Genomic DNA, 55559 nt, shown 5'->3' with positions numbered 1-55559 from the left:
ACTGCACACGCACCATTTCCGCATCTGGGGCGTGCTGCAGCGCATCGCGCTGTGTGCGGCAGTGGTGGGCGTGCTGGCGGTGTATACGCGTCCGCGCGTGCAGGTGGGCGTGCTGGTAGCACTGCTGGTGGGGTATGCAGCGCTGCTGCTGGGCATCGGCGATCTGGCGCCGTGGACCAATCCGGCCAGCCGTCTGGATACCACCCTGTTCGCGCCATGGATCTACCAATGGCAAGCCGATACCGGCCTGGGCCATGACCCTGAAGGATTGCTCAGCAGCCTCGGCGCGTTGGCCACCACGGTGCTGGGCCTGCTGGCCGGTGGCCTGCTGCGCCGTGGTCGCGCCGGTGCATTGGCTGCGCTCGGTGCGGTCGCCGCCGTGCTCGGCCTGCTGCTGGCGACCGTACTGCCGCTCAACAAGCAGCTGTGGACGCCCAGCTACGTGCTGTGGACCGGGGGGCTGGCCGCGCTGGCGTTGTGGCTGGGCCACGTGCTGATCGACCGCAAAGGATGGCCCGCACTGGGCCGTCGCTTCGGCGTCAATGCGATCACCGCCTATCTGGGGGCCTCGGTGATGTCGGTGATCCTGCTGGCGACCGGTGCCTGGGGGTGGGTCTGGCAGCAACTGGCTGCGGCGATGCCACAGGCATTGGAGCTGGCCTCGATGCTGCAGGCGTTGGTATTCGTTGCGCTGTGGTGGGGTGTGGCGTGGTGGCTGGACCGGCGTCGCATTTATCTGAAGATCTGAGCGCGGGCAAAGGTCGTAGCGAACGGCGCATCCACGCATGGCGTGGATCTACTGGGCTGGTGGGTTGTGGGTCATCCACGCATGGCGTGGATCTACTGGGCTGGTGGGTTGTGGGTCATCCACGCATGGCGTGGATCTACTGGGCTGGGGCTTGCGGGTCATCCACGCTTGGCGTGGATCTACTGGGCCAGGAGTGCAGTAGATCCACGCCATGCGTGGATGCTCTCCACGGATCATTCGACGTGAACGGATTCATCGACATGCGGACCGCGTGAGCACTTCCCGGCTTCACAACCAAAGCGTGACCGACTGCCGATAAATTCACCTATCGAAACCATTCATGGCAGGGCAGACTGCGTCTGCAGTGTCGTACAGAACATCCGCAGTTCCTGATCCCCCGACCCAGGAGTGCCGTATGTCCCATGTCGTCCCGCGCGGGTTACGCCGGCGCTGTTTGACCGTTTCCCTGCTGCAGATCCTGGCGATGCCCTCGTTGCTCGCCCTGTCCGCCCCGGCCGCCTGGGCTGGTTGCGATGCGACGGCTCCCGTCGCCGGGCAGACCGTCACCTGCAGCAGCGCTGCCCCCAATCCCGAGACCGCAGCAATCAGTGCCAGTGGCGCGGCGGGCATCACCGTGAATGTTGGCAACGGCGCGCAGCTGCAGCAGGCCGGCGCGGGCAGCGCCGTCTCCCTGCTCGGCGCCGGCGGGCACGTGCTCACCAATCTGGGCGCCATCAACTCGGCGAGCGGTACCGCGGTGCAGCTCGGCGCCGGCAGCCGCGTCGACAACACCGGCAGCATCAGTTCCGGCAGCGGTATCGCACTGCAGTTCAGTGGCGCCGGCGACAGCAGCGTGGTCAACCGCGGCACCATCAGCGGCGGCACCGGCGGCGTGCAGTTCGGTGCCGGCAACGATCGCCTGCAGATGCTGGCCGGCAGCATCAGCGGCGGCGTGCAGCAGGGCGATGGCAACGACGTGCTGCTGCTCAGCGGCGGCACCATCGACAGCCTCGACCAAGGCAATGGCGATGACCAGCTGACCGTCAACGCCGGCACCATCACCGGACTGGTGACGCAGGGCAGTGGCCGCGATGATTTCGTCATGACCGGCGGCACCATCGGTGCCCTGCAGCAGGGCGACAACATCGATACCTTCCGCATGAGCGGTGGCCGCATCGTCGGCGCGTTCGAAGATGGCGACCAGGCGTGGATGACCGGTGGCCGCATCGGCCGCGTCAACATGAAGCTGGACAAGAACCTGTGGGACATGTCCGGCGGCACCGTCGACGGCAACGTGGTCACCGGCTTCGACCAGGACACCGTCATCATCTCCAACGACGCCTACATCGGCGGCAACATCAGCGTCAGTGGCGGCACCGACAGCGTCACCATCACCGGTGGCACCGTGCGCGGCCAGGTGCTGCTGAGCACCGGCAACGACACCTTCAACTGGAATGGTGGCGGCATCGTCTACGGCGCCATCGACATGGGGCCCGACGATGACGTCGCGACCCTCAGCAATCTCAACCAGGCCAATCTGGGCGCCGTGCCACTGTTCGATGGTGGCACCGGCACCGACCGTCTCGGCTTCAACAACGTCAAGACCGCTGGCGTCGGGCGCTTCCAGAACTGGGAAGCGATCAGCCTGGCCAGCAGCACCGAGCTCACCTTCGATGGCGATCTGGTGCTGGGCGACAGTGCCACCGCTACCGGCAGCGTGATCGTGGATGAGACCAGCACCCTGTTTGCGGGGGGCGGCAACCACGCGATCCGACCGTTCGCCGGCAGCGCGCTGGTGAACATGGTCAACGCCGGCCGCATTGACCTGACCAACAGTGGCGGCGCCGGTGATGCCTTCACCATCCGTGGCAACTACCGCGGCGACGGCGGTGGCGTGTACCTGCAGACCGTGCTGGGTGCGGACGACTCAGCCAGCGACCGACTGGTCTTTGATGGCGGCACCGCCACCGGCAGCACCGGTCTGGGCATCATCAACGCCGGTGGCGGAGGATCGGCCACGCTGGTCGACGGCATCCTGGTGGTGCAGGCGTTGAACGGCGCAACCACCGCGCCAGGCGCGTTCTCGTTGTTCGCATCGGTCTCGGCCGGCGCCTACGAGTACTTCCTGTTCAAGGGCGGTGTCAGCGCCGGCACCGGCGAGAACTGGTACCTGCGTTCGACCCTGGCGGCCGGGCCGGCACCCGCGCCCAACGGCGGCGGTGAAGTACTTCCGCCGCCGCCGCCGACACCGCCGGTCGCACCGCCGCCGCCGATTCCCCCGGCACCACCACCGCCACCGGAAGGTGCCATCGATCCGAACCTGACCGCCGGTGAGACCGCGCCACCGCCGCCGCCGCCGGAACCGCCGCCCGTAGCACCGCCCAGCGATCCACCGGTGCCGGACGTGCCGGTGGCTGGTGGCAGCCTGCCCGGTACCGGTTCGCCGCCGCCCAGCGCGGGGGCAAGGCCCGCCGCGCCGGACGAGAACGGCCTGGTGCCGCTGTACCGCCTGGAGACCGCTGCCTACGCCGTGGTACCCCCGCTGCTGCGTGAGACCTCGCTGGCCAGCCTGGGTACCTTCCACGAGCGCCAGGGCGAACAACGCCTGCTGTACAGCCAGGGCGCGTTCCGCACCGCGTGGGGGCGGCTGGTGGGGCAGAGCAGCGAGATCCACTGGAAGGGCGATGCACGGCCCGGCTTCGATGGCGACGTGATGGGCGTGCAGGCGGGCCTGGATGTATGGGCCGCTGCCGCCGACAGCCACCGCAACCAGATCGGTGTGTTCGTCGGCCGCACCCGCGCCGATGGCAGGATCACCGGCCTGGCCATTGGCTGGGACAACGTGCTGGTCGGTCAGAGCCGGTTGGACGACAAGCACGTGGGCCTGTACTGGACGTTGACTGACAGCAGTGGCGGCTACATCGACGCGGTGGCGATGCAGAGCCGCTACGACGGCCGCACGCGTTCGTCGCGCGGGCTGGGCATCGACCTCAAGGGCGACGGCACCACGCTGTCGCTTGAAGCGGGCAAGCCACTGCTGCAGGTCGGGCAGTCATCGTGGTGGCTGGAGCCGCAACTGCAGGTGATCTGGCAGCGCAGTTCGCTGGATGACCAGCGCGATCTGGTGTCCACCATTTCCTTCGACAACGACAACGCCTGGACCGGCCGTGTCGGCCTGCGCCTGGCGGGCGACTATCAACTGGCCGATAACGGCTGGCAGCCGTACTTCAAGTTGAATTACTGGCACGGTCGCTCGGGCGAGGACCGCATCCTGTTCGATAGCGACGCGATCATCAATTCGCAGCGCTCGCGCGCACTGGAAGCCGGTGTCGGCGTGGTCGGGCGCTTCAACCGCACGATCAGCGCGTATGCCGTGGCCGACTACACCCGCGAGGTCGGTGGCAGCGACAACGGCAAGCGCCGCATCATCGAAGGCAACATCGGCCTGCGTGCGGATTGGTGATGCCCGCCGCGTTGGCGGCTTTGGTGGGTGCCGACCTCAGTCGGCACGAATCCAACGGGCGCCATGCACCGCTCTGGTAGGTGTCGACCTTGGTCGACACGAATCCAACCGGCGCCATGACCCGGTAGATGCCGACCTTGGTCGGCAGGCGCTGGCAGCAGTCAATCAATGCCCACGCCGCCGCATTACAACGGCGATCGACCCAGCAACGCACCCGCGTGATCGGCCAGCAGCTGCACCGCATACAGCAACCCTTCCTCCGTCAGCGGCGGGCACTGCGCATCCGCGCCGTCCAGTTCACGCGCGGCCTGCGTGGCCAACAACACACCACCCAGCGCAGACAATGCCAGCAGGCAGCGCGTGGTGCCGGCCAGATCGCGCGCACGTGCCGGCGTGATGCGCAGTTCCGTCCACGGCTCGCCGTCGGCGGCGTGGCAGCGCGTGATGTCGCGCAACCGCTTGAAAAAGGCGGGCGTGGGAGCGGCTTCATCGGCTTCGGTCAGCGCGTCTTCCAGTGCCTCGGCAGTGGCGTTGGACAGCTGCAGGTCGGGCAGGGCATCACCCAGCAGTGTGTGCAGGCGGGGATAGGTGGGGTAGAGCGTGGTCATGGCAGCAACCTCACAGGGCAAGGCCACCCGCGGGATGCAAGGTGGCGGGCGGTGCGGGTTGGCGTGCCGGTGAAGCTTTCCAGAGGAAATGAAGCCGGCGGATCCGGAAGATCCCCTCGCACCGCCCGCCGCAGAACGACGGACGGTGCATTGTTCGGTCCTGCAACGTCGTTGCAAGCCCGCCTCTGAAAGCTTCATTCAGGACGCCAATCCCGGCCAACACAGAACGCGCTGGCATAAGGAATTTCACACGCTGGCCGACCTGTTGGAATGAGTGAAGTTGCAGATTCTCGGCGGGTGAATGTCGTGCCAGAAACGACGCGTTGCGTGATAGCGCCAGGCCATTGGACACAGTTATTCTTCCCATTCACTACATGACACGGAGTCGTCAATGCTGAAGTACAGGGATGCGCGCGTAGCCATGCTCGGCATGCTTCTGATTCCATCCGCTGCCGGAGCGGCGGAAGCTGCGGTCGAACTGCCTACGCCTGAAGCACGTGACCAGATGTTGCAACTGCTGGAAACGCAGTCGCTGTATCGTGACCGCGTGGACTGGAGCGAGGTGCGCATGCAGCTGGCTGCCGCTGGCAGTGACCGCGTTCTGCAACGCCGTGTGCTGGATGAGGCGGCTGCACGCAGCAGCGGAGGGCATGGGCGATGGATCTCGCCCGGCGAGCAGCACCAACGTTCCCAGCGCGCCCAGCGTTTGAACGGGGGCCAGAGCGCTGCCTTGTCCGCGCCTCGGCAGGACAACCCACGCATCGGCATATTGCAGGTGAGCCCCTTCGTTGAGGATCTGCGAAAGAGCGAGCAGGAGCGCTATACGGCGCGCAAGGCGTACGCGCTGGCGCTGCAGCAGCGCATCGCCACCTTGGATGATGGTGCACGGTGCGGTTGGGTGGTGGATGTAAGCAGCAATGGCGGCGGCAATATGTGGCCCATGCTGTTGGGACTGTTGCCGTTGCTGCATGGAACCACGGATCCCGAGGGAGGTGTGATTGGTGGGTTCCGCAGTGCTGGCGGCCTGCAGCCCTGGCGGCAGGGGGAGGGAGCGGTGACGGCCGGCGGCAATGGCTCGCTGCGCTCGCGTCAGGCCACCTACACGTTGCGGGTGTCGCCCGCACCTGTCGCGGTCGTGATGGGTGCAGGCACGGCCAGTTCCGGCGAGGCCGTGGCGCTGGCGTTCCGCGGTCAGCCGGGCAGCCGCAGTTTCGGCCAGCCCAGCGCGGGCCTTTCCACCGGCAACCGCCCGGTTCCTCTGGTAGATGGCTCGATGCTTGTGCTGACAGGGAATGTGATGACCGACCGCAGTGGACAGGGCGATGGCGCCAAGCTGCAGCCCGACCAGATCACGCCTAGTGGCCCTTCCACCCTGCTGGCCGCAGAAGCATGGTTGCTCGCCCAGCCGGCCTGCAAGGACGGCTGAACCATGCTGCTGATCGGCCAACACGAGAGGGTGATGATCGTCGGCCCGACCGAGTCCCACCACTGCCTGCGCTGCCAGGCTGAAACCGAGTTCGCCCCGCAGCTGCGCTACAAGATGGCGCGCATCGACCTGCTGTTCGGCTTCGTCTACCAGCGCCGCTATGAGCTGGCCTGCACCGGCTGCGAGCATGGCTGGGTGCTGGATACCGAAAGCATGGACCAGCAGCTGGGCGGGGTGCCGATCCCGTGGCGACACCGCTTCGGCTTGCCGGTGATGCTGGTGGTGGTGGCCGGGCTGGCAGTGGCAGGGTGGATGTGGCGGCAAGGGCACGGTGGTTGAGGACGCGGCCTGCTAAAGTTGCAGCCAGCAATCACGTACCGGAACCGACCATGGACCACGAAATGCCGTTCGAACCCGCCAACGACCTGGAAGTGCGCCTGCTGCAGGCCCAGGACGGAACCCTTACGGCTTCTCAGTTCCTCGACGGCCTGCTGACCGCGCCGGTGTTCGTGCTGCTGGACAAGGCCATCGGCGAAGACGGTGCCTGGGACGAGAGCATTTCGCCGCTGGTGCTGACCAGCGAAGGCGGCGAGCCGATGTTCGCGGTGTTCACTGCGCCCGAGCGCGCGGAAATCTGGCATGAGCAGCTGCCGCAGTTCGCCCATGCCATGCCCATCGCGGTACATGCGCTGCTGTCGGGCATCGGCGAGGGCGTTGGCCTGGTGCTGAACCCGGGCCTGGACGTGGGCATGGAGATGATCCCTGATGCGGTGGCGCAGCTGAAGGAACGTGCTGCGGCGATCACACGTGGGATGGCGCACTGATAGAAGCTGTGGTTGCCGGCCAGCGGCCGGCACTACCCGATGCTTCAGCGGGCGGCAGCGATCGCTCGTACACGCGCCTTGGCCAGCGCCTCGCCAATGGCCGGCCCCTTCAGGTGCGTGGTATCCAGGTCACGCGCCTGCACTGACAGCGCGGCCCGGTGCAGGCGCTTCAGCGTTTCGCCCTGCGGGTAGTCGCAGTCCTCGAAACCGAGCCGGCCGCGCTTGTCGGCCTCGCAGCACAGCGCGATGCGCGCCACCCGTTCCGGCCGGCGCAGTGCATCGCAGCGGCCCAGCAGTTCCAGCACGGTGGCATCGCGCAGCTCGTCGATGCGATGCACGTTCAGATGCTCGCGGCATACCGCCTCGGCCAGCTGCTGGTGCTCGGTCGGAATCTTCAGGCGCGCACAAAGTGCTTTCAGCGGCTCGATGCCGCGCTGTTCGTGCATGATGTGGCGCGGCCATTCCTCGGGCGGGGTCAGGCCCTTGCCGAGGTCGTGGGTGAGTGCGGCGAAGCCGACCAGATCATCACCGGGGGCCAGCTTCGCCGCCATGTCGCTGACCATTTCCTGGTGGATGCCGGTGTCGACTTCCGGATGGAATTCCGCGCGCTGCGGCACGCCGTACAACGCTTCCAGCTCCGGCAATATCGGGCCCAGCGCGTGCGCGTCGTGCAGGGTGCGCAGGAACGCGGACGGGCGTTCGCACACCAGTGCCTTGCGCAGCTCCTGCCACACACGTTCCGGCACCAGCGCGTCGAGCTCGCCACTGGCGGCAATCTCGCGCATCAGTTCCATGGTTTCCGGCGCGACGGTGAAACCGAGTGAGGCGAAGCGGGCCATGAAGCGCGCCGCACGCAGCACGCGCAGCGGGTCTTCGACGAAGGCGGGACCGACATGGCGCAGCACGCGCTGCTCGATGTCGCGCGCGCCGCCATAGGGGTCGACCAGCGCGCCGCTGTCTTCATCGCAGGCGATGGCGTTGATGGTGAAATCGCGGCGCTGCAGGTCTTCTTCCAGCGTCACCGCTGGATCGGCATCGACCACGAAGCCGCGGTAGCCACGGCCGGATTTGCGTTCGGTGCGCGCCAGCGCGTATTCCTCGCCGGTCTTCGGGTGCAGGAAGACGGGGAAATCGCGGCCCACGGCGGTAAAGCCCTGCGCTTCCATCTGCGCGGGCGTGGCACCGACGACGACCCAGTCACGGTCGCCGGCAGGACGCTGCAGCAGGCGGTCGCGCACTGCGCCGCCGACAAGATAGATCTTCATGCGGGGATGATGACACGGTAGCGCCGGGGCATGCCCGGCGGGATACATCGTGGCGTCCGCCGGGCATGGCCCGGCGCTACCGTCATCGTGCGATCAATCGCCGCCCTGGTCGGCGTTGGCGGCGCAGGTGAAGGCCTTGCGCTTGTCCACCAGGCGGCCCATCAGGCGGTCGCTCAGCGGCAATGCGTCGCCATTGAGTCGCCAGTCGTAGATCACGCTGAAGGCCAGCACGCGGGCAACGTACTCGCGTGTTTCCTTGTAGCTGATGGTCTCGATCCACAGGTCCGGATCGAAGCCCGGGCGCTGGGTCTGCCAGCGTGCGGTCGGCGTCGGGCCCGCGTTGTAGGCGGCGATGGTCACGTAGGGCAGGCCGTCGTACTTGTTCATCAACTGCCGCAGGTACGCGCTGCCGATGGCGATGTTGGTGTCCGGGTCGTACAGGCTGTCAGCGCCGCCGTAGCCGGTCAGGCCGATGGACTTGGCGACACCGGCACCGGTCGCCGGCAGCACCTGCATCAGGCCCATGGCGTTGGCAGGCGAACGCGCGCGCGGGCTGAACACGCTTTCCGCACGGATCTCAGCGGCCACCCAGGCCGGGTCCAGCGCATTGCGCGCCGACTCGCGACGGATCGTGGCGTCGTGGTGCAGCGGGAAGCGCAGGTCGTACAGGCGCTGCTCCTGCTTCTGCTTGCCGAGCGAGAACACCGCGCGGTCGAACCAGCCGTTGTCCTGCGCCACTCGCACCGCGAGGCGGCGCTGGGTGTCATCGAAGCGCGACAGTGCGTTGTTCCATTCGGCCACCGCCCAGCCGGCGCGGTCGATCTGGTACAGCGCCATCGCGCGCTGGATGGCCGGATCGCGGGCGACCACGGCTTGCGCCTGCGCGCTGTCGTCGGGCTTCCACGGACACAGCGTGTAGGGCTGCTGCAGCTTGTCCGCCGCCAGGAAGCCATGGAAGGTCGGCGCGCGTGCGGCTTCGCGGAACAGCGGCTGCGCCTGCTGTGCCTGGCCGGTCTTTTCCAGCATGCGGCCTTCGAAATAGCGCCAGCGCGAATCGTTGCGCTGGGTCGGGCCCATCTTGCGGATCGCTGCCAGCGTCGCCGGCCAATCGCCGCGCGACATTGCTTCGCGTGCGCGCCATTCGTGCAGGCGTTCGTCGTAGGCCGCATCGGGTACGGCATTCAAGCGGCGGGCAGAGTCGGGCAGGTACGACGCCACCGTCCACAGGGCGATCTGGTAGCGCACCTGGCCCTGCTGTTCGGCGCTCAGGCCCAGCGCCTGCGCGTACTGCGGCAGCTGCTGTTCGGTGGCGTCCGGATCGGCCTTGGCCAGCTTGGCCAGGCCATCGGTGGCGATGCGCCGGCTGCGCTCGTTGCGCGGCCAGTTCAGGGCACTGGCATTGGGCTTGTCGACGAAGGCGGCGTAGGTGTTGGCCAGCGCCAGATCGCCCGCCTGCAGGCCGCGTGCGGCCGAGCGCATCACCGCCGGCTGCTGGGCATCGGCAGCGGCATCGATGCGCTCCCAGCGCAGTGCATCGCTCATGCCACCCTGCGCCTGCAGCACGGCAAACACGGCGTCGCAGGCATCGGGCAGCGATTTGCCGTTCTTGCGCCACAGATCCTGGGCTTCACCGATCCACTGCGGGTCCACCTTGCCGGTGGCCTGGCGCGCCGTCAGCTGCGCACAACGCAGGCCGAGGTTGTCGGTCGGCACCCAGTTGGCCAGCAGCGTCGGCCAGTCCTGCCGGCGCGCTACAGAGGGCAGCCAGGCGCTGCGGAAGCTGTTGGCCACGGCCTGGCCCTGGTAGCGCTTGAGGAAGGCCTGTGCCTGCGCCGTATCCACGGTGTCGATGTTGCGCCGCAGGTTGGCGAACTCCAGCCAGCCATACGCTGGATGGCGGCTGAGCGCGGCGGCCTGGCCGGGATCGAACTGGCCACGTTCGGCGGCCGCGATGGCGGCCTTCAACTGGGCGTTCTGGGCATCGAGGGACTGGGCACTCGCGCAGCCGATCAGCAGCGTGGTGGCCAGCGGGAGCAGGGACAGGGCGGTCGAAGATCGTCGGGTCATGGCGACCAGCATAGCGGGCGGTGGCTGAATTCAGTTTCTCATTGCGTACACGGCAGCAGAGGGCAACGACAGCTGAATGATGAGGGGATCCGCACTGCCGCGAGGGCAGCTGATCGGCGTAGGTTTGGGCTGGGGCGACCGGCCCTGCTGCAGGGAGCGGCACATGGCATTCAGTAGCGCAGGAAGAAGCGGCCCGCTGGCGGACATCAACGTCACGCCACTGGTGGATGTGATGCTGGTGTTGTTGATCATCTTCATCGTGACCGCGCCGATGTTGTCGCGGCCGATCAACGTGCAGCTGCCGCAGGCCACCGATCGCGTGGTGGATCGCCCCGAGCCACCGCCGCCGATCGAGCTGCGGCTGGATGCGTCCAGCCAGTTGAGCTGGGACGGGCAGCCGATGGCCATCGGCGATCTGCAGTCGCGCCTGCAGGCGCAGGCCAGCGAACATGCCGGCAACCTGCCGGAGCTGCGCATCAGCACCGATCCGTCGGCCGAGTACGACGGCATGGCCAAGATCCTGGCTGCTGCCGAGGCTACCGGCATGGAACGCATTGCGTTCGTGCAGTGAGCGGGTCACCGGTGCGGCCTTCCTGATGGAGGGCCGCACTTGGGCAGCAGGCGCTGGGAAGGGCGCCGATGTAGATCACCGCCTTCGGTGAATACGTAGCCAAATGACGTTATCTGCTCTCAGAATCGTCAAATCTGCGTGAAAGAGTGTCGGGCATCACGCCGCGATCTTTACCGCTTGTTTACAAAGGAGACGCTGCCGCCATGCAGGGGGGAGCGCGGCAGTCCATGTCCCGACATTCCTTTGGAGAGAGAGCGAATGAATTACCTGCACCACCGCCCCTTGGCGGTTGCCGTCGCGCTGTGCGTGACCGCCCTGGCACCGATGGGCGCTGCTGCCCAATCGACCACCACCAATCTGGACGCGATCGAAGTCACCGGTACCCGCATCAAGCGCGCTGAAGTGGAAGGCCAGGTGCCGGTCCAGACCCTCAATCGCGCCGACATCGAACGCACCGGCCTGACCTCGATCGGTGAAGTGCTGCAACAGCTCACAGGTTCCGGCTCGGCGCTCAATGCCAAATTCAATTCGTCCGGCAACTTCGGTTTCCCGCCCGACGGCAGTGGTGTTGGCGCGGGTTCGGCGCAGGTGGACCTGCGCCATCTGGGTGCCAAGCGTGTACTGGTGCTGGTCGATGGCATCCGCTGGGTCAACGAATCCTCGGCCTCGGGCGTCGGCTCGGCCACCGACCTCAACACCATTCCGCTGGCGATCGTTGAACGCATCGAAGTGCTGGAAGACGGCGCGTCGTCGCTGTACGGCTCCGATGCCATCGCCGGTGTGGTCAACATCATCACCCGCCGCGATTTCGACGGCGGCCAGGTGACGTTGAACTATGGCCAGTACGGCAAGGGCGATGGCACGCAGAAGGGCGTGGACCTGGCCTGGGGCAAGAGCGGCGACCGTTACAGCCTGTTCCTGGGGGCAAGCTGGACCAAGCAGGACCCGGTATATGCGAAGGACCGCGAGCAGTCGCGCTTTCCGATTCCCGGTACCGGCCTGGCCTTCGGCAGCGGCGGCATTCCGCAGGGGCGCTTTGCCTTCGTCGATCCCAATACCGGTGCGGAACAGGACATCGTGCCCAACACCGGCGTGAGCAGCCCGCGTTACGACGGCAGCGCCGGCTGCAACCGCACCGACGACTACCACTGCTTCACCAGCGCCGACCGCTTCAACTTCGCCGAGTACAACATGGTGCTGACGCCGTCGGAGCGTAAGGGTCTGTTCGGCCAGTTCCGCTTCGACATCACCGACAACGTGCAGTGGTACGTCAAGGCACTGGGCAACCGCCGCGAGTCGACCAACCAGGCCGGCCCGGAGCCGCTGTTCTTCGGCCCCGATGGCGCCACCGGCAATCCGCTGGCCGACAACATCGTGGTCTCGGCACTGAACCCGTACAACCCGTTCGGCTTCGACCTGGTGTCATCGGGCAACATGAGCCTGATCGGTCGCCGCCCGGTGGAAGGTGGAGCGCGCGTGTTCGAGCAGCAGGTGGACACCACGTACTTCGCCACCGGTCTGGTCGGCAACTTCCAGGCGGCCGACCGCAGCTGGTACTGGGACGTCAACGGCATGTACAGCAAGAACAAGGCCGAGCAGACCAACTACGGCAGCTACAACATCTACAACGTCAACATGGCGCTGGGTGATCCGGCCGTGTGCGCGGCCACGCCAGGCTGCGTGCCGCTGAACATCTTCGGTGGCGCCGGTTCGATCACCCCGGACATGCTGCGCTGGATCCAGCCGGTGGTGCGCGACCGCAGCCAGAACGAACTGAGCCTGTTCACCGCCAACCTGTCCAGCGATCTGTTCACCCTGCCGGCCGGTCCGGTGTCCTTCGCCACCGGACTCGAACACCGCAAGTACAAAGGCTCGTACCAGCCCGACCCGCTGACGGTGATCGGCCACTACAACGGCGTACCGTCGCAGCCGACGTCCGGTTCCTACGACGTCAATGAAGCGTACCTGGAGCTGAGCGTGCCGATCTTCGCCGACTCGGCACTGGGCAAGAAGCTGGACCTGAGCCTGGCCGGCCGCTATTCGGATTACTCGACCTTCGGTGGCGAGTTCACGCCCAAGTACGGCCTGCGCTGGCAGGTGACCGATGACTTCGTGCTGCGTACCACCTACGCCGAAGGCTTCCGCGCACCGTCGATCGGTGAGCTGTACGGTTCGGCTGCGCGCGCTGACCTGCAGCTGTTCGATCCCTGCTCGGTCGGCCTGGGCGGCACACCGCCGCGCGGCAGTGCGGCCAACTGTGCCTCGCTGGGCGTGCCGGCGGGCTTCCAGCAGGCCAACTCGCAGATCTCGGTGACCACCGGCGGCAACCGCGAGCTGGAACCGGAGCGGTCGCGCAGCTTCAGTGCCGGCTTCGTGTGGAGCCCCTGGTTCGGCAATGATGCGTCGTGGTCGGAGCGCTTCGACGTGGAAGTGACCTTCTATCGCCACAACATCGATGGCGCGATCCAGGCGATCAACGCGCAGACCCAGCTGGACCTGTGCGTGGATACGCTGGACCCGATCTACTGCGATGGCATCACCCGTGCCAGCACCGGTGCAGTCAGCAGCTTCAACAACCGCCTGACCAACCTGGGTTCGATCAAGACCGATGGTTGGGATGTGGATCTGTTCTGGACCCTGCCGCAGAGCTCGATCGGCCAGTTCAAGCTGGGCTGGAAGAACACCTTCGTCGGTCGCTATGAGGCCACCGGTGCGGCCGGCCAGAGGCAGCCGCAGAAGCCCGGCGTGGAAGTGGCTGACAGTTCGATTCCGGAATGGACCAGCAACGCCAGCATCGGCTGGACGCTGGACAACTGGAGCGCCAACTGGACGGTACGCCACATTTCCGAACTGACCGAAGACTGCGGTGACGCCGTGGCGTTCCCGGTGTGCAGCAACCAGGCCGCCGGCACCAACACCCTGTCGGCCACCACCTTCCATGACATGCAGGTGGGCTACAAGATCGACTGGATGAAGGGGCTGCAGCTGACCGCTGGCCTGAACAACGTGTTCGACAAGGATCCGCCGATCTGCCTGTCGTGCTCGTTGAACGGCTATGACGCCTCGACCTACGACATCCCGCGGGGCCGTTACTGGTACCTGCGCGCGGACCTGCGGTTCTGATGAAGGGACGGCGCCGGGCTCAGCCCGGCGTCCCCATGTGGAGGTAGAGCCGAGCCCATGCTCGGCTCGATCGCCCACAACGTTGCGAAAGGCAGCCGAGCATGGGCTCGGCTCTACAGGTGCGGGGCGATCGTGCCCCGCGCCTGCTCAGAACGACCAGGTGAAGGTCAGCGAACCGTTGCGACCATCGCCATACGCGCCGTAGCCATTGATCTGCGAGAGATACTTCTTGTCCAGCAGATTGTTGAGGTTGGCCTGCACGCTGAATTCCGGCGAGATGCGGTAGCGCACGAACGCACTGACCAGGGCGTAGCCACTCTGCTCGATACGGCCATAGGCCGGCACCGGGTAGTAGATGCGGTTCTGCCAGTTGGCACCGCCACCGACAGTCAGTTCCTGCAGCGACTGCGGGGTGTAGCTGGTGAACAGCTTCAGCGCGGTCTGCGGCAGATTGGTGTTGATGTCGGCGTCGTTGGCATCCTTGGCCACGTAGCGGGAGGCGCCGAACGTGGCGTTCCAGCCCGGTGCCAGTTCGCCGTTGAGCTCGAACTCGAAGCCACGGCTGACTGTGCCGCGTGCGGCGCGATAGGCAAATTCGTTCTGGCTGCCGGGCACCGGCTCGCCAGTGATCTGGCCGACGTTGTCCTGTTCGATGCGGAACACCGCCAGCGAAGCATTCAGGCGGTTGTCGAACCAGGCGCCCTTGACGCCCACTTCATAGCTCTTGCCATCCACCGGGTCCAGATAGCTGCCGTTGCGGTCCTTCAGCGTCTGCGGCTGGAAGATCTCGGTGTAGCTGGTGTACGCCGAGTAGGTGTCGTTGATGTCGAACACGAGGCCGGCATACGGCGTGGTTTCCTTGTGCGAGCGGTCGGCGTTCTCGCCTTCGCTCTTCCAGTCGGTGTAGCGTGCGCCGATGATCAGCTTCAACGGGGCGGCCAGTGACAACCGTGCGGCGACGTAGCCGGCCTTCTGGGTAATGGTGCCTTCGCTGGCCAGGGCCAATGGGTTCCAGTTCGGCTCACTGATGTTGCCGGTCCAGTTCAGATAGCTGGCAAACGGATTCCACGGCAGGCCAGCGCCGCCCACCTGATAGTCGCCATAGTTGGCGTACTCGCGCTTGTTGTAGCTCAGGCCGGCCATGAACTGGTGCTCGCGGCCGAACAGCTGGAACGGGCCGTCGACATAGCCATCCACGCCGGTGACCTTGCGCTCGGTGTTGTAGAAGCCGGCCGAGGGCGAAATGCCCGCACCGGTGGTCTTGTCGAAGTTCGACGCGCCGGTGGTCCAATCGTTGTACGCGGGGTAGAACAGCTTGTCGTCGGCCTTGGTCTGGTCATGCGTGGCGCCGATCTTGAACTTCCAGCCACTGCTGAAGGCGTGCTGCAGGGTGGCGAACGCACGCTTGCTGGTGGTGTCCCAGTAGGTCCAGTTCGGGCTGGCGTTGAACGATTCGTCGTACGGCGTCGCGCTGCCGTCGGAGTACAGCATCGGGAAACCACCCCAGGTCGCGCCGTTCGCGCGTTTCTGCTGGTAGTCGTAGCCCACGCTGAGCTGGGTATCGGGGGCCAGGTCGGCGTCGATCACCGCATAGCCCAGTGTCTTGCGCTGGTTGTAGCGGTCCATCTGCCCATCGGTGTCCAGGTAGCTGCCGATCACACGGCCGCGTACGGTGCCGCTGGCGTTGAGTGCGCTGCCCACGTCCACGGTGGTGCGGGTGCGGCCCCAGCTGCCGACGTTCACCGACACGCTGCCGGTCAGCTCGGCGCTGTCGGCGTGCTTGCGGATCAGGTTCACCGATGCCGACGGGTTGCCGGCGCCACTGAGCAGGCCGGTGGCGCCGCGCACCACTTCCACGCGGTCGTACAGGGCCAGGTCCAGGCCGGAGTCGCCGTAGCTCCAGTTCTGCACCATCTGCGTGGGCAGGCCATCGAACTGGTACGCATCGATGTAGAAGCCGCGTGCGTAGAACTCGGTGCGCTCGCTGTCCGACTGCGTGCTGGTCACGCCGGTGGTGTTGCCCAGCACGTCGATGATGTCGTCCAGCTGCTGATCTTCGATGCGCTGATGGCTGATGATGCTGACCGATTGCGGGATTTCGCGCGGCGCCAGGTCGAAGCGGGTACCGGCCGAAGTGCGGCGCACCGAATAGCCTTCCGCACGCTCGCCCTTCACCACGACCTTGTCGAGGGTGGTCGGGTCGGCGGCGGCTTCGGCGAAGGCAGCGGGGGCGGCGGCCACGCACAGGGCGGAGAGCACGGCTGCGGACAGGCGATGCGGCAGCAGGGGGGAGGTCGAACGGTTCATCAAGGTTCCTGGACGGGCACGTGCGTGCGTCCGACCGGCTTCCCGGATGGTCTGGCGCCGCGGCTGGTGGGGATCTCGCGCCGCTGGCGAAGCCCTGCGTTTCAGGGCGGTGGCTGGGCAATGCGAGGACGGACGAACCGTCCTGGCTGCCCGGAAAACGCCAATATCGTAATGGGAATTGTTTCCATTTACAAATGGGCCAGCGGCTGTGCCTGCGTTCGGCGCGACAGGACTATTCGTCGGGAATCAGGCGTTCAGCAAGGATATTCAGGCGCGGCAATTGCCCCTCGATGCCGTCGGCATATTCGATGGAGATCATCACGTTCCGCTCGAGCCCACGGATGTCGGACACATGGATCCTGCCGGTCAGGTACTCGGGCGTGGTACGCACCGGTCCGGCATAGCGGGCGCCGGGGTCCAGGCAGGCCATCGCGCTGCGGATGTTGGCCGAGGCGAATTCGGTGGAGGAATGGGCAAGCAGCCAATCGCAGAACCGCTTGCCTGCCGGATTGCCCTCGTGCGTGCAGCCCTTGCTCCACGTGTTCCAGTCAGTAACCAGTTCGATCGACTGGCTGGCGCCCACCGGCGTGCTGTTGGCGAAGGCGAGCATCTGCGCGCATATCGGCTCGCGCGGCGCCTGCAGCGTGCTGCAGCCCGTGGCCAGCAGCATGATGGTGATCAGCAGCGGGGTGCGACCAAGTGCGGCCATCGGCGTGCTCTCCCTGTCACTGCGGTTGATGATGGGGGCATGCAGGTGAAGAGTCGAGCTTGCAGAACTGCCTGGCAGCGGTCGGCAACGTGTGACTCTGCGAGGCAGCTCAGCGCAGCAGCGGCAGCGGATCGCGAGCCCCGTCTTTCCCGTAGATGCCCCAATGCAGATGGGGCGGCGTGCCCTTGGCGTTGCCGCTGTCGCCGACATGGCCGAGCAGGTCGCCGGGTTGCACCACCTGTCCGCGCGCCAGGCCATCGGCCCAGTCTTCCAGGTGTGCGTAGTAATAGCGCTCGCGTCCCGGGCCGATGACCCAGACCTGGCGGCCACCGAGGCCGCTGTCGCGGATGTCGGCGACAACACCGGGGGTAGCACTGCGCACCGGCGTGCCGCGCTTGCCGAAGATGTCGATGCCGGCATGGCTGCGGTCGCGACCGCGCGGCGCACCGAAGGTATCGGCGATCTGGCGCGGGCGGACGCCGTCCACCGGCACCGGCAGCTGCGTGGCCGGCGGCATGCGCGAGAGTGTCCACAGCATCTTCGGTGCGGCGGCCCACGGGCTGTTCCAGAAGGCCATCGCCGCGATGATGGCAATGGCCAGGCAAAGGCCACGCAGGAGCCAGCGGCGCAGGCGATGGGCGGGCGAGTGCAGTGTATTCATGGTCTCCGAACGTAGAGTCTAGCCATGCTCGACGGCTTCGGTTCTTGGGGATACGCCAGGGAAAAGCAGTCGAGCATGGCTCGACTCTACAGAAGCGCTGCCAACGGCACGTCGAAGCCGCGCTTCAACGTGCCCAGCGCCACCGACGTGCGGAAGCGCTCGATGTTGTCATCCGCACCGAACAGCCGCTCGGTGATCGCCTCGTACTCTTCCATCGATGCCGCCGAGAGCAGCAGCAGGAAATCACCATCACCGGTGATCGAGTAACACTGCTGCACGGCAGGATCGTCCTGCACGCGGCGGCGGAACGGGGCGAGCTTCTCACGCTGCTCGCTGACCACGCGCACCTCGACGATGATGGTCAGCGGCCGGCCGATCTTCGCGGCATCGATCACCGCCACATTGGCGGCGATCACGCCGCTGTCCTGCAGGCGCTTGATCCGCCGCTGCACGGCCGGGGTCGACAGGTGCACGGCTTCGGCGATCTGCCGTTGCGGCAGGGTGTTGTCCTGCTGCAGCAGGGCGAGGATGGCGCGGTCGAAGCTGTCCAGCACGGGGGCAGTGGCCATGGTGAGCAGAAGTTGCACGGACGGGCCGTCAATTGAGCCAAGTGCTCGCCGCCGGCGCAATAGACTGGCGGCATGCAGACTTCTCGAATCGCGCCGATGTTGCCGGCGCTGGCGGTGCTCGGCTCGGTCACCGCACTGGCCATCGGTACCTCCTACGCCAAGCAGCTGTTTCCGTTGATCGGTGCGCAGGGCACCAGCGCGCTGCGCGTGGGCTTCTCGGCGCTGTTGCTGCTGCTGTTCTGGCGGCCATGGCGCTGGAAGACCAGCCGCGTGGATGCGATCACGATCCTGCGCTACGGCCTCACCCTGGGCCTGATGAACCTGTTGTTCTACATGGCCTTGCGCACGATCCCGTTCGGCATCGCGGTGGCCATCGAATTCACTGGCCCGCTGACGGTGGCGATGCTGTCGTCGCGACGGCCGATCGATTTCCTCTGGGTGGGCTGTGCGGCGGTCGGGCTGCTGTTGCTGCTGCCGATCGGCGGCGGCCCGGCACTGGACCCGGTGGGCGTGCTGTACGCCATGGGCGCGGCGGCCTGCTGGGGCCTGTACATCGTGTTCGGCAAGCGCGCCGGCCACCTGCACGCCGGGCATTCGGTGTCGCTGGGGCTGTTGGCTGCGTCGCTGGTGGTGGTGCCGGTGGGCGTGGTGCATGCCGGCGCGGCGTTGCTGGAGCCGAAGATCCTGCTGGCCGGGCTGGTGGTGGCGCTGGTGTCCAGCGCGATCCCGATGTCACTGGAGATGATGGCGCTCAAGCGCCTGCCGAAGGAGACCTTCGGGATCCTGATCAGCATGGAACCGGCAGTGGCCGCGCTGTGGGCGATGCTGCTGCTGCACGAGCACCTGCATGGCCTGCAGTGGCTGGCCATCGGCTGCACGGTGCTGGCTTCGGTGGGCAGCACGATGACGGCAAGGCGGTTGAAGGTGCCGGTGGCGCAGGCGGGGTAGCGCGGGCCAGGCTCGGCGGAGAGCGTGCGGACCAACGGTCCGCACCCACCAGGTCAGCCTGCCAACGGGGTCCGCACCCACCAGGGCAGCGTGCCAACCAAGGTTGGCCCCTACCAGGGTCGGTAGCGCCGGGCCATGCCCGGCGAGCGCAGCGGCAGCGTTAGCGCAGGGCGTCGGCGGGGACGTCGATCGCCATCGCCAGGGCCAGATGGTCGGAGAACGCGGCCGGTACCGCTTCCACGTTGCGGGTCTGCAGACCGCTGCTGACCAGGATGTGGTCGATGGCGCGGTCGGGGCGCCAGCTGGGGAAGGTCGGCACGATGCAGCCAGGCGGCTGCAGGCGGGTCTTCTGGTACAGCACCTGCATTTCCGGACGTTCGGCCAGGCAGTTGAAGTCGCCCATCAGCACCGCATTGGGATGGTCGGACAACAGCTCGGCGATGAAACCGAGCTGGGCCATCCGCGAACCTGCGCCCAGCGACAGATGCGCTACCGCAACCGCCAGGCCATCACGACCATCGCCGAACTTGGCCAGCAGCACGCCGCGCCCGCCGATACGGCCGGGCAGGGCGTGGTCCTGCACTTCCACCGGTTCCAGCTTGCTCAGCAGGCCGTTGGCGCTGGAGGCGACGCCGCCCATGCGCCGGTTCGGCTGGTGGCTCCAGTAATTGAAGCCGGCGCGCTGGGCCAGGTAATGGGTCTGGTTGGTGAAGCCCGAGCGCAGGCTGCCGGGGTCGGCCTCCTGCAGGCCGACGATGTCATGACCGCGCGCCAGAGTGGCAATCGCGTCAAGGCTGCTGCGCTTGCGACCCGCCGGCAGCGCATGTGACCAGCTGCGGGTCACATAGTCGCTGTAGCGGCGGGTACTCGAGCCGGCCTGGATGTTGGCCGTCAGCAAGCGCAGGGTCCGTGTTGTGGGGGAAGTCACGGCCGGGAAAACGTCTCTTTGATCAGTGAGCCTGGGCCGCACCGCGTTCGCGGGCGATCAGGTGGTCGGCAATGCGCAGCATGTCCGGGAAGCTCTTGCCCTTTACCAGGTACTTGCCGTTGACGATGATCGACGGCGTGCCGCTGATCTGGCTGCGCTGGGCGAACTGCTTGGCCGAGTTGGTCTTGGCATTGACCGCGAAGCTGCCCATGGTGGCGGCGAACTGCTTCGGATCGACGCCGTAGGCACCGTAGAACTTGGCGATGTCTTCGACCGAATCAGCACCGCGCTCGCCCTTCAGGGTCTTCTGCGAGTGGATGGCCGAGTACAGCGCTTCGTGGGTCTTCTCCTGCACGCCCAGGGTCTGGGCAGCGTAGAAGGCACGGGCGTAGTTGTCCCAGGTGCCACCGAACATGGCCGGCACGTAGACGAAGTTCACATCGCTCGGCAGGCCGGCCTTCCACGGGCCGACCAGCGGCTGGAACGCGGCGCAGGCCGGGCAGACGTAACCGAAGATCTCGACCACTTCGACCTTGCCGGCGGCCGGCTGGAACGGCTGGCCGTTCGGGATCAGCTGGTAGTCGGCGCCTTCCACCGGGGCCGGGCCGGTCAGCGCGGCGGTGGTCGGGGCAGGGGCGGTGCTGGCGGCGGTCTTGTCACCTTCGGCAGCTGGTGCAGCGGCTTCGCTGCCTGCGGCCGGCGCGGCCGGTTCGGTACTGGCCGGGGCCGCGGCCGGTTCTGCCGGGGCGGAGGTGTTGGTGGTGCCGTCGTCGGCCTTGCAGGCGGCCAGGATCGGCAGCAGCGCTGCGAGGGCGAGGGCGGCGAAACGGGTCTTCATGGAAACGTCTCCAGCATCTGGAAAGGTGGGGCCGGCGTCAGGCGCCGGCCAGAGGGAAATGATGACATGCGGCGGCGACAGCGCCGTGTCGATGGTGTGAGTTGGTTCAGCGGCCGCGGGCAGCGCGGGCCTGGGCGATCAGCGCCGAGGCGATGCGCAGCTGGTCGTCGAAGCTCTTGCCACGCACCAGGTACTGGCCATTGATGATGATGGCCGGGGTGCCCGGCACCTGGGTGCGCTGGGCGAAGGCACGGGCGGCATCGACCTTCTTCTGTACCGCCTCGCCGCGCAGGGCCTGCGTGTAGCGCTCCGGGGTCACGCCGTAGGCCTTGTAGAAGCTGGCGAGCTCATCGGCCGAGACATTCTGCATCGGCAGCGTGCCGTCATCGTGCAGGGCCTTGAACACGGCGGCGTGGCTGCGCTTGGCTACGCCCACTTCGTCGGCGGCGTAGTAGGCCAGGGCCCAGGCATCCCAGGCACCGCCGAAGGCGGCCGGGACCGGGGTGAAGCGCACGTCGGCCGGCAGCTTGGCGGCCCAAGCAGCCAACTGCGGTTCGAAATGGGCGCAGTGCGGGCAGGTGTAGCCGAACACCTCGACCACTTCGATCTTGCCGGCCAGCGGCTGGAACGGGCCAGGCTGGGCGATGCGCTCGTAGTCTTTGCCTTCGACCAGCGGGGCGTTGGCGGGGGTGGCGGCGCAGGCCGCCAACGGCAGCAGCACCAGCAGGGACAGCAGAAGGCGGGGAATCAACCTCATCGACACGCATCTCCGTTGAAAATGACAACGCCGGCGCAGCCGCCGGCGTGAAGGAAACATACCGCAGCGGCGAGCCGTCGTGGCGACCCGCGCCGACCAGTGGCGGTCAGGGGGCGGCGGCCGGTCGCGTCGAAGCGCCTTCGGCGGCGAGGTCGTCGGCCTTGTTGTGCAGGCCCTGCAGGTAGCTGGAAAGGGCCTGCACCTCCTGCTCGGTCAGCTTCTGCGCCACCGTGGCCATGATCTGGAAGTGCGCCTTGTCGGTCTCGTTGGTCTGCCCGGCCTGGTATTCCTGCAGGCGCCGGGCGACATAACTGGCGTGCTGGCCGCCGATGTGCGGGTAGGCCGGGCCGGGGTTGCCGGCGCCGCTGGGGCCGTGGCAGGCCATGCAGGCCGGCAGCCCGCGCTGGGCGTCGCCGCCGCGATAAAGCTGCTGGCCGATCTGGTAGAACTTCATGCCCTTGTACGGGCCCTCGGCCACCAGGGTGTCGTCGGCGATGCCGGCGTTGGCCTTCTGGGTGGCGAAGAATGCACCGATATCGCGCATGTCCTGCGGGGTGAGGTTCTGCACGAACGGCACCATCGCCACGGCGGCGCCGGAACTGCGCTGGCCGTTGGCGATCAGGGCCATCTGCTGGGCGACGTAGCGCTCGCTCTGGCCGGCGATGCTGGGATACATCTCCACCGTGGAATTGCCGTCGGCACCATGGCAGGCGGCACACGCGGTGGCCTTGGTCTGGCCGGCCTTGGCATCGCCCCAGGTGGTCTTGCTGAAATCCACCTCGAGCGAGGCGGTCCTGATCGGGCCGTTGTCGGGCAGCGGGGTCAGCGTGGTCTGCGCGAAGGCAGCAGCGGCAACAACGGCAGTAGCAAGGGCGGATACGGCAAGAACGCGAGCGTGGCGCATGCTGAAGCTCCGTATGGACCGGCCGGGCGGCGGCGGCCGGCATCGCCCGGATTATCAACGCCGTTTCCGTACACGGTCAACGCAGCAGTGCAGCATTTTCCCGCTGGAAGGCCCCGGGCCGGGCGCGCGGCGCCGCAACATGCGATCCTATGCGCATGTCATTGCTCATCGAACGCGCCCAATACCACCTCTCTGCCCACAACATGGGGCAGCTGCCGCCCGATGAAGGTTCCGAAGTGGCCTTTGCGGGTCGCTCCAACGCCGGCAAGTCCAGCGCGCTCAACGCGCTGACCCGCCAGAACAGCCTGGCCCGGGTCTCCAAGACCCCTGGCCGGACCCAGCAGCTGGTGTTCTTCCAGGTTACCCCGGACGCCCATCTGGTCGATCTGCCCGGTTACGGCTACGCCAAGGTGCCGCTGGACCTGCAGGCGCACTGGCAGGCCTTCATCGACCGCTACTTCCGCACCCGCGATGCCTTGAAGGGCCTGGTGGTGGTGATGGACATCCGCCATCCGCTGAAGGACTACGACCGGCAGATGCTGGCCTACGCCGTGCAGCGTGGCCTGCCGGCGCATGCGCTGCTGACCAAGGCCGACAAGCTGAGCCGCAGCCAGCAGATGCAGACCCTGCAGAAGGTACGCAAGGAACTGCATTCGTCGTTCGGCGATACGGTCAGCGTGCAGGTGTTCTCTGGCGCCGCCCGTACCGGCGTGGATGAAGCCCGCGGCATCATCGGCGGTTGGCTGGGGCTGGAATAAGGAACAGGGCGCCGGGCCTTGCCCGGCGACACTTTTGTAGAGCCGAGCCCGCGCTCGGCTGCCGCGCGTAGCGCGGCGAGACCCTGATGGCCGAGCACGGGCTCGGCTCTACACGGGGTCATTTCAACGGCGAGAACTCCGCCGGCACCCACGCATAGGCCTTGCCCTCGCTGCGTACGTGACCCAGCCCGGGGAAGGGCAGGTGCGCGCCGGCCACCCACCAGCCCTTGGCGGTGGCTTCCTGCAGCACGCTGCGACGGCTGGCCGTAGCCGCCTTGCGGTCCGAATCGGCCTCGAATGCCGCTTCCGGGTGCGCGAACTGCACGGCATGGAAATGCAGCACGTCGCCCCACACCAGCAGCGACTGCCCCTGGCTGTCGAAGCGATAGGACACATGCCCCGGCGTGTGGCCGTGGGTATCCATCGCCACCGCGTGGCCGGGCAGGGCGTCGCCAGGCTGGAAGGTGCGCAGGCGACCGGCGGCCTGGTACGGCGCCACCGCATTGCGTGCCAGCGCGAAGGCGAAGCGCACGCCTTGCGGCGCCGTGGCTTCGCTGGCCGGGTCGAGCCAGTAGCGGGCATCGGCCTTGGACAACCACACCGTCGCATTCGGATAGGCAGGCTTGCCCTGCGCATCGAGGATGCCGCACAGGTGATCGGGATGGGCGTGGGTCAGCAGCACCTCATCGATCTCGGCCGGGTCCACGCCCGCCGCACGCAGGTTGCCCAGCACCTGGCCCTGGTCAGGGCCGAAGCACTGCGCGGTGCCGGCATCAACCAGGGTCAGGTGCTTGCCCTGGCGCACCAGGAAGGCGTTGATCGCGGTCTGCAGACCTTTCTTGTCTTCGGGCACGTAGCGGCCTTCGAGCAGGCGGCTGACCAGGGTTGGCGGCACATCCACCACTTCCTGCCGGCCGAGCGCGACCACGCCATCGAACAGGGCGGTGACCTGCAGCGCACCGATGCGCTGGTGCTGCACACCCGGCACTTGCTGGGTGGGAGCGGGCGAAGTGGCCTCGGCCAGCGCGGCCAGCGGCAGGGAGGACAGGGCCAGCAGCAGGGCGGCGCGCAGCGGCAGGTGGCGCAGGGTCATGGTGGTTCTTCTTGATGCGTGATGGGCAGGCCCGGTGCGCACAGCGTGCCGCGTTGCGCGTGCGTGCGGCGCTCAAACCACTGCGCGGAATGCTCAAGGGGGGTTATCGGCAGGGCTGCGCCCTGCACCCGCAGAGGCAACAGCAACGGCAACGGCCGGAGCAACAGCAGAAGCGGGCTTCCTGTGGGGAGGCGGGGTGGGTCCGGTTGCGGGGGACGCCGTGAATACGTCCCTGTAGGCTTGGCCGCGGCATCCATGCCGCGGACACCCCCGCAACCGGACCCACCCCGCCTTCGACAGATTTTCGCGATCTGTTGGGATGGCATGACCTGCTCTTGGTGGGTGTCGACCTTGGATCCACGCCATGGGTGGATGCTCTTCGAATTCAATTCGGAATCATCGAAATGAATCGAATGGAATTGGAGGAAATCATCCACGCATGGCGTGGATCTACTGGCCACCAGGAAACTGTCGAAGGTGGGGCACTGTGGATTTGCGGGGTGTGAGCCGCATGGATGCGGCGACCAAGCCTCCATGGACGGATTCACGGCGTCCCCGCAAACCCACAGTGCCCCGCCATCCCACGGAATGCCGCTGTGGCCTTTGCTGTTGCCGTTGCTTGAAGAGCCTCTGCGGGTGCAGGGCGCAGCCCTGCTGAACACCCCTATATGTCGGTAGGAGCGAGCCCGTACTGCTCGGCGAAGCGCTTGCTGAAGCTCGCTGCGGAACGATACCCCGCGCGCGCGGCCACGGTCTTCAGCGGCAGATCGGTGGTGTACAGCAGCTGCATGCCGTGGGCCAGGCGCGCTTCGGTCAACAGCTGGCGCAGGCTGGTGGCTTCAGCCGCCAACCGCCGCCGCAGGGTCGCACCGCTCAGCGCGAAGTGTGCCTCAACGTCGCGCGACTGCCAGTCGCGTGCCGGTTCGGCGGCGATGCGGTCGCGGATCTGTTCGCCCAGCGTCGGTGCGTGCGGCAACAACAGGTTGCCGTGGCCCTGCCGGCACCACGCCAGCACCAGCGTGGCCAGCGCCAGCCGCGCTTCGCTGTAGCGGCCATCCTGCAACGACTGCCGCCAGCTGCGCAGCGCCGTGGCGTGATCGTTCAACGCCTGCCGTGCCAGCGTCGGTCCGGCTGTCGGCAAGGCTTCGTTCCACAGCGTGCGCGCCGCCGCCAGCACTTCCACGCACAGCGGCACGATCGCGCTGAGGTAGCGGCCGGTTTCTGGGTCCGGCGTGTTGACCACGTCTATGCGGCAACGCTGGGTGATCAGCAGGATGTCGCCCGGGACGAAGGCCAGCGACTGGTGGGCGGTGCGCACCTGCTTGCGGCCTTCCAGCAGGATCGCGAACTGCGGCTGCGGTATCTCCACCGAGCTGGCGCCGTGCTCGCGGCGCGCGGTAATGCAGGCGTAGCCTTCGGCGCGTTCGCAGCCGGCCAGGCTGGCCATCTCCGCCAGCAGGGCGGTGGCGGTGGGGGGCATGCCGGTCATACGACGTGCGCGCCGAGCAGGCGGCCGACCGCAGCTGCAGCAGCCATCGCCAGCGCGCCCCAGAACATCACGCGCAGGGCACCGCGCATCGGTGATGCACCCCCGGCCCACGCCGCCATCGCGCCGGTCAGGCACAGGCCGGCCAGCGTGCTGACCGTCGTGGCGGTGGCGACGTTCTGTACCGGTGCCAGCAGCGCGGTCAGCACCGGCAGGGCGGCACCACAGGTGAAGGCACCGGCCGAAGCCAGTGCAGCCTGTAACGGTCGCGCGCGCAGTTCCTCGGTGATGCCCAGTTCGTCGCGCGCATGGGCACCCAGCGCGTCGTGGGCGGTCAGCTGCTCGGCGACCTGCCGTGCCAGCGCCGGCTCCAGGCCGCGGTGGCGATAGATCGCGGTCAGCTCGTCCAGTTCGCTGTGGGGGTCTTCGTGCAGCTCGCGCTTCTCCATCGCCAGATCGGCATTCTCGGTATCGGCCTGGGTCTGCACCGACACATACTCGCCGGCGGCCATCGACATCGCACCGGCCACGGTGCCGGCCACGCCGGTGGCCAGGATCGTGCTGGCCGAGGCGCCGCTGGCAGCCACGCCGACCACCAGGCCGGCCACCGAGACGATGCCATCGTTGGCGCCCAGCACGGCGGCACGCAGCCAGCCGACGCGGTCGGCGCGATGCAGTTCAGGATGTCGTGAATGGCGGCTCATGGCCCTGAGTGTACGAGGGTCAAGAGGGCGTCGGTAGGATGCTGAAACCCGTCACCGTCGCATGACGTAACGAGCCGCCACGCTATAGTGCGCCCTTGCGATGCAAGGCTCCCAGCCCCACATCCCCTGCCACCGTCCAGCGAGCCACCCCCTTGTCGAGCCCCAGCCACGTCGCCGATACGCCCATTACCGACCGCGCGCAACTTGTGGCGGAGATCGCCTCCGGCGAGAAGCCCCGTTCGCAGTGGCGCATCGGTACCGAGCACGAGAAGTTCGGGTTCCGCCTGGATGACCTGCGTCCGCCGACCTTCGAGGGCGATCGCGGCATCGAGGCACTGCTCAACGGCCTGGTGCGTTTCGGCTGGACGCCGGTGCAGGAAAACGGCAATACCATCGCCCTGCTGCGTGATGGCGCCTCGGTGACGCTGGAGCCCGCGGGCCAGCTGGAGCTGTCCGGTGCGGCGCTGGAAACCATCCACCAGACCTGCGTGGAAACCGGCACCCACCTCAATGAAGTGGCGCAGGTAGCTGGCGAGCTGCAGCTGGGCTTCCTCGGCATGGGCTTCCAGCCGAAGTGGACGCGCGATGAAATGCCGTGGATGCCCAAGGGGCGCTACAAGATCATGCGTTCGTACATGCCCAAGGTCGGTTCGCTGGGCCTGGACATGATGACCCGCACCTGCACCGTGCAGGTGAACCTGGATTACGCCAGCGAAGCGGACATGGTGAAGAAGTTCCGCGTGTCGTTGGCGCTGCAGCCGATCGCCACCGCCCTGTTCGCCGACTCGCCGTTCACCGAGGGCAAGCCGAACGGCTACCTCAGCTACCGCTCGCACATCTGGACCGACACCGATGCCGACCGTACCGGCATGCTCGACTTCGTGTTCGAGGACGGCTTCGGTTACGAGCGCTATGTCGACTACCTGCTCGACGTGCCGATGTATTTCTCCTACCGCGACGGCATCTACCACGATGCCAGTGGGCAGAGCTTCCGCGATTTCATGCAGGGCAAGCTGCCGGTACTGCCGGGCCAGCTGCCGACGCTGCGCGACTGGTCGGACCACACCACCACCGCGTTCCCGGAAGTGCGGCTGAAGAAGTACCTGGAAATGCGCGGTGCCGATGGTGGCCCGTGGAGCCGCCTGTGCGCGCTGCCGGCATTCTGGGTGGGTCTGCTGTACGACGACACCGCACTGGATGCGGCGTGGGACCTGGTGCGTGATTTCAGCCTGGTTGAACGCCATGCGCTGCGTGATGGGGTGCCCAAGCATGCGATGAACCTGCCGTTCCGCAATGGCACCGTGCGCGATCTGGCGCGCGAAGCGGTGAAGATTTCCGTGGAAGGCCTCAAGCGCCGTGCGGCGCGCAATGCCGATGGCCAGGATGAAAGCAAGTTCCTGGACGTGCTGCAGGAAATCGTCGAGTCCGGCCTGACCCCGGCCGAGCGCAAGCTGGCACTGTTCCATGGCCGCTGGCATGGCGATGTGGATCCGGTGTTCCGCGAGTTCGCTTACTGACGCGGGATGGATGACCGCCGGGCATGGCCCGGCGCTACCGTCAGGAATGAAAAAACCCCGGCATTGCCGGGGTTTTTCGTTTCCACATCCGCCTTGGATCAGGCGGCGTTGTTCATCGTCGCCATGTCGATCACGAAGCGGTAGCGCACATCGTTCCTGGCCATGCGCTCCCAGGCTTCGTTGACGTTCTTGATGTCGATCATCTCCACATCGCTGACGATGCCGTGCTCGGCACAGAAGTCCATCATTTCCTGGGTTTCAGCCATGCCGCCGATCGCCGAGCCGGTCAGGTGCTTGCGACCGAAGATCACACTGCCACCGGTCAGCGGCGGGTCCAGTTCGGTCAACACGCCGACCAGGCACATGGTCGCCTCACGCTTGAGCAGGCCCATGTACGGGTTGGTGTCATGGCCAACCGGGATGGTGTTGAGCAGGAAGTCGAAGCTGCCGGCGTGTGCTTTCATCTGCGCGGCATCGCGCGAGACCAGGACTTCATCGGCGCCCAGGCGCTTGGCGTCGGCACCCTTTTCCGGGGTGGTGGTGATCATCACCACGTGCGCGCCGAGTGCCTTGGCGAACTTCACGCCCATGTGGCCGAGGCCGCCGAGGCCGATCACGCCGACCTTCTGGCCCGGGCCGACCTTCCAGTGGCGCAGCGGCGACCAGGTGGTGATGCCCGCGCACAGCAGCGGCGCGGCGGCCTTCAGGTCCAGCGTTTCGGAAACCTTGACCACGAAACGCTGCTCGACCACCACGTGGTCGGAATAGCCGCCGTAGGTCGGGGCACCGTCGGCGCGTTCACGGCCGTTGTAGGTCCAGGTGGCACCTTCGGCGCAGTACTGCTCCAGATCGTGTTCGCAGGCATCGCAGTGGCGGCAGGAGTCGACCATGCAGCCGACGCCGGCGTGGTCGCCGACCTTGAAGCGGGTGACCTCGCTGCCGACTTCGGTGACCCGGCCGATGATCTCGTGGCCCGGCACCATCGGGTAGATCGAGCCACCCCAGTCGTCGCGCGCCTGGTGCAGGTCGGAATGGCAGATGCCGCTGTACAGGATCTCGATGCGCACATCGTTCGGGCCGACCGCGCGGCGCTCGAACTCGAAGGGTACCAGCGGGTCGGCATGGGTATGGGCGGCGTAACCACGGGCGAGGGACATGGGGAATCCTTGGCGGGTTTGTCGAAAGGCGTTTTACAATACGCCCCGTACCGCAAGGTAAGAAGCGCATATATCGGCATGATTCATCAAGGCAGACTGCACAATCATGGCCACTGACAACCTGTCCCACCTGGCCGCCTTCGCCGCGGTTGCCCGCCACCGCAGCTTCCGCCGCGCCGGTGCCGAACTGGCCCTGTCGACCTCGGCGGTGAGCTATGCGATCCGCGCGCTGGAGGAGCGGCTTGGGGTGGGCCTGTTCCATCGGACTACCCGCAGCGTGGCACTGACCGAGGCCGGACAACGGCTGCTGGAGCGCCTGCAGCCGGCGCTGGGCCAGGTGCACGATGCGCTGGAAGAAATGAACCACTTCCGCGCCGTTCCGGCCGGCCTGCTGCGGATCAATGCGACGCGGGCGGCGGTGGCGACCCAGTTGGGGCCGCGGCTGGCGCGTTTCCTGCACGCGCATCCGGATGTACGGGTGGAGCTGACCGAGAACGATGGTCTGGTCGACATCGTCGCCGAGGGTTACGACGCCGGCGTGCGCCTGCACGAGTTCGTGCCCGAGGACATGGTGGCGGTGCCGATGGGGCCGCCGCTGCGCGGCTTGATCGTCGGCTCGCCCGAGTACCTGCGGCGCCGCCCGGCACCGCAGCATCCGCGCGACCTGGCCGCGCATGAGTGCGTGCGTTTCCGCTTCGCCAGCGGCCATCTGTACAAGTGGCAGTTCGAGCGCGAGGGCCAGACCCTGGAGATCGACGTACCGGGTCGGCTGACGCTGTGCGAGCAGGGCACCGTGGTTGGCGCGGTACTCGATGGCATCGGCCTGGCCTATGTGCTGGAAGACACCGCGCGCCCGTATCTGGACGATGGCCGACTGGTGGCGGTGCTGGAAGACTGGAGCGAACCGTTCGCCGGGTTTGCGTTGTACTACCCGAAGCAGCGGCAGATGCCCGGTGCGTTGCGTGCGTTCGTGGATATGCTGCGCGAGTGAATGGTGGTGGGTCGCATCCACGCATGGCGTGGATCTACTGACCATCGCCGCATGCCCACTTTGACCCCGCCACGCGTGGATGCCGTTGCACAGTAGATCCACGCCATGCGTGGATGGCGTTGCACAGTAGATCCACGCCATGCGTGGATGCCGTTGCACACAGTAGATCCACGCCATGCGTGGATGCCGTTGCACACAGTAGATCCACGCCATGCGTGGATGCCGTTGCACACAGTAGATCCACGCCATGCGTGGATGCCATTGCACACAGTAGATCCACGCCATGCGTGGATGGTGCAGGCACGCGCTAAGGTAACCACCCTCATCCAACAAGGACGTCCATGAGCACGCTCGCCGATCTCGAACAGGCCTCCAGCCAAGCCTTTCCGCCGCTGTTCCACCAGCTCGTCGCAGGCAACCACTTCAGCTGGGGCGAACAGGGGCCGCGCTGGTTCCGTGAGGTGTTCCCACAGGTACAGGCACAGCCGCCGGTGCTGCTGTACGCGAACGAGTACGAACCGATCGAGCCCGATGAACTGCGCGCGGCCTGGGAAGACCTGACCGCCGAAGATCACTACAACCCGTTGCGTGAAGACCTGAAGCTGCTGCCGTTCGCACGCACCGGCGCCGGCGACAACTATTGCTTCTGGACCAACGCACCAGGCTTCGCGGAGCCGCCGGTACTGCTGGTCTGGCACGACGATGATCGCGCCGACCTGGTGGCGGCGAACCTCCAGGGTTTCCTGTTCCGCAAGATGGCCGAAGCGGTGGTTGAACTGGATGAAGATGATTCGCTGCTTTCGGAAGGCGATATCGGTGCGAACCTGCAGGCCTGGCTGTCCACTCATCGCGATTGGTTGCGTGGGGATCAGGTGGCTGCGCTGGAAGCGCTGTTCGCGCGCGTGGATGACATTGCCCGCGGTGACATCAGTGAAGAGGACATACAGGCAGTGTTGAAGCCGCTGATCGGGTTTGAGCGGATGGACAGCAGAATGCCGTACGTACGGGATTGAGCTGCGCGGGTGCACGGCATCGATCCGAAGCCACGCATGGCGTGGCTCTACTGCCGGGTCTTTCCTGCAGCGCGATGGATGAGTGCCGACCAACGGTCGGCCTCCACCTTCTGGCAGCAACGCCCTGCCATGCCTGGATGGCGCCTGCTACGCAGCCCGCAGCATCGGCTCCATCAACTGTAGGCAGTCACGCAGGTGCGCATCCACCGACGCGTCTTCTGCAACCACACCGATGGCGCGTTCGCGCAGGGGTTCGGCCACGGCCATGGACAGCACCAGACGTGCCATCCGTTCTGGATCACCGGCGCGCAGCAGACCACGCTGCTGCTGCCGCGCCAGCCAGTCCGCCAGCAACGCACGTCCGCGGCCGATGCCGTTGTCCAGGTAGGCCCGCAGCAGCGCGTCCTTGCCCGGGAAGTCGGTGGTCAACAGGCGGAACACCCGCACGGCCTGCGCTGACAATGCCTGCGCGCACACCGCCTGCAGGATGTCGTGCAGCAGCGGCAGCACGTCTTCGGCGTGGCGGGCATCACGTTGCAGCTGCGGTGCGAAGCCATCGGTCCACTCGCGCACCGCCAGGCCTACCAGCTCATCACGGTTGCCGGCATGCCGGTACACCGTCTTCTTGGCCACGCCGGCATGCGCGGCGACCGCCTCAATGGTGGTCGCTTCATAGCCCTGCGCCAGCAGCAGATCCAGCGTCGCCTGCAGCACGGCATGGCGGACGTCGGCCTCTGGCCGTGCTGGACGCCCGCGGCGACGGGGTGGTGCGATCGGATCGGGAGGCGCAGTAGCGGTCATTGCGCACATTCTAGCGCATTTCGATAATTGCGAAACGAAGTGCGTTTCCTTATTATCCGGGCTTCACCTCCCCAAGGATTCACCATGGACACCGTCGCCAACGCTCACGCCTGGCTGGACCACCACGATCTGCTCGACCCGGCGCCGATGCACCTGGAAACCGGCATCCAGCGTCGCGAAGACGGCACCCTGCTGGTCGCAGTGCGCACCGATCTGCATGGCTGCAAGGGCCGCATGCTGGACTGGTGGTTCACCTTCTTCGAGACCACCCAGCACATCCGCTGGTGGCACCCGCTGGACCATGTCGAGCATCGTGGCTGGGATGCGGCCTGGCAGCGTGGGCGCAGTTACCATGGCGCCAGCATCCATGCGGTGGAATCGCTGGCCGACATTCCGCCGGTGGCGGCACGCCTGAAGTTCCATGATCCGCGCACGCTGCTCACACCTGAGCGTCTGCAGACGGCGCAGGATGCAGGCGATGTCTCGGCGGTGATTGCCGCGCGCATCGGTTTTGGTGACCACGTTCGTCTGGACGCACACGGTGATCCCTGCGACGGGCAGATGCTGCACGTCGCGCGCGATACGCCGTTCGGCTGCGTGCTGCGCAGCCGCTTCGTGCTGGGCCTGGACAGTGAACTTCCGCAGCGCGATGCCAGCGATGCGATCGGCCTGGGTCTGCTAAAGCACTGCTATACCGAGTTCAGTTTCCTGTCGCGGCTGCTGCCGTCGCTGTACTACGGCGAGCGTGCCAACGGCGAAGCGGTGCCGCTGCCGTGGTGAGCGGCGCGCCGCTCATTCGACCAGCGCGTCGTAGCCTTCGCCACTGAACTGGATCAGGCAGAAGCCATGGCCGAAGGGATCGGCCAGCACGGCGATGCGGCCCCAGCGACGCTCGCGCACGGACTGCGCGAGCGTCGCCCCGGCCGCAACCACACGCACCACCGCGGCCTCGATGTCATCCACCACCCAGTCCAGATGCAGCGGCGTCCAGTGGCGCTCGTAGTCGCGCACATCGCCGTCTTCGGTCGCTGCGCTGCCGGCGTCGTTCTGCAGCAGGTACAGCGGCGCGGGGCCACCGAGCAGTTCCAGCGCGCCGGTGCCGAGGCGTCGGCCGCTGTGCAGGCCGAAGGCTTGGGTGTAGAAGGCTTCGGCAGCTACAAGATCGGGTACGTCGAGGTTGACGATGAAAGACGCGGCTGAGGGGAGCATGGAGGATGGCCGATGGGATGCCGGACAACGATGCGCTTGCGGTCTGGCTGCAGCAAGGCGCGGCACACCGGCGGCTGCCGATGCACCGCATCCACGCGTGGCGTGGATCTACTGTGCGAGCGGGTAGTCGAGGTAGCCTTCGACGCCGCCACCGTAATAGGTGCTGCGATCCGGCACGGCCAGCGGTACATCGCGCTGCAGGCGCTCGACCAGATCCGGGTTGGCGATGAACGGCTGGCCAAACGCGGCGAGGTCGATGACGCCGTCCTCGACCAGGCGCAGAGCACGCTCACGTGTGAGCCCACCGGCGAGGATCACGGTGCCGCCGTAGCTCTGCTTGAAGGTCTTCAGGAACGCTTCGCCGATGACGGGCGCGCCGCGCAGGTAGTTGTCGTTCAGATGCACATACGCCAGCCCGCGCTTGCCAAGCGCTTCGGCCAGATAAAGATAGCTGGCTTCGTTCTCTGCATAGGCCGGCATGTCGAAGGTCTGGCTGTTCGGCGCCAGGCGCACGCCAATGCGGTGCGCGCCGATGCGCGAGGCCATCGCATCCACGGTGTCCAGGATCAGCCGTGCGCGGTTGCGTAGTGAACCACCATAGAGATCCTGCCGATCATTGGTGATCGGGTTGAGGAACTGCTCGAACAGGTAGCCGTTGGCAGCATGCAGCTCGATGCCATCGAAGCCGGCGGCGATGGCATTTTCAGCGCCGCGTACGAAGTCGCTGACGATACCCGGCACTTCGTCGGTGCGCAGCGTGCGCGGCGGCGTCGGATCGGCATGGCCACGGCTGCCGTCGTCCAGATACACGAACGAGGTGTTCTTCGGATCGCTCGCCACCGGTCGCGTGCCGGCGCTGACCGGCTGGCCGCCGTCGGGCTGCAGCGAGCTGTGTGACATGCGTCCGACGTGCCACAGGTGGGCGAAGATCGCGCCCTGCGCAGCGTGTACGGCGTCGGTGACAAGCTTCCAGCCGGCGACCTGTTCAGCGGACCAGATGCCCGGCACGTCGATATAGCCCTGGCCCTGCGCCGACACCGGCGTGCCTTCGCTGATGATCAGGCCGGCGCTGGCACGTTGCCGGTAGTACTGCGCAGTGAGTTCGTTGGCGACCGCACCGGGGTTGCGGGCGCGGGTCATCGGCGCCATCGCGATGCGGTTGCGCAGTGGTGTTCCGGCCAGGTCGTAGGGGTGGAAGAGGGGAGAGGTCATGTCAGTCATCTCGGAGCGGGGGAGGGCGCCAACGGCGCGACAGCACCATGATGTAGTTGACATGCAGGCACATAAAGGCGGTAGATTTCCCGTCAAGCGGGACTATCTGTCCCCAATAAGCGAGTCCGCCGATGCTTCCCGTCGAATCCCTGAATGGCCTGGCGACCTTCGTCACCACGGCGCGCTCGGCCACCTTCACCGAGGCGGCCGATGCCCTGGGCATCTCGCGCTCGGCGGTCGGCAAGGCCATTGCCCGGCTGGAAGCGCGGCTGGGGGTGCGCCTGTTCCATCGCACCACCCGGCGCATTGCGCTGACCACCGATGGCGAGGCGTACTACGCCTCGTGCGCGGCGGCGCTGGATGAAATCGCGGCAGCCGAAGCGTGCCTGGGTTCGGCTGCGCATCTGCCGAGCGGCCGCCTGCGCATCGACATGCCGTCCTCGTTCGGTCGGCTGGTGGTGCTGCCGGTGCTGCTGCGCATGTGCAATGAACACCCCGACCTGCAATTGACGATGACCTTCACCGATCACTTCGTTGATCCGCTGGAGGAAGGCATCGACCTGCTGATCCGCTTCGGCGGCCTGCACCATGCCGAGCACTTGGTCGCGCGCAAGCTGGCCAGCCAGCGGCTGGTGACTTGTGCGTCGCCGGCTTACCTGCAGGCCTTTGGTGTGCCGCAGACGCTGGACGAGCTGCGGGGCCATCGCAGCGTGGTTGGCTTCCGTCATGGCCAGTCGGTGGCATGGCGGATCGGCAGCGAGGGCACCAACGGCAGCTTCATCCCCAGTGCCACGCACCAGCTCAACGATGGCGATGCCGTGATCGAGGGTGCCATCGCCGGGTTGGGAATCTGCCAGATGCCGATGTCACTGGTGCGTCATCATCTGGAATCGGGTGCATTGCAGTCGGTGATGGACCATTGCACGCAGCATCACGTGGATATCCACGCGCTATGGCCGCAGACCCGGCACCTGCGTCCGAAGGTGCGGTACGTGGTGGAGGAGCTGACCCGGTTGGCTGCAGAGGGGGCATTCGATTGATACGGGATTGAGGTGGCGGCAGCTGTCTGTATACTGTCCCCCAGTATAGTTCCGAGGCCGGCCTCCCATGCCGCACTCCCCCGACGAAAAAAAGAAGGTTCTCGCCCGCGTGCGCCGCATCCGTGGCCAGTGCGATGCGCTGGACCGCGCGCTGGAAGCCGGTGCCGACTGCGGGCCCGTGCTGCAGCAGATCGCCGCCATCCGCGGGGCGGTCAACGGCCTGATGTCCGAAGTGATGGAAGCGCACCTGCGCGAGGAGTTCGGCCAGCCTGCCGCTTCCGATGAACAACGCGCCGAACGCGTGCGCGACATGAGCGCGTTGATCCGCTCGTACCTGAAATGAACGACGGCGCGACACAGCGCCGCGCATCCTGTTTTCCGCAAGTCCTTTTTGGAGAGTGCCATCATGAAATCCCGTGCCGCCGTCGCCTTTGGTCCCGGCCAGCCGCTGCAGATCGTCGAGATCGACGTCGCCCCGCCGAAGCAGGGCGAAGTGCTGGTCAAGATCACCCACACCGGTGTCTGCCACACCGATGCGTTCACCCTGTCCGGCGATGATCCGGAAGGCCTGTTCCCGGTGGTGCTGGGCCATGAAGGCGCCGGCATCGTGGTGGAAGTGGGCGAGGGCGTGACCAGCGTGAAGCCGGGCGACCACGTGATTCCGCTGTACACCGCCGAGTGTGGTGAGTGCCTGTTCTGCAAGAGCGGCAAGACCAATCTGTGCGTGTCGGTGCGTGCCACCCAGGGCAAGGGCGTGATGCCCGATGGCACCAGCCGCTTCAGCTACAACGGCGAGCCGATCTACCACTACATGGGCTGCTCGACCTTCAGCGAATACACCGTCGTTGCCGAGGTGTCGCTGGCGAAGATCAACCCGGACGCGAACCCGGAGCATGTCTGCCTGCTCGGTTGCGGCGTCACCACCGGCATCGGCGCGGTGCACAACACCGCCAAGGTGCAGGAAGGCGACAGCGTGGCGGTGTTCGGCCTCGGCGGTATCGGCCTGGCGGTGATCCAGGGCGCGCGCCAGGCCAAGGCCGGCCGCATCATCGCGGTGGATACCAACCCGTCCAAGTTCGAGCTGGCCCGCGAATTCGGTGCCACCGACTGCATCAACCCGAAGGACTTCGACAAGCCGATCCAGCAGGTCATTGTTGAAATGACCACCTGGGGCGTGGACCACAGCTTCGAGTGCATCGGCAACGTCAACGTCATGCGTGCGGCGCTGGAATGCGCGCACCGCGGCTGGGGCCAGAGCGTGGTGATCGGCGTGGCCGGTTCGGGCCAGGAGATCTCCACCCGTCCGTTCCAGCTGGTCACCGGCCGCAAGTGGATGGGTACCGCGTTCGGTGGCGTGAAGGGCCGCAGCCAGCTGCCGGGCATGGTCGAAGACGCGATGAAGGGCGATATCGAGCTGGCCCCGTTTGTCACCCACACCATGGACCTGGACAAGATCAACGAAGCCTTCGACCTGATGCACGAAGGCAAGTCGATCCGTTCGGTGGTCCATTACTGAGGCGCGTCATGGGCTGGCTGGATGCCCTGCGCCGGCCGCGTGCGGAAGACCCGCGCGCGGCCCTGGTGGCCCCGATCGAACAGGCGCTGCGCGCGCTGGGTTGGGTCGTGGGAGAAGTGGGGCCGCCGCGTGCGGTGACTTCGGCCTTCGGCAGCGACGACGGCATGCCGTTCGAGCAGTGGCTGGGGCTGGTATTCCTGCCGCGTCTGCATGAGGCCCGCGCTGACGGCCAATGGCCGCCGCGCAGCGATGTGGCCGTGGCGGCCTATCGCAATCTTGATGGCCAGCCTGGCGTCGAACCGTTGCTGCGCCTGCTGGCGCAGCTGGATGAACTGATAAACAAAGGCATCCACGCCGTGCGTGGATAAGCCGACCAAGGTCGGCATCTACCAGAAGCACGCGTGCGCTGACGCGCCGCGCAGGAGAACATCATGGAACGCATCGAACACCGCGCCTGTTTCGGTGGCTGGCAGGACGTCTACCGCCATCATTCGACCACGCTGGGCTGCGACATGCAGTTCGCCGTGTACCTGCCGCCGCAGGCCGCCAGCCAGAAGCTGCCGGTACTGTATTGGCTGAGCGGACTGACCTGCACCGAGCAGAATTTCATTACCAAGGCCGGTGCGCAGCGCTATGCGGCGGAGCACGGCGTGATCATCGTCGCCCCGGATACCAGTCCGCGCGGCGATGACGTGGCCGATGCCGAGGGCTATGACCTGGGCAAGGGCGCGGGCTTCTATCTCAACGCTACCCGTGCGCCGTGGGCGAAGCACTACCGCATGCATGACTACGTGGTGCAGGAACTGCCGGCGCTGATCGAGGCAAATTTCCCGGTGAACGACGCACGCGCGATCAGCGGCCATTCGATGGGGGGGCACGGTGCACTGGTGATCGCGCTGCGCAACCCGGGACGCTACCGCAGCGTGTCGGCGTTCTCGCCGATCGTTGCGCCCAGCCAGGTGCCGTGGGGACAGAAGGCGTTCACGGCCTACCTCGGTGACAACCCGGCCGACTGGGCGCAGTGGGACGCCACCGCGCTGATCGCCAACGCCAGCGAGCGACTGCCGCTGCTGGTCGACCAGGGTGAGGGGGATGAGTTCCTGCAGACCCAGCTGCAGCCTCAGCGCCTGCAGCAGGCCTGCCAAGCGGCCGGCCATCCGCTGAGCCTGCGCCTGCAGCCGGGCTACGACCACAGCTACTACTTCATCGCCAGCTTCATCGGCGAGCACATCGCCCACCACGCGCGCGCACTGAAGGCCTGACCCTGTAGCCGAGCCCACGCTCGGCTGCTCTGGCTTGTCCGTAGCGTCGAGCCGCCACGCATGGCGTGGCGCTTATACGTCGTCGTCGTCTTCCGCCGCTTCACGGCCCTGCTGGCGGATCAGGGCTTCTTCGCGCGCATCGTTGATGGCGTGACGCACGCTGTCGAGGTCGACGGTAGATTCATCGTGCACAAAGGTGCCGGTGAGCTCGCTGTCCGGCAGCAGGCTGCCAGCCTCGAACAGCGCCCACATTTCCTCGCCATACCAGCTGTCCAGCAGTTCAGGGGCGAAACGGCCCAAGTAGGCGGTGAGGTTGTTGACGTCCCGCAGCAGCATGCTGCGCGCGGCGTTGTTGCCGCCTGCACTGACCACCTGGGGGAAATCGATCACCACCGGGCCATCGGGACCGACCAGCACGTTGTACGGCGAGAGATCGCCATGGATCAGGCCGCAGCACAGCATGCGCACCACCTGGCGGACCAGGGTCTGGTGGAACTGGCGGGCCTGTTCGGGCTCCAGTTCCACTTCGCCCAGGCGGGCGGCGGAGAAACCGTCGGCATCGGTGACCAGCTCCATCACCAGCACGCCGTGGAAGTAGCCGTATGGCTCGGGCACGCGCACGCCGGCATCACGCAGCAGGTACAGCGAGTCCACCTCGGTGTTCTTCCAGGCCGTTTCCTGCTGCTTGCGGCCGTACTTGCTGGCCTTGCCCACCGCACGCGCCTCACGGCTGCCGCGCACCTTGCGGCCTTCCTGGTACTGCACGCGCTGCTGGAAGCTGCGCTGGGCCATGTCCTTGTAGACCTTCGCGCAGCGCACCTCGTTGCCGCTGCGTACCACGTACACGGCCGCTTCCTTGCCGCTCTTGAGCGGGCGTAGCACTTCATCGATCACGCCGTCGTCGATCAGCGCGCGCAGTCCTTCGGGGGTTTTCACGGGATATCTGGGGTGGCCGGCGCGGAGGCGCTCGCCAGGATGGGGAGGGATTTTCGCATTTTACAGGTCGCGGCTGTCGGGCGGCTTCCCGGCTGGCCCGCGAGCGTCGCCGGGCAACCATTTCGCGAGACGGCTGCCACTGTCGCGTATCCGTCTTTTCCAACGCGGATCACGCCGCTGTGGCGTGGCGGCGCGCTATCGTGCCGCCATACGGCCTTGCGCATGGGGGATGCATGCTGGTTGTGCTGGCGCTGATGTTCGTGATCTGCCATGGCGTGGTCGTGGCGCTCTGGCCGGGTACGGCCGGTGGCGGCTCGTTCGTGTTCCTGACCGCAGCGCCTCTGCTGGCCGCCGCGGCCTGCCTGTGGCGCGGCCAGCGCGACCGCGCTGCACTGGGCTGGCGGGCCACTGCACTGGCGCTGCTGCTCTGGGCCGGTGGCATGGCCTTCAACATGGCCGACGCCCTGGGCGCCGGCCGGGCCGACATCACCCCGCGCGCCAGCCTGCTGCTGTATGTGCTGTACGGCGTGCCGCTGGTGTTCATCCTGGCCCGCGCCCGTCGCGAACGCTGGACCATCAGCCTGATCGACGGCGTGATGGCCGCCCTGCTGGGTGTGTTGTTCTTCGTGCATACCCAGTCCTTCGCCGACCGCATCGACATCGACGACCAGGCGATGGCGCACATGCAGCGCATGTTCGACATCCAGAACCTGTGCATCGCCGCTTTCGCGGTAGTGCGCTGGGTCGCCGGCGATGCACCTGAACGGCGCAGCTTCTACCGCGCGCTGGCGCTGTATGCGCTGTCCTATCTGCTGGTGGCGTACTACATCAATCACTACACCGCCGAGCAGTCGTTCGGCGCCTACAACGATCTGCTGATCGACCTGCCGTTCCTGCTGTTGGCGGTACTGGCGCTGCGCCAGGCACCCGCGCCGGGCTTCGTGCTGCATCCCCGCCTGCTGCGGTTGGTGCAGGCGGGTGGACCGATCATCCTGCCCCTGCTGCTGCTGGTGGTCGGCACCCTGGTGGTGGACCATGCGCGGCCGCTGGCGGTGACCGGCTTCGTGGTGGCGACGCTGGGCTTCGGCCTGCGCAGCACGTTGCTGCAGATCGATCTGCTGGAACGGCAGGCGGGCCTGGATCAGCTGGCGCGGCAGGACGGCCTGACCGGCGTAGCCAATCGCCGTGAATTCGATACGCTGCTGTTGGCCGAATGGAACCGCGCGCGCCGCAGCGGTACCGAACTGGGCCTGCTGCTGGTGGACATCGACCATTTCAAGGCATTCAACGACGAGCACGGTCATCCCGCTGGCGACCGTTGCCTGCAGGCGGTGGCCGCGGTGCTGCAGGCCACCGCCGGGCGCGCGGCTGACAGCGTGGCGCGCTATGGCGGTGAGGAGTTCGCAGTGATCGTGCCTGGCAGCCCGCTGTCGGGTGTGCTGGCACTGGCCGAGCGTCTGCGTGAGGCGGTGGAAGCGCTGCCACTGCCGGAGGGCCCGGTCAGCATCAGCGTGGGGGTGGGCTACCTGCATCCACCGGCGCTGGCCAGCGCCGAACAGCTGCTGGCCGATGCCGATGCCGGCCTGTACGCGGCCAAGCGTGCCGGCCGCAACCAGGTGACCTTGCACGCACACGTGCTGGACGACGACGGCGGCGCACACGATACGCTGGACTGTTGAGCACGCGTGGCACTGTGTATCTCGCGCTCTGCGGCAGCTGGTAAGGACAGCGAACTGGTAGCGCCGGACCATGTCCGGCGGCTCGGGTAGTTGCCAACCTTGGTTGGCAGCCCTTTCCCGGAGGCGCCAACCAAGGTTGGCGTCTACCAGAGCGGGGCAGGTAGCAGGGCGGGGCAGGTAGTGCCGGGCCATGCCCGGCGCGCACCTCAACGCACGTCGCGCAGTTCCCAGTGGTGCCCGGCCAGCAGGCGCAGCCGCTGCTTGAACACGTCACTGTCGATGCGGGTGGTGGCCACCAGGTTGATGCGCAGGTCCTTCTGCTCACCGGTCACGGTGGCTTCCGGGTCGGTCACGCCCCACTGCGGTTCCACCGCATCCGGGTCCGGCTGCTTGTCGCGCCAGCGCTCGAACAGGCTGCCATTGCGCAGCGCGTTCTGCAGTTCTTCGGCGAAGCCGGCCGCGCCCTGCGAATGGAAAGACAGGTCGGGGTCGTTGCCGCGGGCCTTGGACGGTTCGGGCAGGCTGATGTGGTACTGCGCAGGCATGTTGATCTCCTTGAGGTGGCGCTAGGCTGGCATAAGCGCGGTGGAATCGATGTGCAGATTCCAATGCGTGGTTGGCCTTCATTCAAACCGGTGCGGCCCATCGGCGAAGCCCACGGTGACCGCGCCCTTGCCGACGTTGACCATGCCGGTCAGGCTCATCACCGATTCGTACACGGTCACGCCATGGCCGGCGCAGACCTCCTTCATCTGCGCGTAGCCGGGCAGGGCACGCAGTTCGTCCAGTTCGCCGCCGTAGCTGACGCACACGGTGGGCGTCATCAGGCCGGCGCGTACGCGCTGGCCGACCACGCCGAACAGCTTCAGCACGGCATTGTCGAAACCCTTGATCTTCGCCACCGGCCCGGTCTCGCCGCGATAGCCATGCAGCACCGGCTTGATGTCCAGCGCACTGCCCAGCGCTGCGCTGAGCAGGCCGACGCTGCGGTCGCCCTTGTGCCGGGCGCGGGCGCGCATGTAGTACAGGTCGCGGGTGACCATGTAGCCGTGCACGTTGCCGGCCAGTTCTTCCAAGCGCTCGCGGATCTGCTGCACGCTGGCGTCGCTGGCACGCAGGCGCACCGCTTCCACCGCCGTCACCGCCTGTGCGGCGAACAGGTTCTGGGTGTCCAGCACGCGCAGCGCGAACGGCGAGTTGTAGCCTGCCGCCTGCCGCACCGGCTTGTAGTCGTTGAGGATGGCGAAGCTGGCCTGCAGCGCGTTGTCGTGGATCGGGCTGCGGGTCTTGGTGATGGTCATGCAGAACACGTGGTCGTAGTCGATCACCAGCCGCTGCAGGAACAGGTCGCGGATCTGGTTGACGCTGAAGGGGATGGTCTCCGCTTCGGCGCCGTGTTCGGCGACGTGCGCGTGCAGGAAGCTCAGCGTGGCCTGCTCGTCGCGGTGGTCGGCGAGCACGGCTTCGCCGATCCGCACGGTGATCGGCAACAGCACGATGTTGTGCTCGGCAATGAAGTCCTGCGGCAGGTCGCAGGCCGAGTCGACGACGATTCCGATGCGCATCCGCGGCTCCCCCTCCAGGGCGGTTGTAGGTTCGGAAATGTGAAAACTATCTCAAAACCGGATCGGGCGCGCGAGGGAAATGCGCCACTGCCTGTTCAGCGACTGCGCTGCACTGCCATCGGCAGGGCCACCGCCTGCTGCCAGTCGGGGCGATCCAGCAGGCCCGGGTCGTCCAGCACCGCCGCCATCAGCGGGTGGGTATCGTTGCCCCAGAACAGTTCGCCGTCGATGGCCAGGGTCGGCACGCCGAATACGCCAGCCTCGATCGCCGCATCGGTGTTGCGTCGCAGCTGTTCCTTGATTGCCGGCTCGCCAATGGCTGCTTCCACGTCGCTGATACCCAGCCGGGCGGCCGGGTCGCGCAGGGCCGGGGCGCTGTCGGCCGCGTGGCCGTCGCGCCAGATCCAGTCGAACAGCACATCCACCGCCTCGGTGCTGGCGCCCGCGGCCAGGCACAGGCGCAGGGCCGCCAGCGGGTTGAACGGATGCCCGGGCGGAAAGCGCAGAAGGGTGCCCTCGGCCTGCGCGGTCCACAGCAGCTGGCGGTACATGAAACGGCGCTTGGCCGGGATCTCCGCCGGGCCCAGGTTGCCCAGATGGTGCAGGACCGCACCGAAGGCGATCGGTACCGGTTGGATGTGCTCGAACTGCGGCAGCCGCTTCACCTTCTGCCAGTGCAGGTAGGAGTAGGGCGAGACGAAGTCGAAATACCAGCGCAGGGTGGGCATCGGTGGCTCCTTGTGGCGGTCAGGGCTGCGCGTTGCGCTGCAGGTAGCGGTCGCGCAGTTCGGTCTGGCGCGAGCGCATCGGCATCGCACGGCCGCCCAGCCAGACCTGCTCGGCATAGTGCGCCACATCCAGCGGATCCCCTTCCCACAGCACCAGGTCGGCGCGCTTGCCCGGCTCGATGCTGCCGATCTGGTCGGCCACGCCCAGCACCTCGGCCGGTACCCGGGTCAGTCCGGCCAGGCCGTCGGCCCAGGGCAGGCCATTGGCCACCGCGTTGCCGGCCAGCTGGCGCATCTTGCGCGCGTTGTGCGAGGCATCGTCGCGCTGTGCGAAGGCCACCGCTACGCCGGCGCGCTGCAACCGCGCGGCGTTTTCCAGGGTGGCGCCGATCTGGTCGAAGGTCGCCGGCAGGTTGCCCAGTGCGTCGACGAACACCGGCACCTTGGCCGCTGCCAGTTCCGGTGCCAGCTGCCAGGCCTCGGCACCGCCGGCAATGGCGATCTTCACTTTTTCGCGGGCTGCCCAGCGCAACAGCTGGCGGATGTCGGCCGCGCGGTCCACTTCCACCACGATGCGGCCCTGGCCGGACAGATAGCGCGCCAGCGTGCGGCGACCGGCCGGGGTCAGCAGCGCATGCGGCGAATCGGCGGCGACCTGGCCACGCGCTTCATCGACCATCTGCTGCAGCAGCATCCACTGCGCCGCGCGCGATTGCCCGGTCAGTTCAGATGCAGCAGCACCCAGGCGCAGGAACAGGGCGCGCGGGCCGATCGGGTCGGCACTGCCATCGAAACGCACCACGCCACCCTGGCCGGCGACGAAACCGCCGCCGGTGGCCGCGCCCAGCGCCGTGAAGCCGATACCATCCAGGCGTGCCACCGGAATCAGTACCGACGCAGGGTTGTAGGCCAGGGTCACGTCGAATTCCGGACGCAGGGGCTGCTCACCGATCTTCAGCGCGCTGTCGACCGTGCTCGATTCGCCGGACACTTCCTCGATGCCGATCTCGGTGATGCCGCCGAACAGGGCAGGGGTCAGCGTGCGGCCCTTCGCCTCGACCACCGGCACGCCGGCCGATGCGGACAGGCCGCGACCCACCGCGCGGATGATGCCGCCCTGCACCAGCACGTCGGCGTCCTCCACGTTGCCGCGTGCGCTGGCGGTAGCGACGGTCGCACCGCGCACCAGCAGGTCCTGGGCCTGCGCAGGCGGCGCGATGCAGGCCAGCGCCATGACGGCTGCGCCGAGCGTTGCGGCAGATTTCGCCATTGCCTTGAACATGCCCATCAGCGCAGCTCCTGCCCAAGCTGGAAATCCGACCGCGGCGTCGCCGCTGGCGTACTGCGGTCGTACACGCGGCGGCCATCGACGAACACCTGCTCGGCCAGTGCATACGAACTGAAGGGGTTGCCGTTCCAGATCACCACGTCGGCCATCTTTCCGGCTTCCAGCGTGCCGGTCTGCGCTTCGATGCCCAGCGCCTTGGCGGCGTTGGCGGTCATCCAGGTGATCGCACGTTCCGGCGCGATCTCCGGCATGTGCGCGCGGCGCGCGGCGGCCATCACCTTGGCCGCTTCCTGGTTCAGGCGCTGGATGCCTTCGGGCGAGTCGGAGTGGACGATGGCGCAGCTGTTCTTCGGCCGGTCGACCAGCGCGATGTTCTCGGCGATACCGTCGAAGGCCTCCATCTTGAAGCCCCACCAGTCGGCCCACAGTGCCCCGCACACGCCTTCGGCAGCCAGCCGGTCGGCCAGTTTGTAGGCTTCCACACCATGGTGGAAGGCGGCCACCTTGAAACCGAATTCCTTGGACAGGTCGAGCATGGTGGCCATTTCATCGGCGCGGTAGCAGTGGATGTGCACGCGGATATCGCCCTGGATCGCGCCTGCAAGGGTATCCAGCTTGAGGTCGCGCTTGCCGCCGGCGTCACCGGCGCTGTCGCCCTTGTCGCTGCCGAACCAGCCCTTGCGCTTGGCCGGCTTCGGTTGGTTCTTGGCGATGTAGTCGGCCGCGTCGATGAAGGCTGCGCGGTAACCGGCCACGTTGCCCATCCGCGTGGCAGGTGCCACGCCCTTGCCGCCACCGTAGACGCGCTTGGGGTTCTCGCCGCAGGCCATCTTCAGGCCCCACGGCGCACCGGGGAACTTCATCGCCTGATAGGTGGTGGCAGGCACGTTCTTCAGCGTTACGCCGCGGCCACCGACCAGGTTGGCCGAGCCGGGCAGCACCTGCATGCTGGTCACTCCGCCTGCCAGCGCCGCCTGGAAACCGGGGTCCTGCGGCCATACCGAATGCTCGGCCCAGACATTGGCGGTGACCGGCGCGGTCATCTCGTTGCCGTCGCTGTGCGCGCTGACGCCAGGGCTGGGATAGACGCCCAGGTGCGAATGCACGTCGATCAGGCCCGGGGTCACCCATTTGCCGTCCGCGTTGATGCGGGTGACGCTGGCATCGACCTGCAGCGCATCGCCGACGGCGACGATGCGGCCATCGCGCAGCAGCACATCGGCGTTGTCCAGCCGCTGCCCGGTGCCGGTCAGCACGGTGGCGTTCTGGATCAGCAGCGGCCCATCGGGATGCGCCTGGTAGGTGCTCGGGTAGGGATCGGCGACGAAGCGCGAAGCGCCCACGGCCGGCGCCGTGCTCAGCGATACCAGCGCCAGTCCCAACCCGGCGCGCAACAACGTCGATGTCATGCAGATCCCCTTGGCAGCGTGTTCAACCCACCGACGCTAGCCGGGGACTGGCCTGCTTGCCAAGTGACCTTGGGCAGGGGGCGATGTGGGGAGTTTCCCGACAGTGCACATGTGAAAAATATATTAAGTTGCAAGGACACCCGTCGATAGCGACATGCGGGTGAGCGCGCGCTGACGCGCCGCGAAGGTGTTCCCACCGTGCTCCATGAGGGAGCAGCACCTGAAACAATCCATGGAATCAAGGACGTAATCCCCGATGACCGTTGCAACGTTGTATCGCTCCACCTCTCGCCGTCGTTCCTTCCTGCCTTCCCCCCTCGCATCGGCCATCGTTGGCTCGCTGCTGATGGCAGCCACCCTGCCGGCACTGGCCCAGGGCAACACCGACGATCTGTCCCGTTACCAGTACCAGCGCAGCCTGCAGGCGGCATTGGCGCGTCCGGTCGTCACCGCAGCGCCTGCCTCTGCATCGCTCGCGCCGTCGATCAGCATCGCGCCGATGGCCAGCGGCGAGCCGCAGCCGGTGATGGGCGCCCCCGCTGATCGCGCCAGTTGGCGCACCAGCGAGTTCAACCGCGACTGGGGCCTGCAGGCCGTCAATGCCGACGCCGCATACGCGCGTGGGTTGACCGGTGCAGGTATCCGCCTGGGCGTGTTCGACAGCGGCACCGGGCTGGACCACTCCGAATTCGCTGGCAAGAACCACCGTAGCATCCACCTGGCCGATCGCCTGGCTGACGGATCGTCGTGCACCAACACCACCATGCTGAGCGGACCGGATGCCTGCTTCAGCAGCGACGGCAATGACGTGGCCATCGACATGACCCTGCTCGACATGGACCAGGCGAACATCGACAACGTCAATCGCCAGGGCCTGTTCGAAGGTCTGGCCTACAACACCCATGGCACGCACGTGTCGGGCACCATCGCTGCGAACCGTGATGGCTCCGGCACGCACGGCGTTGCCTTTGGCGCCGATCTTTCGGTGGCACGCCTGTTCTTCAACAGCCTCACCGTCTGGGACGTCGATCCGTCGACCAACCAGTACCGCAATGGCTCGGTCGGCATTGGTGCGTCCGATGCAGTGTTTGCCGACCTGTACGAGCAGTTGAACGCGCAGCAGGTGCGGGCGGTTAACCACAGCTGGGGCTTCACCAACGAGCCGACCACCGCTGACCAGCAGGACGCGGACTTCTTCAACGATCCAGCCTACGACGACTATTTCCAGATCATCGGCGATGGTTCGCGTGCCAACGGCATGATCCAGGTGTGGGCTGCCGGCAATACCTATCCGTACAACACCTCGCCGGAAGACGCGCCGATTGCCGGCGTGCACGCCACGCTGCCGCGCGTCCAGGCCGACCTTGAGCCGTACTGGCTGAGCGTGGTCAACGTCGATCGCAACCTGGTGCTGGCAGAAAGCTCCATGCGTTGTGGCCTGAGCGCCAACTGGTGCCTGGCGGCGCCGGGCAGCGACATCGCCTCCACTGCCTACGGCGCCGATTCGCAGATCATCGGTACACCGTTCCAGACCGGCAATGCTATCGGTCTGGACATCCAGCAGCGCATGCCGACCTATGCCTACGAGGACATGACCGGTACCTCGATGGCGGCACCGCACGTCACCGGCGCGCTGGGCCTGCTGTTTGAACGCTTCCCGTACCTGGACAACGCGCAGGTGCGTGACGTGCTGCTGACCACCGCCACCGATCTCGGCGCGGCGGGTGTGGACGACGTCTACGGCTGGGGCATGATGAACCTGGCCAAGGCCATTGAAGGCTATGGCTCGCTGCGCGTGGACACCAACGTGGTGATGAACCAGAAGGCCGGTGGCCTGAAGGTGTGGGAAGGCGATGCGTGGGACGACTGGACCAACGACATCGGCGGCCCGGGCAAGCTGACCAAGAGCGGCATCGGCTGGCTGCGCCTGAGTGGCGACAACAGCTTCAACGGCGCGGTGGTGCGCGAGGGCGTGCTGGAGCTTGACGGCGTCAATGCGCTGACCAGCGCGGTGGACGTGGCCGGCGGCAGCTTCCTGCTCAATGGCACGTTGAAGAACACTGCGCTGAACAGCCTGGGTGGCAGCAGCCGCATCAATGCCAGTGGCGTGCTCGACGGTTCCAACCTGACCGTCAGCGGCGGCGTGGTGTCCTTCAACGGCGTGCAGAGCGGTGGCCACACCTACGTGGGCGAGAAGGGCACGTTGAAGGGGGTTGGCCAGCTGGGTGATACCACGGTGGCGGGTGTCATCGCCCCGGGCAACTCGATCGGCACGCTGACCATCAACGGCAACTACGTGCAGACCGCCACCGGTGTGTATCAGGCCGAGGTGGCACCGGGCAGCCGAAGTGACCAGCTGCATGTCACCGGCACGGCCACCCTCGGCGGCACCCTGGTGGCGCTGCCGGAACCGGGCATCTACTACCTGGGTGAGCAGTTCAACTTCATCCGCGCCGATGGCGGCGTGAGCGGGCAGTTCGCCACCACCGACTTCAGCGCATTCTCGCCCTTCATGCAGTTCAGCCTGGCCTATGGTGCCAGCGGCGCGCGCATCGAAGTGACCCGCGGCAACGCGCTGGCCAGCTCGGCCACCACCGACAACCAGCGTGCCGTCGCTGTCGTGGCCGATACCCTGGCGATCAACCAGGGCTTGCCCAGGCCGCTGACCACGCTGTTCCCGCAGCAGGTGGGTGCAGCGTTGGACAGCCTCAGCGGCGAACTGCATGCAGCCACGTCGATCGCGCTGGTTGAAGGCAGCCGCCATGTGCGCGATGCGGCGCTGTCGCGTCGTGTCGGTGCGACCTCGCCGGGCGGTGACGAAGCGGCCGCGACCGGTGTCTGGGTGCAGGCAATCGGTGGCAACGGCAGGCTGGATGGCAATGCCAACACGGCCCGCACCGAGGCCAACAGCAACGGGCTGCTGGTGGGCGTGGACCGCCAGTTCGGCGGCTGGCAGGTGGGCCTGCTGGCCGGCACCGGCCGTACCGACGTCAAGCAGCAGGACGGCCGTCGGGCGAAGTCGAAGATCGACAACACCCACTTCGGTGCGTACGCCAGTCACAACTGGGGCGGTTTCGGCCTGCGTGGCGGGCTGGCATGGAGCGAGCACGAGGTCGACAGCACCCGTGAGCTGGCGTTCGCCGGCTACAGCGATACGCTGAGCGCGCGCTACGACGGGCGTACCCGCCAGGCCTTCATCGAGGCGGGTTACCGCTTCGGCGGCCGCGAGGCCGGCCTGGAGCCGTACCTGCAGGTGGCACGCGTTGAAGTGGACATGAAGTCGGTCAACGAGCGTGGTGGTGCGGCAGCCCTGCAGGGCAACGTCGACGATACCCGCACCACCCTGGCTACTGCCGGTGTGCGCTTCGACAAGGGCCTGAAGGCTTCGTTCCAGCAGGACAGCTGGCTGCACGTGCGCGGCGGGGTGGGCTACCGCCACGCTTCGGGCGACCGCAATCCGGCGGCCAGGCTGGGCTTTGCCAGCGGCGGCGATACCTTCGTGGTCAGCGGCGCCCCGATCGCCGACAGCGCGGTGGTGGCCGAACTGGGCCTGTCGGCCTGGCTGACGGCCAACCAGCAGCTGGAACTGGGCTACACCGGCCAGTTCGGCGATGAAAGCCGCGACCATGGCGCCAACCTGCGTTGGTCGGTGCGCTTCTAAGCCATCCGGTTCCCAAGGGAATCCCCGGGAGGGCGGCCGCAGGGCCGCCCTTCTTCGTTGCCGCGGGCAGGTGTGGTGAGGCAGGCGGGCGCCTACAATATCGGCCCCACGCCGCAGCGGAGCGCCCATGAAGAGCAAGCAGGACATCGTCGACAACTGGCTGCCGCGCTATACCGGCGTGCCCCTGGACCAGTTCGGCCAGCACATCCTGCTGACCAATTTCGGGGGCTACCTGCATACGTTCTCGGCGCTGACCGGTGCGCCGGTGATCGGTCTCGACCGGCCCATGGCCAGCGCCACCATCGACGGCATCACCATGATCAACTTCGGCATGGGCAGCCCCAATGCCGCGATCATCATGGATCTGCTGTCTGCGGTGATGCCCAAGGCGGTGCTGTTCCTGGGCAAGTGCGGGGGGCTGAAGCGCAAGAACGAACTGGGCGACCTGGTGCTGCCGATCGCGGCCATCCGCGGCGAGGGTACCTCGGGCGACTACCTGCCCCCGGAAGTGCCGGCATTGCCGGCCTTCGCCCTGCAGCGTGCGGTCTCGACCATGATCCGCGACCTTGGCCACGACTACTGGACCGGCACCGTCTACACCACCAACCGCCGGGTCTGGGAGCACGACGAGGCCTTCAAGGAGCGGCTGCGGGCGATGCGCTGCATGGCCATCGACATGGAAACCGCGACGATCTTCGCTGCCGGCTTCGCCAACCACATCCCCAGTGGCGCCCTGCTGCTGGTTTCAGACCAGCCGATGATCCCGGACGGGGTGAAGACCGAGGCGTCCGACGCCAAGGTCAGCTCGCAGTTCGTGGAAAACCATATCCAGATCGGCATCGAGGCGCTTAAGCTTATCCGGCGCAACGGCAAGTCGGTCCGCCACCTGCGCTTCGACGAATGATGATGATGGCCTGGCGCGGTGCGCCGGCCCTGGGGAGTAGGTGATGGACGTTGCCGCGCAAGTGGTGGAATTCTGGAAAGACGCGGGCCCTGAAAAGTGGTTCGCCCGCGACGATGCGTTCGACGCACGGTTCCGTACGCTGTTCGCGGACGAACACCATGCCGCCGCATCGCGCGCGCGCGAGCACTGGCTGAGCAGCGCCGAGGGCGCGCTGGCGCTGATGCTGCTGCTGGACCAGTTCCCGCGCAACTGCTTCCGTGGCACGGCCCATTCCTATGCCACCGATGGCCTGGCCCGGCACTACGCCATGCGCGCGATCGAAGAGGGGCTGGACCTGCAGCTGGTCCCCAAGCTGCGCGCCTTCATCTACCTGCCGTTCGAGCATTCCGAAGATCCGCTGGACCAGGACCGCTCGGTCGCGATGTTCGACGTGCTGGGCGACAAGGAATACCTGCAGTACGCCGAACTGCACCGCGACATCATCCGCCGCTTCGGCCGGTTCCCGCACCGCAATGCGGTACTTGGCCGCATGCCGTCGCCGGAAGAACTGGATTACCTGGCCGAAGGCGGTTTTGCCGGGTAACCCGGAAGGAGTAGATCCACGCCATGCGTGGATGGGCTCAACAGAAAACGCCGGCTTTCGCCGGCGTTTTCGTGGGTATCAACTGCGGCCGATCAGTACTTCGGCACGCCGTTGTCCACGTCGTCCGACCAGGCATCGATGCCGCCGGTGACGTTGAACACCTTGCTGAAGCCCAGCGCACGGAACTGCTCTGCGGCCTGCGCGCTGCGGCCACCGTGGTGGCACAGGAAGGCCAGGGCGGTGTCCTTCGGCAGGGCTTCCAGCTCGGCGCGGCCGTTGCCATCGAAGCTCTTGAACGGCACGCCGACTGCGGCGATGGCGCGTTCTTCGGCCGGGCGCACGTCCACCAGCATCACGTTGCCGGCACGCACCAGGTCGTCGGCATCGCGCACGCTGATTTCCTGCACCGGCTTGGGCGCGTTCGGGTTGTCGATTGCCAGGCCCTTGCCACGGATGTCGTCAACCCAGTCGATGGTGATGCCGTCGGCGCGACGGGCGCTGGCCAGATCGAACTGCACGCGCAGGCCGTTGGACTCGGCGGCAATCGCGCCTTCGTCGTACGGGGCCAGCTGGAAGTTCGGCTGGAAGCGGGCATCAATGCCCAGCTGCAGCGACGCACCCGGCGAATCGGCCAGCGCGCCCTTCAGCATTTCCACTGCGGCCGGGGTAACGGTGATGCGCGGCGGGGTACGGTCCGGTGCGGCCAGGCCCAGCACGCTGCTCAGCTCACCGCTGGCGGCCATCTGCAGCACGATGTCGCTGCCGCCGACCAGTTCGCCGTCGATGTACAGCTGCGGGATGGTCGGCCAGTCGCCATAGGCCTTGATGCCTTCGCGGATCTCCGCGTCGGCCAGCACGTTGACGTGGGCGAACTCCACGCCCAGGTCCTGCAGGGCACCCACGGCCTTGGCCGAGAAACCGCACTGCGGCATCGACGGCTGGCCCTTCATGAACAGCACGACGCGGTTGTCGTTGAGGATGGTTTCGATGCGCGAACGCAGGGCGGGATCGAGGGACATGGCAGTCATGGGTCCGAAAAATTCGAATCATCAATTCTACCCCCCATGGCATCATGGGGAATGACCAGCGCAGGAACATTGCATCGCATCCCGACCCGGCCCTGGCGCTGGGTGCCTTGGCTGCTGCTGTCGCAGCTGGCTGTGATCCTGATCTGGGTGCTGGCGGGCTGGCACTGGGGCCTGGCCGTGATGGTGGCAAGCCACGCCTTGTTCATGGTGCCGGTGTTCCTGCCCAACAGCCGCTTCTACGCGCCGGTGCTTAGCCGGTTGCCCGATGCCGGCAACCGCGTCTGGCTGACCATCGACGACGGTCCCAGTGAAGAGACCCCGGCGGTGCTGGATCTGCTGGACCGGCACCAGGCACGGGCGACCTTCTTCCTGGTCGGCGAGCGCGCATTGGCGCATCCGGCCCTGGTGGAGGAGATCCTGCGTCGTGGACACGACCTCGGCAACCACAGCCACAGCCACCCGCAGGCGCGCTTCTGGCGGCTGGGCCCGGGCACGATGGCGGCGGAGATCGAAGGTTGCCAGCAGGCGCTGCAGGCGGTCAGCGGGCGACCGGTGCGCTGGTACCGCTCGGTGGTGGGCATGACCAACCCGTTCGTGGCGCCGGTCCTGCGCAAGCTGGGCCTGGTGCGCGTGGGCTGGAGCGCCCGCGGCTACGACGGCGTCGGCTGCACGCCGGACGGCGTGCTGGCACGTCTGCTGCCCGACCTGCGGCCGGGTGCGATCGTGCTGTTGCATGAAGGTGCCGCCCACGGCCACAACCTGGCCATCATCGAACGCGTGCTGCAGGCGCTGGACGAGCGCGGCCTGAAGGCCGAACTGCCGCCCGGCTGACCGGTAGCGCCGGGCCACGCCCGGCGAGCGCCAGACGCAGCAAGAGCGAAGCGACCCGCGTTTGCGCTTCGCTTTTCTCTTGTCTTCCGTGGTGGACGCGCCCGTAAACCGTCCGTGGCCGGGTGGGATGGGCTGTGCGGGGTATCCGCGCCATGGATGGCGCGGCTAAGCCCCCAAGGAGGGGTTCACGGCGTCCCCGCGCAGCCCATCCCGCCCGGGCAGCCCTCGTAGACCGCCGCGCACCACGAGGGGCTCAGCCGTTGGCCGGAGTTCCCGGACGCTCAGCCACCAGCAGCCAGCTGTTGAACGGCGTGCGCCCATGCAGCGGCCGTGGTGCCGTCACCCGCAATCCAGCCTCGGCCAGCGTGGCCTGCAGCACCTGCGGATCCGGGTAGTGACGCGGTCGCGTGCCCATCCAGCCGACCAGCCAGGCCAGGCGATCAGCCACCCGCGTGGCGCGGTCGCGGCGGTCGCCGGTCGCCAGCGGCGTGCGCAGCAGCAGGCGGCCACCGGGTGCGACCCGCGCGCTCACCGCGCGCAGCAGTTCCAACTGCGGCGCTTCGTCCAGGTACTGCAGCACATCCAGCAGCAACACATGCCCGGCATGCGCCGGCAAGGGTGCCTGCACATCCAGACAGTCGAAACGTGCATCGGCCAGGCCGGTGCCGGCGCGCTGCGCACGCGCGATCTTGTCGCTGTCCACGTCAATCCCGAGGTACGCCTGCTGGCGGCCACGCTGGCGCAGCACGTGCGCGAACAGGCCCAGCCCGCAGCCCAGGTCGAGTACCGGCTGGCCGTCGTCGGGAAGGTGCTGCAGTACGCCGTCATACAGCGGGTCGCTGCCCAGCTTGCCGCGGGTGTAGTAGTAATCGCGGCGGCTGCCCCAGGCCTGCATCGGCCGGAAGGACTCGGCGATCAGGCGCGCCTGCCCGGCATCGAGCGGCGAGCAGGGCAGAGGCGTGCCGTTCCGTGGCGTGCCGTCCATCGGATCAGTCCGTCCTGCCCAGCAGGTGCGCGGCCACCGGCAGCGCACGTGCGCTCCACAGCGCATACATCCGTGCGGACGGGTGCAGGCCATCCTCGGCGATCATCGTCGGGTCAGCGCTGTTGTCGCGGCTGATATCGGTGATGTCGACGAAGGCAACACCCTGCTGGCTGCTGATCACCTCGGCAGCCGCGTTGAACTCGTCGGTCTCCAGCTCGACGCGGGCCAGGTCGCGACCGCTGCCTGCACCGTACGGCGTGGTGCCCCAGTCCGGGAAGGACAGCACCAGCACGTGGTCCACGCGGCCACCGGCAAAGCCGATCGCGCGCTGCAGCAGGGCCTGGAACTGCACCTGGTACTCATCCAGCGGGCGCTCGCGGTACTGGTTGTTGACGCCGATCAACAGGCTGACGAAGTCGAACGGCCCCTGCGGCGCCACTGCGTCGATGCCGGCGTCGAGCTCGTCGGTGGTCCAACCCGTGATGGCGATGGTCTGCGGGTCGGCCAGATCGATGCCCTGCGCGCGCAGCGCGGCGGCGAGCTGATGCGGCCAGCGACCGTCGACCGCGACCGCTTCACCAATGGTGTAGGAATCGCCTAGGGCCAGATACGACAAGCCCATCGCTCAAGCCACCGACCGGCGGGGCTTCAGCGGCACCACCTTGGTGGCGTCTTCGGCACGGCGGGCGAGGGCACGATCGATACGGGCGAACACGTCGCGCATCACCGACGCCTCTGGCAGCAGGGTCACGCGGAAGTGGTGGCGGTAAGGCACGTTGAAGCTCGAGCCCGGCACCACCAGCACGCCGTCGTTGTTCATCAGGTCCAGCGCGAAATTGTGGTCGTCGAAGCCCTTGGCGGCGGCGCCGACCACGGCCGGGAACGCGTACAGCGCACCGGCGGGGGCGACCAGCGACAGGTGCTCGCTGGCCTCGCAGGCTTCGATCACCGCACGGCGGGTTTCATACAGACGGCCGCCCGGTGCGCACAGCTCGGAAATGGTGTCCGGCCCGTTCACTGCGGCGTCGATGGCGTACTGGCCCGGCACGTTGGCGCACAGGCGCAGCGCGCCCAGCAGGTCCAGCGCGGCGCGGAAGTCGCCCAGGCGTGCGTCGTCGCCGCTGAGGTGGGCCCAGCCCACGCGCCAGCCGCAGGCGCGGTGCACCTTGCTCAGGCCGCCGAAGGTCAGGCAGGGATGGTCACCGGCCAGCGGTGCGACCGGCTGGAACACCGCGTCGTCGTACAGGATCTGGTCGTAGATCTCATCGACCAGCAGCAGCAGGTTGTGCTGGCGCGCGATCTCGACCACGCGCTCCAGCAGCTCGCGCGGGTAGCTGGCGCCGCTGGGGTTGTTCGGATTGATCAGCACAATGGCGCGGGTGCGCGAGGACACCAGCGTCTCGATCTCGCTCGGGTCCGGCTGGAAGCCGTTCTCGGCGGCGCAGCGGTAGTACACCGGGCGGCCGTCGTTGAGGATGGTCGAGGCC

At 67.0% G+C, this 55559-nt stretch carries 51 protein-coding genes (2 of these 51 cut by a window edge); 23 read left to right on the top strand and 28 right to left on the bottom strand.

The window, feature by feature from the left end:
• Both AC13GI_RS12095 and AC13GI_RS12090 read left to right on the top strand, forming a co-directional pair.
• Positions 1–748, top strand: the 3' portion of a protein-coding gene (locus AC13GI_RS12095; RefSeq protein ID WP_482996374.1) for an acyltransferase family protein. 320 nt of this gene lie to the left of the window's left edge; only the last 748 of its 1068 coding nucleotides appear in the window; its start codon lies beyond the left edge, outside the window; the stop codon is at positions 746–748.
• Positions 749–1163: 415 nt separating this feature from the next.
• Positions 1164–4211 carry an autotransporter family protein gene (locus AC13GI_RS12090; RefSeq protein ID WP_482996373.1) on the top strand — a complete coding sequence of 1016 codons (3048 nt, stop codon included), beginning with the start codon at positions 1164–1166 and terminating at the stop codon, positions 4209–4211.
• A 185-nt stretch (positions 4212–4396) separates the two neighbouring features.
• Here the strand turns inward: AC13GI_RS12090 and AC13GI_RS12085 are convergent, their stop codons facing one another.
• Positions 4397–4819 carry a hypothetical protein gene (locus AC13GI_RS12085; protein ID WP_482996372.1) on the bottom strand — a complete coding sequence of 141 codons (423 nt, stop codon included), beginning with the start codon at positions 4817–4819 and terminating at the stop codon, positions 4397–4399.
• Positions 4820–5210: 391 nt separating this feature from the next.
• On the opposite strand from AC13GI_RS12085, the gene AC13GI_RS12080 reads away from it, so the two are divergent.
• The 3 genes from AC13GI_RS12080 to AC13GI_RS12070 are packed head-to-tail and all read left to right on the top strand — an operon-like array spanning position 5211 to position 7069.
• Positions 5211–6245: a S41 family peptidase gene (locus AC13GI_RS12080; RefSeq protein ID WP_482996371.1), complete on the top strand. Its 1035-nt coding sequence runs from the start codon at positions 5211–5213 to the stop codon at positions 6243–6245.
• A 3-nt stretch (positions 6246–6248) separates the two neighbouring features.
• On the top strand, positions 6249–6584 hold the full coding sequence (locus tag AC13GI_RS12075; RefSeq protein WP_482996370.1) for a hypothetical protein: 336 nt from the start codon (positions 6249–6251) through the stop codon (positions 6582–6584).
• 50 nt (positions 6585–6634) lie between these two features.
• Entirely contained in the window at positions 6635–7069 is a 435-nt protein-coding gene (locus AC13GI_RS12070) for an SseB family protein (protein WP_236511533.1), read from the top strand.
• A gap of 44 nt (positions 7070–7113) precedes the next feature.
• Here the strand turns inward: AC13GI_RS12070 and AC13GI_RS12065 are convergent, their stop codons facing one another.
• Both AC13GI_RS12065 and AC13GI_RS12060 read right to left on the bottom strand, forming a co-directional pair.
• A complete protein-coding gene (locus AC13GI_RS12065; protein ID WP_482996369.1) occupies positions 7114–8334 on the bottom strand; it encodes a multifunctional CCA addition/repair protein in 1221 nt (406 codons plus the stop codon).
• 93 nt (positions 8335–8427) lie between these two features.
• Positions 8428–10413 (bottom strand): transglycosylase SLT domain-containing protein, encoded by a 1986-nt coding sequence (locus tag AC13GI_RS12060; protein WP_380657923.1) that lies wholly within the window; start codon positions 10411–10413, stop codon positions 8428–8430.
• A 151-nt stretch (positions 10414–10564) separates the two neighbouring features.
• Between AC13GI_RS12060 and AC13GI_RS12055 the strand changes: the two genes are divergently transcribed.
• Entirely contained in the window at positions 10565–10972 is a 408-nt protein-coding gene (locus tag AC13GI_RS12055) for an ExbD/TolR family protein (RefSeq protein ID WP_099820943.1), read from the top strand.
• A gap of 324 nt (positions 10973–11296) precedes the next feature.
• Entirely contained in the window at positions 11297–14095 is a 2799-nt protein-coding gene (locus AC13GI_RS12050) for a TonB-dependent receptor (protein ID WP_482996387.1), read from the top strand.
• Between the two features lie 147 nt (positions 14096–14242).
• Here the strand turns inward: AC13GI_RS12050 and fhuE are convergent, their stop codons facing one another.
• The 4 genes from fhuE to AC13GI_RS12030 all read right to left on the bottom strand — a co-directional run bounded on the left by fhuE (position 14243) and on the right by AC13GI_RS12030 (position 18341).
• Positions 14243–16402 carry a ferric-rhodotorulic acid/ferric-coprogen receptor FhuE gene (gene fhuE / locus AC13GI_RS12045; protein WP_482996368.1) on the bottom strand — a complete coding sequence of 720 codons (2160 nt, stop codon included), beginning with the start codon at positions 16400–16402 and terminating at the stop codon, positions 14243–14245.
• Positions 16403–16634: 232 nt separating this feature from the next.
• Positions 16635–17111: a hypothetical protein gene (locus AC13GI_RS12040; protein ID WP_380657918.1), complete on the bottom strand. Its 477-nt coding sequence runs from the start codon at positions 17109–17111 to the stop codon at positions 16635–16637.
• Between the two features lie 109 nt (positions 17112–17220).
• On the bottom strand, positions 17221–17772 hold the full coding sequence (locus AC13GI_RS12035; RefSeq protein ID WP_099820947.1) for a M23 family metallopeptidase: 552 nt from the start codon (positions 17770–17772) through the stop codon (positions 17221–17223).
• 86 nt (positions 17773–17858) lie between these two features.
• Complete coding sequence (locus AC13GI_RS12030) at positions 17859–18341, bottom strand: Lrp/AsnC family transcriptional regulator (protein WP_482996367.1); 483 nt, start codon at positions 18339–18341, stop codon at positions 17859–17861.
• 72 nt (positions 18342–18413) lie between these two features.
• Between AC13GI_RS12030 and AC13GI_RS12025 the strand changes: the two genes are divergently transcribed.
• On the top strand, positions 18414–19289 hold the full coding sequence (locus AC13GI_RS12025) for an EamA family transporter (RefSeq protein WP_089236864.1): 876 nt from the start codon (positions 18414–18416) through the stop codon (positions 19287–19289).
• A gap of 160 nt (positions 19290–19449) precedes the next feature.
• Here AC13GI_RS12025 and AC13GI_RS12020 read toward each other — a convergent pair whose 3' ends face one another.
• From AC13GI_RS12020 to AC13GI_RS12005, 4 genes are all read right to left on the bottom strand, one after another.
• Positions 19450–20187, bottom strand: coding sequence for an endonuclease/exonuclease/phosphatase family protein (locus tag AC13GI_RS12020; RefSeq protein ID WP_218946652.1), 738 nt, complete (start codon positions 20185–20187; stop codon positions 19450–19452).
• 52 nt (positions 20188–20239) lie between these two features.
• Positions 20240–21055: a thiol:disulfide interchange protein DsbA/DsbL gene (locus tag AC13GI_RS12015; RefSeq protein ID WP_482996366.1), complete on the bottom strand. Its 816-nt coding sequence runs from the start codon at positions 21053–21055 to the stop codon at positions 20240–20242.
• A 106-nt stretch (positions 21056–21161) separates the two neighbouring features.
• Positions 21162–21812: a thiol:disulfide interchange protein DsbA/DsbL gene (locus tag AC13GI_RS12010; protein WP_093818001.1), complete on the bottom strand. Its 651-nt coding sequence runs from the start codon at positions 21810–21812 to the stop codon at positions 21162–21164.
• A 106-nt stretch (positions 21813–21918) separates the two neighbouring features.
• Positions 21919–22716 (bottom strand): c-type cytochrome, encoded by a 798-nt coding sequence (locus AC13GI_RS12005; RefSeq protein ID WP_099820952.1) that lies wholly within the window; start codon positions 22714–22716, stop codon positions 21919–21921.
• Positions 22717–22871: 155 nt separating this feature from the next.
• Between AC13GI_RS12005 and yihA the strand changes: the two genes are divergently transcribed.
• A complete protein-coding gene (gene yihA / locus AC13GI_RS12000) occupies positions 22872–23474 on the top strand; it encodes a ribosome biogenesis GTP-binding protein YihA/YsxC (protein WP_099821017.1) in 603 nt (200 codons plus the stop codon).
• 118 nt (positions 23475–23592) lie between these two features.
• On the opposite strand, the gene AC13GI_RS11995 is transcribed toward yihA, so the two are convergent.
• The 3 genes from AC13GI_RS11995 to AC13GI_RS11985 all read right to left on the bottom strand — a co-directional run bounded on the left by AC13GI_RS11995 (position 23593) and on the right by AC13GI_RS11985 (position 26757).
• A complete protein-coding gene (locus AC13GI_RS11995) occupies positions 23593–24567 on the bottom strand; it encodes an MBL fold metallo-hydrolase (RefSeq protein ID WP_482996365.1) in 975 nt (324 codons plus the stop codon).
• 664 nt (positions 24568–25231) lie between these two features.
• Positions 25232–26056, bottom strand: a complete 825-nt coding sequence (locus tag AC13GI_RS11990) for a helix-turn-helix domain-containing protein (RefSeq protein WP_482996364.1) — start codon at positions 26054–26056, stop codon at positions 25232–25234.
• On the bottom strand, positions 26053–26757 hold the full coding sequence (locus AC13GI_RS11985) for a VIT1/CCC1 transporter family protein (RefSeq protein WP_482996363.1): 705 nt from the start codon (positions 26755–26757) through the stop codon (positions 26053–26055). Before AC13GI_RS11985 ends, AC13GI_RS11990 begins: the two co-directional genes overlap by 4 nt.
• Positions 26758–26909: 152 nt before the next feature.
• Between AC13GI_RS11985 and AC13GI_RS11980 the strand changes: the two genes are divergently transcribed.
• Entirely contained in the window at positions 26910–28274 is a 1365-nt protein-coding gene (locus AC13GI_RS11980; RefSeq protein WP_482996362.1) for a glutamate--cysteine ligase, read from the top strand.
• A 98-nt stretch (positions 28275–28372) separates the two neighbouring features.
• Here the strand turns inward: AC13GI_RS11980 and AC13GI_RS11975 are convergent, their stop codons facing one another.
• Positions 28373–29431, bottom strand: coding sequence for an NAD(P)-dependent alcohol dehydrogenase (locus AC13GI_RS11975; protein ID WP_482996361.1), 1059 nt, complete (start codon positions 29429–29431; stop codon positions 28373–28375).
• A 106-nt stretch (positions 29432–29537) separates the two neighbouring features.
• On the opposite strand from AC13GI_RS11975, the gene AC13GI_RS11970 reads away from it, so the two are divergent.
• The gene (locus AC13GI_RS11970; RefSeq protein ID WP_100462607.1) at positions 29538–30422 is read left to right on the top strand and encodes a LysR family transcriptional regulator; all 885 of its coding nucleotides are present in this window, start codon (positions 29538–29540) and stop codon (positions 30420–30422) included.
• Positions 30423–30763: 341 nt separating this feature from the next.
• Positions 30764–31435: an SMI1/KNR4 family protein gene (locus AC13GI_RS11965; RefSeq protein ID WP_482996360.1), complete on the top strand. Its 672-nt coding sequence runs from the start codon at positions 30764–30766 to the stop codon at positions 31433–31435.
• A gap of 147 nt (positions 31436–31582) precedes the next feature.
• Here the strand turns inward: AC13GI_RS11965 and AC13GI_RS11960 are convergent, their stop codons facing one another.
• Entirely contained in the window at positions 31583–32245 is a 663-nt protein-coding gene (locus tag AC13GI_RS11960; protein ID WP_482996359.1) for a TetR/AcrR family transcriptional regulator, read from the bottom strand.
• A 75-nt stretch (positions 32246–32320) separates the two neighbouring features.
• Here AC13GI_RS11960 and AC13GI_RS11955 point away from each other — a divergent pair, with 75 nt between their 5' ends.
• A complete protein-coding gene (locus AC13GI_RS11955; protein ID WP_482996358.1) occupies positions 32321–33016 on the top strand; it encodes a DAPG hydrolase family protein in 696 nt (231 codons plus the stop codon).
• Positions 33017–33028: 12 nt separating this feature from the next.
• Here the strand turns inward: AC13GI_RS11955 and AC13GI_RS11950 are convergent, their stop codons facing one another.
• Together AC13GI_RS11950 and AC13GI_RS11945 are read right to left on the bottom strand one after the other, a co-directional pair.
• Positions 33029–33445, bottom strand: a complete 417-nt coding sequence (locus AC13GI_RS11950; protein WP_482996357.1) for a VOC family protein — start codon at positions 33443–33445, stop codon at positions 33029–33031.
• 108 nt (positions 33446–33553) lie between these two features.
• Entirely contained in the window at positions 33554–34657 is a 1104-nt protein-coding gene (locus tag AC13GI_RS11945) for an alkene reductase (RefSeq protein ID WP_482996356.1), read from the bottom strand.
• Positions 34658–34788: 131 nt separating this feature from the next.
• On the opposite strand from AC13GI_RS11945, the gene AC13GI_RS11940 reads away from it, so the two are divergent.
• The 5 genes from AC13GI_RS11940 to fghA all read left to right on the top strand — a co-directional run bounded on the left by AC13GI_RS11940 (position 34789) and on the right by fghA (position 38475).
• On the top strand, positions 34789–35697 hold the full coding sequence (locus tag AC13GI_RS11940; protein ID WP_482996355.1) for a LysR family transcriptional regulator: 909 nt from the start codon (positions 34789–34791) through the stop codon (positions 35695–35697).
• A 67-nt stretch (positions 35698–35764) separates the two neighbouring features.
• Positions 35765–36040, top strand: a complete 276-nt coding sequence (locus tag AC13GI_RS11935) for a metal-sensing transcriptional repressor (RefSeq protein ID WP_197606378.1) — start codon at positions 35765–35767, stop codon at positions 36038–36040.
• Positions 36041–36103: 63 nt separating this feature from the next.
• On the top strand, positions 36104–37213 hold the full coding sequence (locus tag AC13GI_RS11930; protein ID WP_265953351.1) for an S-(hydroxymethyl)glutathione dehydrogenase/class III alcohol dehydrogenase: 1110 nt from the start codon (positions 36104–36106) through the stop codon (positions 37211–37213).
• An 8-nt stretch (positions 37214–37221) separates the two neighbouring features.
• The gene (locus tag AC13GI_RS11925) at positions 37222–37581 is read left to right on the top strand and encodes a YqcC family protein (protein ID WP_312786404.1); all 360 of its coding nucleotides are present in this window, start codon (positions 37222–37224) and stop codon (positions 37579–37581) included.
• A gap of 63 nt (positions 37582–37644) precedes the next feature.
• A complete protein-coding gene (gene fghA / locus AC13GI_RS11920) occupies positions 37645–38475 on the top strand; it encodes an S-formylglutathione hydrolase (RefSeq protein ID WP_099820968.1) in 831 nt (276 codons plus the stop codon).
• A 72-nt stretch (positions 38476–38547) separates the two neighbouring features.
• Here fghA and AC13GI_RS11915 read toward each other — a convergent pair whose 3' ends face one another.
• Positions 38548–39411, bottom strand: a complete 864-nt coding sequence (locus AC13GI_RS11915; RefSeq protein ID WP_482996354.1) for a PA4780 family RIO1-like protein kinase — start codon at positions 39409–39411, stop codon at positions 38548–38550.
• Between the two features lie 233 nt (positions 39412–39644).
• Here AC13GI_RS11915 and AC13GI_RS11910 point away from each other — a divergent pair, with 233 nt between their 5' ends.
• On the top strand, positions 39645–41090 hold the full coding sequence (locus AC13GI_RS11910; protein ID WP_482996353.1) for a GGDEF domain-containing protein: 1446 nt from the start codon (positions 39645–39647) through the stop codon (positions 41088–41090).
• A gap of 206 nt (positions 41091–41296) precedes the next feature.
• Here AC13GI_RS11910 and AC13GI_RS11905 read toward each other — a convergent pair whose 3' ends face one another.
• From AC13GI_RS11905 to AC13GI_RS11885, 5 genes are all read right to left on the bottom strand, one after another.
• Positions 41297–41635: a hypothetical protein gene (locus AC13GI_RS11905; RefSeq protein WP_100553525.1), complete on the bottom strand. Its 339-nt coding sequence runs from the start codon at positions 41633–41635 to the stop codon at positions 41297–41299.
• 78 nt (positions 41636–41713) lie between these two features.
• On the bottom strand, positions 41714–42655 hold the full coding sequence (locus AC13GI_RS11900; RefSeq protein WP_049464775.1) for a DegV family protein: 942 nt from the start codon (positions 42653–42655) through the stop codon (positions 41714–41716).
• Positions 42656–42750: 95 nt separating this feature from the next.
• Positions 42751–43383 (bottom strand): DsbA family protein, encoded by a 633-nt coding sequence (locus AC13GI_RS11895; protein WP_482996352.1) that lies wholly within the window; start codon positions 43381–43383, stop codon positions 42751–42753.
• Positions 43384–43402: 19 nt separating this feature from the next.
• Entirely contained in the window at positions 43403–44653 is a 1251-nt protein-coding gene (locus AC13GI_RS11890) for an amidohydrolase family protein (protein WP_165787282.1), read from the bottom strand.
• Positions 44654–44670: 17 nt separating this feature from the next.
• A complete protein-coding gene (locus AC13GI_RS11885) occupies positions 44671–46080 on the bottom strand; it encodes an amidohydrolase (protein ID WP_099820977.1) in 1410 nt (469 codons plus the stop codon).
• Between the two features lie 256 nt (positions 46081–46336).
• Here AC13GI_RS11885 and AC13GI_RS11880 point away from each other — a divergent pair, with 256 nt between their 5' ends.
• From AC13GI_RS11880 to AC13GI_RS11870, 3 genes are all read left to right on the top strand, one after another.
• On the top strand, positions 46337–49741 hold the full coding sequence (locus tag AC13GI_RS11880) for an autotransporter domain-containing protein (protein ID WP_482996351.1): 3405 nt from the start codon (positions 46337–46339) through the stop codon (positions 49739–49741).
• 127 nt (positions 49742–49868) lie between these two features.
• Positions 49869–50645, top strand: a complete 777-nt coding sequence (locus AC13GI_RS11875) for an AMP nucleosidase (protein WP_025874105.1) — start codon at positions 49869–49871, stop codon at positions 50643–50645.
• Between the two features lie 43 nt (positions 50646–50688).
• The gene (locus tag AC13GI_RS11870) at positions 50689–51228 is read left to right on the top strand and encodes a DUF924 family protein (protein ID WP_099820979.1); all 540 of its coding nucleotides are present in this window, start codon (positions 50689–50691) and stop codon (positions 51226–51228) included.
• Positions 51229–51320: 92 nt separating this feature from the next.
• Here AC13GI_RS11870 and grxD read toward each other — a convergent pair whose 3' ends face one another.
• A complete protein-coding gene (gene grxD, locus AC13GI_RS11865) occupies positions 51321–52247 on the bottom strand; it encodes a Grx4 family monothiol glutaredoxin (protein WP_380657284.1) in 927 nt (308 codons plus the stop codon).
• 60 nt (positions 52248–52307) lie between these two features.
• Between grxD and AC13GI_RS11860 the strand changes: the two genes are divergently transcribed.
• Positions 52308–53087 (top strand): polysaccharide deacetylase family protein, encoded by a 780-nt coding sequence (locus AC13GI_RS11860; RefSeq protein ID WP_482996350.1) that lies wholly within the window; start codon positions 52308–52310, stop codon positions 53085–53087.
• Positions 53088–53340: 253 nt separating this feature from the next.
• On the opposite strand, the gene AC13GI_RS11855 is transcribed toward AC13GI_RS11860, so the two are convergent.
• The 3 genes in view from AC13GI_RS11855 to AC13GI_RS11845 are tightly spaced (at most 4 nt apart) and all read right to left on the bottom strand, a layout consistent with a single transcriptional unit that may run on beyond the window.
• Positions 53341–54072 carry a class I SAM-dependent methyltransferase gene (locus AC13GI_RS11855; protein ID WP_482996349.1) on the bottom strand — a complete coding sequence of 244 codons (732 nt, stop codon included), beginning with the start codon at positions 54070–54072 and terminating at the stop codon, positions 53341–53343.
• Between the two features lie 4 nt (positions 54073–54076).
• Entirely contained in the window at positions 54077–54694 is a 618-nt protein-coding gene (locus tag AC13GI_RS11850) for an SGNH/GDSL hydrolase family protein (protein WP_482996348.1), read from the bottom strand.
• Between the two features lie 3 nt (positions 54695–54697).
• Positions 54698–55559: the 3' portion of a pyridoxal phosphate-dependent aminotransferase gene (locus AC13GI_RS11845; RefSeq protein ID WP_100462668.1), read on the bottom strand. Its footprint extends 413 nt past the window's final position; the window shows 862 of its 1275 coding nt (coding positions 414–1275); the start codon falls outside the window, past its right edge; its stop codon occupies positions 54698–54700.

The sequence above is a fragment of the Stenotrophomonas sp. 82F1 genome (assembly GCF_056861525.1).
Note: the sequence above shows the minus strand (reverse complement) of the source record. Positions and strands in the feature narration are given on the sequence as shown.

What these genes read in the sequence shown, in the direction of transcription:
- AC13GI_RS11860 (WP_482996350.1), top strand. Translation starts at nt 52,308, where the DNA reads ATGACCAGCGCAGGAACATTGCATCGCATCCCGACCCGGCCCTGGCGC.
- AC13GI_RS12010 (WP_093818001.1), bottom strand. Translation starts at nt 21,812, where the DNA reads ATGAGGTTGATTCCCCGCCTTCTGCTGTCCCTGCTGGTGCTGCTGCCG.
- AC13GI_RS11900 (WP_049464775.1), bottom strand. Translation starts at nt 42,655, where the DNA reads ATGCGCATCGGAATCGTCGTCGACTCGGCCTGCGACCTGCCGCAGGAC.
- AC13GI_RS12080 (WP_482996371.1), top strand. Translation starts at nt 5,211, where the DNA reads ATGCTGAAGTACAGGGATGCGCGCGTAGCCATGCTCGGCATGCTTCTG.
- AC13GI_RS11955 (WP_482996358.1), top strand. Translation starts at nt 32,321, where the DNA reads ATGGACACCGTCGCCAACGCTCACGCCTGGCTGGACCACCACGATCTG.
- AC13GI_RS11905 (WP_100553525.1), bottom strand. Translation starts at nt 41,635, where the DNA reads ATGCCTGCGCAGTACCACATCAGCCTGCCCGAACCGTCCAAGGCCCGC.
- AC13GI_RS11875 (WP_025874105.1), top strand. Translation starts at nt 49,869, where the DNA reads ATGAAGAGCAAGCAGGACATCGTCGACAACTGGCTGCCGCGCTATACC.
- AC13GI_RS11995 (WP_482996365.1), bottom strand. Translation starts at nt 24,567, where the DNA reads ATGACCCTGCGCCACCTGCCGCTGCGCGCCGCCCTGCTGCTGGCCCTG.
- AC13GI_RS11965 (WP_482996360.1), top strand. Translation starts at nt 30,764, where the DNA reads ATGAGCACGCTCGCCGATCTCGAACAGGCCTCCAGCCAAGCCTTTCCG.
- AC13GI_RS11935 (WP_197606378.1), top strand. Translation starts at nt 35,765, where the DNA reads ATGCCGCACTCCCCCGACGAAAAAAAGAAGGTTCTCGCCCGCGTGCGC.
- AC13GI_RS11870 (WP_099820979.1), top strand. Translation starts at nt 50,689, where the DNA reads ATGGACGTTGCCGCGCAAGTGGTGGAATTCTGGAAAGACGCGGGCCCT.
- AC13GI_RS11880 (WP_482996351.1), top strand. Translation starts at nt 46,337, where the DNA reads ATGACCGTTGCAACGTTGTATCGCTCCACCTCTCGCCGTCGTTCCTTC.
- AC13GI_RS12040 (WP_380657918.1), bottom strand. Translation starts at nt 17,111, where the DNA reads ATGGCCGCACTTGGTCGCACCCCGCTGCTGATCACCATCATGCTGCTG.
- AC13GI_RS11885 (WP_099820977.1), bottom strand. Translation starts at nt 46,080, where the DNA reads ATGACATCGACGTTGTTGCGCGCCGGGTTGGGACTGGCGCTGGTATCG.
- AC13GI_RS11910 (WP_482996353.1), top strand. Translation starts at nt 39,645, where the DNA reads ATGCTGGTTGTGCTGGCGCTGATGTTCGTGATCTGCCATGGCGTGGTC.
- AC13GI_RS12070 (WP_236511533.1), top strand. Translation starts at nt 6,635, where the DNA reads ATGGACCACGAAATGCCGTTCGAACCCGCCAACGACCTGGAAGTGCGC.
- AC13GI_RS12030 (WP_482996367.1), bottom strand. Translation starts at nt 18,341, where the DNA reads ATGGCCACTGCCCCCGTGCTGGACAGCTTCGACCGCGCCATCCTCGCC.
- AC13GI_RS11850 (WP_482996348.1), bottom strand. Translation starts at nt 54,694, where the DNA reads ATGGGCTTGTCGTATCTGGCCCTAGGCGATTCCTACACCATTGGTGAA.
- AC13GI_RS12050 (WP_482996387.1), top strand. Translation starts at nt 11,297, where the DNA reads ATGGGCGCTGCTGCCCAATCGACCACCACCAATCTGGACGCGATCGAA.
- AC13GI_RS11855 (WP_482996349.1), bottom strand. Translation starts at nt 54,072, where the DNA reads ATGGACGGCACGCCACGGAACGGCACGCCTCTGCCCTGCTCGCCGCTC.
- AC13GI_RS11925 (WP_312786404.1), top strand. Translation starts at nt 37,222, where the DNA reads ATGGGCTGGCTGGATGCCCTGCGCCGGCCGCGTGCGGAAGACCCGCGC.
- AC13GI_RS11895 (WP_482996352.1), bottom strand. Translation starts at nt 43,383, where the DNA reads ATGCCCACCCTGCGCTGGTATTTCGACTTCGTCTCGCCCTACTCCTAC.
- fghA (WP_099820968.1), top strand. Translation starts at nt 37,645, where the DNA reads ATGGAACGCATCGAACACCGCGCCTGTTTCGGTGGCTGGCAGGACGTC.
- AC13GI_RS11985 (WP_482996363.1), bottom strand. Translation starts at nt 26,757, where the DNA reads ATGAGCCGCCATTCACGACATCCTGAACTGCATCGCGCCGACCGCGTC.
- AC13GI_RS11940 (WP_482996355.1), top strand. Translation starts at nt 34,789, where the DNA reads ATGCTTCCCGTCGAATCCCTGAATGGCCTGGCGACCTTCGTCACCACG.
- AC13GI_RS12025 (WP_089236864.1), top strand. Translation starts at nt 18,414, where the DNA reads ATGCAGACTTCTCGAATCGCGCCGATGTTGCCGGCGCTGGCGGTGCTC.
- AC13GI_RS12065 (WP_482996369.1), bottom strand. Translation starts at nt 8,334, where the DNA reads ATGAAGATCTATCTTGTCGGCGGCGCAGTGCGCGACCGCCTGCTGCAG.
- AC13GI_RS11975 (WP_482996361.1), bottom strand. Translation starts at nt 29,431, where the DNA reads ATGTCCCTCGCCCGTGGTTACGCCGCCCATACCCATGCCGACCCGCTG.
- AC13GI_RS12005 (WP_099820952.1), bottom strand. Translation starts at nt 22,716, where the DNA reads ATGCGCCACGCTCGCGTTCTTGCCGTATCCGCCCTTGCTACTGCCGTT.
- AC13GI_RS12055 (WP_099820943.1), top strand. Translation starts at nt 10,565, where the DNA reads ATGGCATTCAGTAGCGCAGGAAGAAGCGGCCCGCTGGCGGACATCAAC.
- AC13GI_RS12075 (WP_482996370.1), top strand. Translation starts at nt 6,249, where the DNA reads ATGCTGCTGATCGGCCAACACGAGAGGGTGATGATCGTCGGCCCGACC.
- AC13GI_RS12085 (WP_482996372.1), bottom strand. Translation starts at nt 4,819, where the DNA reads ATGACCACGCTCTACCCCACCTATCCCCGCCTGCACACACTGCTGGGT.
- AC13GI_RS11970 (WP_100462607.1), top strand. Translation starts at nt 29,538, where the DNA reads ATGGCCACTGACAACCTGTCCCACCTGGCCGCCTTCGCCGCGGTTGCC.
- fhuE (WP_482996368.1), bottom strand. Translation starts at nt 16,402, where the DNA reads ATGAACCGTTCGACCTCCCCCCTGCTGCCGCATCGCCTGTCCGCAGCC.
- AC13GI_RS12035 (WP_099820947.1), bottom strand. Translation starts at nt 17,772, where the DNA reads ATGAATACACTGCACTCGCCCGCCCATCGCCTGCGCCGCTGGCTCCTG.
- grxD (WP_380657284.1), bottom strand. Translation starts at nt 52,247, where the DNA reads ATGTCCCTCGATCCCGCCCTGCGTTCGCGCATCGAAACCATCCTCAAC.
- yihA (WP_099821017.1), top strand. Translation starts at nt 22,872, where the DNA reads ATGTCATTGCTCATCGAACGCGCCCAATACCACCTCTCTGCCCACAAC.
- AC13GI_RS11890 (WP_165787282.1), bottom strand. Translation starts at nt 44,653, where the DNA reads ATGGCGAAATCTGCCGCAACGCTCGGCGCAGCCGTCATGGCGCTGGCC.
- AC13GI_RS11950 (WP_482996357.1), bottom strand. Translation starts at nt 33,445, where the DNA reads ATGCTCCCCTCAGCCGCGTCTTTCATCGTCAACCTCGACGTACCCGAT.
- AC13GI_RS11960 (WP_482996359.1), bottom strand. Translation starts at nt 32,245, where the DNA reads ATGTGCGCAATGACCGCTACTGCGCCTCCCGATCCGATCGCACCACCC.
- AC13GI_RS11930 (WP_265953351.1), top strand. Translation starts at nt 36,104, where the DNA reads ATGAAATCCCGTGCCGCCGTCGCCTTTGGTCCCGGCCAGCCGCTGCAG.
- AC13GI_RS12090 (WP_482996373.1), top strand. Translation starts at nt 1,164, where the DNA reads ATGTCCCATGTCGTCCCGCGCGGGTTACGCCGGCGCTGTTTGACCGTT.
- AC13GI_RS11990 (WP_482996364.1), bottom strand. Translation starts at nt 26,056, where the DNA reads ATGACCGGCATGCCCCCCACCGCCACCGCCCTGCTGGCGGAGATGGCC.
- AC13GI_RS11945 (WP_482996356.1), bottom strand. Translation starts at nt 34,657, where the DNA reads ATGACCTCTCCCCTCTTCCACCCCTACGACCTGGCCGGAACACCACTG.
- AC13GI_RS12060 (WP_380657923.1), bottom strand. Translation starts at nt 10,413, where the DNA reads ATGCTGGTCGCCATGACCCGACGATCTTCGACCGCCCTGTCCCTGCTC.
- AC13GI_RS12015 (WP_482996366.1), bottom strand. Translation starts at nt 21,055, where the DNA reads ATGAAGACCCGTTTCGCCGCCCTCGCCCTCGCAGCGCTGCTGCCGATC.